Raw genomic sequence first — 48767 nt, 5'->3', positions numbered from 1 at the left:
CGGCCCGGGCCGGGAGGGGCCGGTCCGGCCGTGGGCAAGCCGGAATCCGGCGCGCCCGCGCCGGAAGAGACCGGTCCGGCCGCGGTCGAGCCGGGTGGCGGGTCCCGTACGACAGGCGGCACCGCGACCACCGGCCGGGTCCGCGCCGCGCACGCCACCGGCGCCACCCGGGCCCTCGGGCCCGCGGCCCTACGGCGCCTGCTCGCGCCCGGTCCGCTGCCCACCCTCGTCCTCCTCCTCGCCTCCTTCGCGCTCACCGGCTACGCCGGTGTCCGCCTCTTCGACAGGGACCCCTTCGGCGTCGCGCTCTGGTTGGCCGGTGCGGCGGTGCTGCACGACCTGGCGCTGGTGCCCGCGTACTCGCTCGTCGACCGCGGCGCCCAGCGTGTACTGGGCCCGCGGCTGATCAACTACGTCCGCTTCCCCGCGGTCGTCTCCGGGCTGCTGCTGCTCGTCTACTTCCCGCTCATCACCCGCCAGGTCGGCGGCTACGAGCGCAAGACCGCGCTGCCGGCCGACGTCTACCTCCAGCGCTGGCTGCTGCTCACCGCGGCGCTGTTCGCGGCGTCCGCGCTGGTGCTCGCAGTGCGGCGAACCGTCGTCCGCCCGCGGTCCAGCGGTCCTCCTCGCGCCAGCGGCCGGCGGCCGCGTACCGCAGCAGGGCGGGCAGCCCGACCCGGGCCCAGGGGAAGGGCGGGCCGTGCCGGGCGCGGTCCGGGAGCAGGGCCCCCCGGTGGCCGCGCGCCCCGTCCGTGACGTGCACCTGCAGCCGCTCGTCCACGTCGTCGGCCGCGGCGGCCTCCACGACCAGCCGGCCCAGGGGGCGCAGCAGCGCGGCGGCGCGGCCGAGGAGGGCGGCGGGGTCGCCGCCGATGCCGACGTTGCCGTCGATGAGGAGGGCGGTGCCCCAGCGGCCCTCGCCGGGCAGCGGTTCGAACACCGACCGGCGCAGCGCGGCGGCGCCGCGCGAGCGGGCGTGCTCGACGGCCTCGGTGCTGACGTCGATGCCGAGCGCGGGGCGGCCCAGCTCGGCGAGGGCGGCGACGAGCCGGCCCGGGCCGCAGCCGATGTCCAGCACGGGCCCGGTGCAGCGGCGCAGCACGGTCACGTCGGCGCCGTCCGGCACGCCGCACCAGCGCTCCACTTCGAGCGGCAGCAGCCATCCGTCGTGCCGTCGGAGGAAGAGCGGGCCGCCGCCGCTGCGCAGGGCGTGCGCGTAGGGGTCGGCGCCGTCCCAGGCGGCGGAGTCGGCCGCGGGCTCGCTCGCGGGGGCGGTGTCGGTGTCGGTGTCCGCGGTGTGGGTGGCGGGCCCGGCCGGGCCGCGGGGTGGGGGCACGATCATCGGGCGGCTCGGCCGGGTGCGGGGCGGTCGCCGGCCGCGAGGCGGCGGGCCGTCGCGGCGAAGCGGCCGCGCGGGGCGGCCTCGGCGACCAGCGGGACGTCCGCCGGGGTGTCCACGTCGCGCAGCGGCGGCAACTCCCGTACGCGCAGGCCCGCCCCCAGCAGCCGGCGGCGCTGCGCGGCACCGGTCCGGTCCGTCGACATCGGCACGCCGCGCAGCAGCTCCGGGTCCGGCCGCGAGAGGCCCAGCGCCCAGAAGCCGCCGTCGAGCGCCGGCCCGAGGTAGGCGTCGCAGGCCGACCAGGCGTCGTCGGCAAGGGCGGGCGCGAGCAGTTCGGCGGTGAGCTGCGGGGTGTCCATGCCGACGAGCAGCGTCGGCCCCGTACAGCCGCCGAACGCGGCGGCGAGCCGCTCGTCGAGCCCGCCGGCGGCCTGCGGTACGACGTCGAAGCCGGGCGGCAGCCAGTCGCCGGGGCTGCCGTCGAGGGCCAGCACGCGGCGCCGGGCGGGCAGGTCGCGGACGACGGCGAGGGTGTCGGCGAGCGCCGCCTCGGCGAGCTGCGCGGCTTCGCCGGGGGCGTACGCGGGGGAGAGCCGGGTCTTGACCCGGCCGGGGCGGGGCTCCTTGGCGATGACGAGGAGGGTGACGCCGGCACCGCCGCTCACCGCGCCGCCCCCGTACCCCGCCCCTCGGCGGCCCCCGCGCCGGCGGGCGACTCCGCGCCCGCCGGCGCCGTCCGCAGGACACCCCGCATGTCGTGGACCGCGTGCCACGTCCCCCGCCACGTCCCCGTCACCTTCGACCGCCCCGTCCGGGGCGCGTACGGCACGTCCAGCTCCGCGATCCGCCACCCCGCGTCGGCGGCGCGTACCACCGTCTCCAGCGGATACCCGCTGCGCCGGTCCGCGACCGCCAGCTCCAGCAGGCCCGCCCGCCGGGCGGCCCGCATCGGGCCCAGGTCGTGCAGCCGCACCCCCGTGCGGCGGTGCAGCATGCGGGCCAGCGCCACGTTGCCCGCCCGGGCGTGGAGCGGCCACGCGCCGCGGGCGGTGGGGCGGCGGCGGCCGAGGACGAGGTCGGCGGTGCCCGCGGTGACCGGCTCGGTGAGCCGGGGCAGCAGGCCGGGGTCGAGGGAGCCGTCGCAGTCGCAGAAGCAGACCAGCTCGGCCGTGGCCGCCCGCAGGCCCGCCGCGCAGGCGGCGCCGAAGCCGCGCTGCGACTCGGGTACGACGGTGGCGCCGAGTTCGCGGGCGAGGTCGCCGGAGCCGTCCGTGGAGCCGTTGTCGACCACGATCGCGCGCCAGCCGGCGGGGATGCGGGACAGGACCCAGGGCAGTGCGGCGGCCTCGTCCAGACAGGGGAGTACGACGTCGGTCATGGCCACCACCCTACGAGCGCAAAAGTGGCATAACGGACGCAAGGTTCTTACGAATCACGGACGTCGCCGACCGCCGTCCGTTCGGCCTCTGCCCACCGGCCCCACCCGTGCCACGCTGGCGCCATGGACTCCGTCCCCTCCGGCCGGTCCCGGCCACCCGGCAGCCCGGCCCGCGTGCTCGTCGTCGACGACGACCCCACCGTCGCCGAGGTCGTCGCCGGCTACCTCGACCGGGCCGGCTACACCGTCGACCGCGCCGCCGACGGCCCGCAGGCGCTGACCGCCGCCGCCACCGCCCGGCCGGACCTCGTCGTGCTCGACCTGATGCTGCCCGGCATGGACGGCCTGGAGGTCTGCGCGAAGCTGCGCGCCACCCGCCCCGTACCGGTGATCATGCTCACCGCCCGCGGCGACGAGGACGACCGCATCCTCGGCCTCGAACTGGGCGCCGACGACTACGTGACCAAGCCCTTCAGCCCCCGCGAGCTGGTCCTGCGCGTCGAGTCGGTGCTGCGCCGCAGCCGCGCCGCGGCGCCCGGCGGGGGCGAGCTGCGCGGCGCCGGGCTCACCCTGGACCCCGAGGCGCGCCGGGCCGCCAAGCACGGGGCCGAGCTGGCGCTGACCCTGCGGGAGTTCGACCTGCTGGCGCACTTCCTGCGGCACCCGGGGCGGGTGTTCGGGCGGGAGGAGCTGATGCGGGAGGTGTGGGGCTGGGAGTTCGGCGACCTGTCGACGGTGACCGTGCACGTACGGCGGCTGCGCGGCAAGGTCGAGGACGACCCGGCCCGGCCGCGGCTGATCACCACGGTGTGGGGCGTCGGCTACCGCTTCGACGCGTCCGGCGCCGCCGCCGCCCCCGGCGACGGCGGCGGCGAAGCCCCCGCCGCCCACGACCCCGGCGCACCCCCCGCCCGAGGTGACGCCCCGTGAACGACATCCTCCTCATGGCGGTCTTCGCCTTCCTCGGCGCCGCCGTCGCCGGCGTCCTCGGCGCCGTGGCCCTGCGCCTGCTGCGCAACCGCTCCCTCGTCGTCTCCGTCTCCGTCGTCGCCGCGACCGCCGTCACCGCGATGCTGCTCGGCACCCTCTCGGTGGCCCGCGAGATGTTCCTCTCCGGCCACGACCTCACCGTCGTCAGCATCGTCATCCTCATGGCCGCGGTCGTCTCCCTCGCCACCGCCGTCCTCCTCGGCCGCTGGGTCGTCGCCCGCAGCAACGCGCTGGCGGAGGCCGCCCGCTCGTTCGGCCACGACTTCGACAAGGGCGGCTCCTTCGCACCTCCCGCCGGCGACGCGACCGCCGAGCTGGCGGCGCTGAGCCGGGAGCTGGCGGCGACCGCCGAGCGGCTGGCGGAGTCCCGGCAGCGGGAGCGGGCGCTGGACGCCTCCCGGCGCGAGCTGGTCGCCTGGATATCGCACGACCTGCGTACGCCGCTGGCCGGGCTGCGCGCCATGGCGGAGGCGCTGGAGGACGGCATGGCCGCAGACCCCGGCCGCTACCACCGGCAGATCCGGGCCGAGACCGAGCGCCTCGACGCCATGGTCGGCGACCTCTTCGAACTCTCCCGCATCCACGCGGGCGCGCTGTCGCTGGTGCCCACCCGGATGTCGGTGTACGACCTCGTCGGCGACGCGCTGGCGGGCGCGGATCCGCTGGCGCGCGAGCACGGGGTACGGCTCGTCGGCGAGCCGCCGGAGCCGGGGCCGGCCGCGGCGGTGCCGGTGGAGGTGGACGGCAAGGAGATGACCCGGGTGCTGGGCAACCTCCTCGTCAACGCCATCCGCCGCACCCCCGCCGACGGCACGGTGGCCGTCACCGTCCGGGAGCGGGAGGGCGCGGCGGTGGTCGTCTCGGTCACCGACCAGTGCGGCGGCATCCCGGAGGAGGACCTGGCGCGGGTCTTCGACACGGGCTGGCGCGGCAACCACGCCCGTACGCCGGTGCCGCCCGCGGGGGCGGGACTGGGGCTGGCGATCGTCCGGGGGATCGTCGAGGCGCACCGGGGGCGTACGGAGGTGCGCAACGTGCCTGGCGGCTGCCGCTTCGAGGTCACCCTCCCCGCGGCCACGAGCCGGCCTGCGGCGGCGCCGGGTTGATCCGCCGCACCCACGGCCGGACCGGGACGGAGCCGTCCCGCCCCGGCGCCGTCCCGGTCCGGCCGCACCGCTCGCGGGCTACCGCGGCGCCGCCCCCAGGGGCGACTTCGCGAACTCCGTCACCCCCTCCTCGAACCCCACCGCCGGCCGCCAGCCCAGCTCCGCCCGCAGCCGCGCCGAGTCCGCGGTGATGTGCCGTACGTCGCCGAGCCGGTACTCTCCCGTGACCACCGGCGCCGGCCCGCCGTACGCCGCGGCCAGCGCGTCCGCCAGCTCTCCGACGGTGTGGACGTCGCCGCTGCCCGCGTTGTACGCCGTGAGCGCCCCCGCCGCCGCTTCGGCTCCGGCTCCGTGCACCGCCTCCAGCGCGCGGACGTTGGCCTCCGCGACGTCCCGGACGTGGACGAAGTCCCGCCGCTGCGCCCCGTCCTCGTACACCCGCGGCGCCTCGCCCCGCTCCAGCGCCGAGCGGAAGAAGGAGGCGACTCCGGCGTACGGGGTGTCGCGCGGCATCCCGGGGCCGTAGACGTTGTGGTAGCGCAGCGACACCGCGCGGGCGCCGGTGACGCGCGCCCACACCCCGGCCACGTGCTCCTGCGCCAGCTTGGTCGCCGCGTACACGCTCCGCGGGTCCGCCGGCGCGTCCTCCGCCACCAGCCCGGGCCGCAACTCCGCGCCGCAGCGCGGGCACCGCGGCTCGAAGCACCCGTCGGCGAGGTCGGCCTCCGCCCGCGGCAGCGGCCGTACGGCGCCGTGCGCGGGGCAGTCGTAGCGCCCCTCCCCGTATACGACCATCGACCCCGCCAGCACCAGCCGCCGCACGCCGGCGTCCGCCATCGCGGCGAGGAGCACGGCGGTGCCGAGGTCGTTGACGCCGACGTACGCGGGCGCGTCGGCGAAGTCCTCGGTGAGGCCGACCATCGCGGCCTGGTGGCAGACGGCGTCGGCGCCGGCGAGCGCCGCCGCGACGGCCTCGCGGTCCCGGACGTCGCCGCGCACGTACGCGGCGCACCCCGGCCCGGCGGCGGCCGGGTCCCGTACGTCCAGCACCACAGCCTCGTGCCCCCGCTCCGCGAGGGCGGAGACCACGTGCGATCCGATGAACCCGGCGCCGCCGGTGACGAGTACGCGCATGCCGGCGAGCCTAGGGCCGCCGGCCGCGGCGGAAGGCCGCTGCCGCGCCCGACGTCACACTCCGGTAAGACGCCGGCGGGCGGGCCGGCGAAGGCGGTCCTATCCAGCAATCCAGAAGATATTCTTACTCCTTCGAGCGATTGCTGCCGCTATGCCCGGAGCCTAGCTTCGGTGCCATGACGACCTCGCCTGAAGAAACGTCCGCGTCCGTCGAACCCCCCGACCGTCTCAGCCTCGACACCGCCGCCGCACGGAACCTCACGACGACCACCAAGACGCCCCCGCAGATGCAGGGGATCTCGTCCCGCTGGCTGCTCAAGGTGCTGCCGTGGACGGAGGTCAAGGGCGGTGCGTTCCGGGTGAACCGGCGCCTCACCCACACGCTCGGCGACGGCCGGGTCGAGTTCACGTCCGTCGGCGACCAGGTGCGTGTCATCCCGCAGGAGCTGCGGGAGCTGCCGCCGCTGCGCGCGTTCGAGGACGAGGAGGTGCTGACCGCGCTGGCCGGGCGGTTCGAGCAGCGGGAGGTCGCGCCGGGGGACGCGGTGGTGTCCGCGGGCGCGGCGGCGGACACGGTCGTGCTGGTCGCGCACGGGCGGCTGGAGCGGGTCGGCGCCGGGAAGTACGGGGACGAGACGGTCCTCGGCGTCCTCGCCGACGGCGACCACGTCGGCGAGGAGGTGCTGCTCGCCGACGACGGCACGTGGCCGTTCACCGTACGGGCCACGACCCGCGGGACGGTGCTGGTGCTCGCGCGCTCCGCGCTCGACGAGCTGCTGGAGCAGGCGGCGGGGCTGCGGGAGCACCTGGCGGCGCTCCGCGCGATTCCGCAGCAGCGGCAGAACAGCAAGGGTGAGGCGGAGATCGAGCTGGCCTCCGGCCACCGCGGCGAGCAGGACCTCCCCGGCACCTTCGTGGACTACGAGCTGACGCCCCGGGAGTACGAGCTGGAGGTCGCCCAGACCGTCCTGCGCGTGCACAGCCGCGTCGCCGACCTCTACAACGAGCCGATGAACCAGGTCGAGCAGCAGCTGCGGCTGACCGTCGAGGCGCTGCGCGAGCGCCAGGAGCACGAGCTGGTCAACAACCGCTCGTTCGGCCTGCTGCACAACGCCGACCTCAAGCAGCGCATCCACACCCGCTCGGGCCCGCCGACACCCGACGACCTCGACGAGCTGATCTCCCGCCGCCGCCAGACGCACGTGCTGCTGGCCCACCCGCGCGCGATCGCGGCCATCGGCCGGGAGTGGAACAAGCGCGGCATCTACCCGCCGCGCACGGAGTACCTGGGCAGCGAGGTCAACAACTGGCGCGGCATCCCGCTGCTGCCGTGCAACAAGATCCCGATCACCCCGGAGGCGACCAGCTCGGTCATCGCGATGCGGCTCGGCGAGGCGGACCAGGGCGTGGTCGGGCTGCACCAGACGGGGCTGCCGGACGAGATCCGGCCGGGCATGAACGTCCGGTTCATGGGGATCAGCGACAAGGCGATCATCTCGTACCTGGTGAGCACCTACTTCTCCGCCGCCGTGCTCGTCCCCGACGCGCTCGGCATCCTGGAGGACGTGCAGATCGGCGCCGGCTGACGGGCGGGGGCCGCGGGCCGCGGACGCGCCGGCCGGGTGCCGCCCGGCCGGCCGTCACTCCCGCGGGCCCGGCCACGTCCAGTCCGCGACCTCCGGCAGGTCGGTCCCGTGCGCGCGGACCCAGGCGTGGTGCCTGCCCCGTACGTCCGCCATCCGCTGCCGCAGCGCCGCCGCCCGCACGGCCAGCCCGGGGACGCGGTCGATGACGTCCATGACCAGCCGGTAGCGGTCGAGGTCGTTGCGTACGACCATGTCGAACGGCGTGGTCGTGGTGCCCATCTCCTTGTATCCGCGCACGTGCAGCTGGTCGTGGCCGGCGTGCCGGTAGGCGAGCCGGTGGATCAGCCACGGATAGCCGTGGTAGGCGAAGACGACCGGCTTCTCGTGGGTGAAGACGGAGTGGAACTCCCGCGCGGTCATGCCGTGCGGATGGTCCTCGTGCGGCATCAGCCGGGCGATGTCGACGACGTTGACGACCCGTACCGCCAGCTCCGGCAGGTGCTGGCGCAGCAGCGCCGCCGCGGCCAGCACCTCCTGCGTGGGCACGTCCCCGGCGCAGGCCAGCACCGCGTCGGGCGCCTCGCCCGGGCGCTCGGTGCCGGCCCACTCCCAGATGCCGACGCCGCGCAGGCAGTGCGCGCGGGCCTCCTCCGGCGTGAGCCAGTCGAACGACGGCTGCTTGCCGGCGACGACGACGTTGACGACGTCGCGGGTGCGCAGCACGTGGTCGGCCACGCACAGCAGGGTGTTGGTGTCCGGCGGCAGGTAGACCCGGACGGAGCCGGGGCTCTTGTTGAGGATGTGGTCGACGAAGCCGGGGTCCTGGTGGCTGAAGCCGTTGTGGTCTTGCCGCCAGACGTGCGAGGTCAGCAGGTAGTTGAGCCCCGCGACCGGGGCCCGCCAGGGCTCCTCGCCCGCGGTCCGGATCCACTTGACGTGCTGTGCGGCCATGCTCGCGACGATGTGCGCGAACGCCTCGTACGACGAGAACAGCCCGTGCCGGCCGGTGAGGACGTACCCCTCCAGCCAGCCCTGGCACAGGTGCTCGGAGAGCACCTCCATGACCCGGCCGTGCGGCCCGTGGTGCTCGTCGGTCTCCTCCGTCTCCGCCTGCCACGCCCGGTCCGTGACCTCGAACAGCTCCTGCAGCCGGTTCGACGCGGTCTCGTCCGGGCCGAAGACGCGGAAGTCGCGGCGCTCCGCGGTGTCGGCCATCACCTGCCGCAGCATGCCGCCGAGCACCCGGGTCGGCTCGTGGCGCCGCACGCCGGGCCGGTCGACGGCGACGGCGTACCGGTCGGGCCCCGGCAGCGGCAGGCTGCGCAGCAGCCGGCCGCCGTTGGCGTGCGGGTTGGCGCCGAGGCGGCGGTCGCCGTGCGGCACGCAGGCGAGCACCTGCGGGCGCGGCCGGCCGTCGGCGTCGAAGAGCGTCTGCGGCTCGTACGAGCGCAGCCACCGCTCCAGCTCCGCCAGGTGCCCGGGGTTCTCCCGCACCCCGGGCAGCGGCACCTGGTGGGAGCGCCACGTGCCCTCGACCGGCGTGCCGTCGACGTACTCCGGCCCGGTCCAGCCCTTGGGGGTGCGCAGCACGATCGCCGGCCAGCGGGGGCGGGCCGCCGTCCGGCCGCGCCCGCCCTTCGCGCGCGCGGCCTGCTGGATCTCGGCGATCCGGTCCAGCGCGGCGTCCGTGGCCGCGGCCATGTCCCGGTGCGCGCGGGCGGTGTCCCCGGGAGCCGAGCCCGCGCTGACGTGCAGCGGCTCGTGGCCGTAGCCGCGCAGCAGCTCGTCCAGCTCGCTCTCCGGGATGCGGGAGAGCACGGTGGGGCCGGCGATCTTGTAGCCGTTGAGGTGCAGGACGGGCAGCACGGCGCCGTCGTGCACCGGGTCGAGGAACTTGTTCGCGTGCCACGACCCGGCCAGCGGCCCGGTCTCCGCCTCGCCGTCGCCGATGACGCAGACCGCGACGAGCCCGGGGTTGTCGAAGGCCGCGCCGTAGGCGTGCGCGAGCGAGTAACCCAGCTCGCCGCCCTCGTGGAACGACCCGGGCACCACCGGCGCGACGTGGCTCGGCGTCCCGCCGGGGAAGGAGAACTGCCGGAACAGCCGCGCCATGCCGGCGGCGTCGCGCGACACGTCGGGGTGCGCCTCCCCGTACGAGCCGTCGAGCCAGGCGCCGGCGTAGACGGCGGGGCCGCCGTGGCCGGGGCCCCAGACGCAGACGGCGTCGAGGTCGCGGGCCCCGATGACGCGGTTGAGGTGGGTGTAGACGAGGTTGAGGCCGGGGCAGGTGCCCCAGTGGCCGAGCAGCCGCGGCTTGATGTCGCCGGGCGTCAGCGGCTCGGTGAGCAGCGGGTTGCGGGTGAGGTAGATCTGGCCCGCGGCCAGGTAGTTGAGGGCGCGCCAGTGGGCGTCGAGGTCGGCCTGCTCCTGCTTCTTCATCGTCGTCCCGTCGGCGAGGGGGCGGTGTGCAGCGGTACGGCCCAGTCTTACGGCCCCGAGGGCCGCCCACCACCGGGCGGCGCGCGCCGCGCCCCCGCCCGCCCCGGACGGCCCTCCTACCACCCGAATGGCGGGCACGGCCCGCACGGGACGAAGGGTACGGGTGGGACAGACTGCCTCGTATGTGGACGGCGAACCCGGGGACCGGTGATCACATGGCCGTGTCGGTGTCGGTCGTGCTGCTGCTCCTCGTGCTGGCGGTGGTGTTCCTGCGCAGCGGCTCGCTCAAGACCTCGCACGCGGTGGTCTGCGTGCTGCTCGGCTTCTACCTGTCCGGCACCACCGTCGCCCCGACGATCCAGTCCGGTCTGGAGGCCACGGCGAACGTGGTGAGCAGCATCCGGCCGTAACTATATGGCCGCGCTCGAAACTCACGGACCGCCCGGCGCGTTGAACGCCCGGGGATGACCTTGGTGGACGCCTGATCGGAATCAAGCGCGCACGCTGGGTGCACGTGCATTTGCGCGTGCACGTAGCCGCCAACACAGCTATGATCCCCGACAGTTGACATTGGCAACCACCTTGGAGAAGCGCTGTGGCCCACGCATACAACGGCATTGCGGCCAGAGATCTTCACGGCGCCGTCTGGCAGAAGAGCCGGCACAGCAACTCGCAGGGTTCCTGCGTCGAGTTCGCCAGACTCCCCGGCGGCGAGATAGCCGTTCGCAATTCCCGATTTCCCGAAGGACCCGCGCTCGTCTACACCCGTGCCGAGGTGGAGGCGATGCTGCTGGGCGTCAAGGATGGAGAGTTCGACCATCTCGTAACTGACTGACACTGACCGACCACCCCCCATTTCCCGGCTGCCCCGCACGCTTCCGCCGTCCCTTCGGAACCGGAAGGCAGCCGGCCGCCCACGGATCCCGGGCCGGGATTTCGCCGTTACCGGCGCCGCTCGCCGACGGCCCCGGATCCGCACGGAATGCGATCGCTCCCTTTCCGTCCGCGAACGGTTTCGGAGCGTGAATCGGCCCGTATCCGGGACACCGCGACGCGTCATCGTCGCTGCGCAGCGGTCCTATTCCCGTACCGCGGGCGGGCGCGCGGACAGCGGGCAGCGCCGGACGGTCCGCCGCGCAGGACGCCGTGCAGGGCGTACAGAGAGAAGAGAACGGCCGCCCGGTCACCGGACGGCCGTACTGTCATGCGGTCATGCGGCCGGACGTACGGCGGCGCCGGCGTGCGGCCGTCAGTCGGCCTGCACCGCCGGCGCCGGCAGGTGGAACACCGCCCACACCACCTTGCCGTGCATCGGGCCGTCCAGCGGGTGCCAGCCCCAGCTGTCGCTGAAGGAGTCGACCAGGTACAGGCCGCGCCCCGACTCGGCCCCCACGTCGGCCACCCCGGCCACCGGGCTCGCGGTACTCGGGTCGCGTACGGCGCACACCAGCCGCGACGTCCAGCGCATCAGGTGCAGCCGCACCGCGGCGTCCTGGCCGTTGCACCCGGCCAGGGCGTGCCGCAGCGCGTTGGTGACCAGCTCGGAGACGACCAGCGCGACGTCGTCGCTCAGGTCGGTCAGCTCCCAGTGCCGGAGCGTGGTGTGCGTGAAAGCGCGCGCGCCGCTGACGGATTCATGGCTGCCGGATATCGCACAGGACGCGGCACCGTCGACGGCTCCGGAGTCCAGCGGGGGCAGCCCTCGCCATAAGGGCGCGAGCACGGCTGCTGCTTCGGTCCCCATGCGCGGCACTCCCCAGTCGCGTGCGTGTCTGTCGTCACCGTGCGGATGCCTATCGTTCCGAATGCCTTTGGCAGATGCAAGGGCAGATGCACGTGCACGAGCGAGGATTGTGTAGCAACTTACTGTTTCGCGAGCATTGCCCGGCAAGATTTTCTCGATTGAGTAACCGTTCGGGCACGCAATGGTACGGAGTGATGGCAGTATGGGCCGGTGGCGCCGGGGGCGCGCTTGTAGTGCCATGTCCTTGTAAGTGCCATGTCGCCGAGGTGGGTGGAGGGCTCCGATGGCCGTGGACGGATCAAGCGGATCGGTCGTGCGCCGTATCCTGCTGGGCTCGCAGCTCAGACGGCTGCGGGAGGAACAGGGGATCTCGCGCGACGCCGCCGGATACGCGATCAGGGCCTCGGAATCCAAGATCAGCCGGATGGAGCTGGGCCGGGTGAGTTTCAAGAGCCGAGACGTCGAGGACCTGCTCACGCTGTACGGCGTGACCGATCAGACCGAGCGCGACGCACTGGTCGGCCTCGTCAGCGAGGCCAACACCGCGGGGTGGTGGCACAGCTACAGCGACGTGCTGCCCGGCTGGTTCCCCACCTACGTGGGGCTGGAGTCGGCCGCCTCCGGGATCGACGTGTACGAGGTGCAGTTCGTGCACGGCCTGCTGCAGACCGAGGAGTACGCGCACGCCGTCGTCACCGCGGGCCTGCCCACCTCGCCCGCCGAGGCGGACAAGCGCGTCGGCGCCCGGCTGGAGCGGCAGAAGCGGCTCTACGCCGAACATCCCGCCCAGCTCAAGGCGGTGCTCGACGAGGCCGCGGTGCGCCGCCCGTACGGCGGCCGGCAGGTGATGCGCAAGCAGCTGCAGCACCTGCTCGACGCCTCCGAGATGGCAAACGTGTCGCTGCGGGTCATCCCGCTGGCCCAGCACGGCCATACCCCCGACTCCGGCGCCTTCACCATCCTGCGCTTCCCGGAGGAGGACCTCTCCGACGTCGTCTACGTGGAGCATCTGACGAGCGCGCTCTACCTGGACAAGCCGGAGGACGTCGGTACGTACGCGAAGGCCATGGACCTGCTCCGCGTCGCCGCCCAGGACGAGGCCGAGTCACGGGAGTTGCTGCACGGGATCATCCGGGAGGTGTAGGGAGGCGCGCCTCGCGCACCAGTACGATAGCGTGCAAGCGGTTACAGCCGTGGCCGCCGTCCGCCGTGCGCAGGGGTGCTGCCTCGCTCATGTCTCTCTTCTCCGACCTGGCCCTGCAGTACATCGACGGCAAGTGGTGCCCCGGCGCCGGCTCGTGGGACCTCATCGACCTCGACCCGTACACCGGTGAGCGGCTCGCGGCCGTCACCGTCGCGACCGCCGCCGAGGTGGACGCCGCGTACCGCGCGGCGGAGCGGGCACAGCGGCTGTGGGCGGAGCACTCGCCGTACGAGCGCCGGCTGGTCTTCGAACGCGCCCTGCGGCTGGTGGAGGAGCGCGAGGAGGAGATCACCCGCGCGATCGTGGCGGAGCTGGGCGGCACCCGGCTGAAGGCCGCGTTCGAGATCGCGCTCACCAAGGACGTGCTGCGCGAGTCCGTGTCGTACGCGCTGCGCGCCGAGGGCCGGGTCCTGCCGTCCCCGACGCCCGGCAAGGAGAACCGCGTCTACCGGCTGCCCGTGGGCGTCGTCGGCGTCATCAGCTCGTACACCTTCCCGCTCTTCCTGGCGGCCAAGTCCGTCGCGCCCGCGCTCGCCCTCGGCAACGGCGCGGTCCTCAAGCCGCACCGGTACGCGCCCGTCGTCGGCGGCACGCTGCTCGCGTGGCTGCTGCAGGACGCCGGGCTGCCGCCCGGGCTGCTGAACGTCGTCGTCACCGACACCGCCGAGATCGGCGACGCCTTCATCGAGCACCCCGTGCCGCGCGTGCTGTCCTTCACCGGCTCCACCGAGGCCGGCCGGCACGTCGCGGGCGTCGCCGCCCGGCACTTCAAGCGGACCGTGCTGGAGATGAGCGGCAACTCGGCGCTCGTCGTGCTCGCCGACGCCGACGTCGACTACGCCGTGGACGCCGCCGTCTTCAGCCGCTTCGCCCACCAGGGGCAGGTGTGTATGGCCGCGGGCCGGGTGCTGGTGGACCGGGCGGTGCTGGCGGAGTTCACGGAGAAGTTCGTCGCCAAGGCCGCCGCGCTCACCGTCGGCGACCCGGCCGACCCCGCCACCCAGCTCGGCCCGCTCATCGGCGCCCGCGAGGCGGCAGACCTCGCCGGCCAGGTCGACGCCGCGCTCGCCGCCGGCGCGACCGCGCTGCTGCACGGGCGCACCGACGGCACGCTGGTCGCGCCGAGCGTGCTGACCGGGCTGCCGGCGGACAGCGACGTGCTGCGGCGGGAGTTCTACGGGCCGGTGGCGTTCGTGCTGCCGTTCACGGGCGAGGACGAGGCCGTACGGATCGTCAACGACACCCCGTTCGGGCTGAGCGGCGCCGTGCACACCCGGGACCTGGAGCGGGGCGTACGGCTGGCGCGGCGGATCGACTCGGGGATGGTGCACGTCAACGACGGCACGATCCACGACGAGCCGCTGGTGCCGTTCGGCGGCGAGAAGTGCTCGGGGGTGGGGCGGCTGAACGGCGAGGCCACGGTCGACGCCTTCACGACGCTGAAGTGGATCTCCGTCCAGCACGGGCGGACGCGCTTCCCCTTCTGAGCGGCCGTACGCGCCGCCCCCGGCCGGTTCACCCGTTCGGCGGCGGGTGTGTCGCCCGGCCCCCCGGGCACCCGGAGCATGACGGTGACGGATCCCCCTCCCGTACCCCACTTGACAGGAGACCCGTGATGACCGCTCCCACCACCGCCAGGAACGCCCGCGACCTCATGCACGAAGGCTGCGAGTGCATCGACTCGAACGAGTCGGTCGCCACCGCCGCCGCGAAGATGCGCTCCATGGACGTCGGAGTCCTGCCCGTGTGCGGCCAGGACGGCAAGCTCGCCGGCATGATCACCGATCGCGACATCGTCGTGGAGTGCGTCGCCCAGGGCCGGGACCTGACGACCTGTCTGGCCGGCGAGCTGGCGACCGGGCGCCCGGTGTACGTGGACGCCGGCGCCCCCGTCGAGGACGTCCTGCGCACGATGGAGCAGCACCAGGTGCGCCGCGTCCCGGTGATCGAGGACCACCGGCTCGTCGGCCTGATCAGCGAGGCCGACCTGACCCAGAGCCTGACGGACGAGCAGATGGCGAGCTTCTGCCGCAGCGTGTACGCGGGCGGCCACCACTGACGTCCGTACCGCGTACCGCCGTACCGGACGGCGGAGGGCCGGGCTCCCGCGCGGGGGGCCCGGCCCTCCGCCGCGACGGCGCCGGTGCCGCCGCGGGCGCGCCCCCGTCCCTCGTGCTAGTCAAGGTTGACTAGGCTGTGGGCCATATCTTCCCGCGGGAGGGAACGGGAAAGAAGGAGGTCCCTTGTCCTCGACTCGCCTCCTGGTCCTGGGCGCGGTCCGCCGGCACGGCCGGACGCACGGCTACCAGGTCCGGGCCGACCTGGAGTACTGGGGCGCCCACGAGTGGTCCAACGTCAAACCCGGCTCGATCTACCACGCGCTCAAGCAGATGGCCAAGCAGGGCCTGCTGATCGCCCACGAGGTGGCGCCCAGCACGGCCGGCGGCCCGCCGCGCACCGAGTACGAGATGACGGACGCGGGCGACGCCGAGTACTTCCGGCTGCTGCGCGGCGCGCTGCGCCGCCACGACGAGAAGATCGACCTCCTCACCGCGGGCGTCGGCTTCCTCGTCGACCTGCCCCGCGCCGAGGCCGTGGCGCTGCTGAAGGAGCGGCTGGAGGCGATGGAGGAGTGGCGCGCCGAGGTCCTGCGGCACTACTCGCCCCAGGACGGCGAGGACTTCGGGCACATCGGCGAGATCATGCGGCTCTGGCTGCACACCGCCGAGGCGGGCGCCGAGTGGACCCGGGCGCTGATCGGGCGGCTGGAGGGCGGCGCGTACGTGATGGCCGACGAGGGCGACCCGTGGGCCGGGGTGGCGACCAGCCCGGAGACTCCCGCATCCCCGGAGCCCCGGTAATCAAGTTTGACTAACGCCGGAGCCGGGGTTACCTTCGCCCGGTGGTCAAACTTGACTACCTGAGGAGCGGAGGAGGCGTATGACGGCGATCCTCGCCGAAGGACTGCGCAAGACCTACGGGAGGGGAAGCGCGGCGAAGGCGGCGCTCGCGGGCCTGGACCTCGCGGTCCCCGCGGGCACCGTGCACGCCGTGCTCGGCCCCAACGGCGCGGGCAAGACCACGGCCGTACGGATCCTGGCCACCCTGCTGCGCCCGGACGCCGGCACCGCGCGCGTCGCGGGCCACGACGTCGTACGGGAGCCGGACGAGGTGCGCTACCGCATCGGGCTGCTCGGCCAGCACGCCGCCCTCGACGAGGTGCTCGGCGGCCGGCAGAACCTGGAGCTGTTCGGCCGGCTCTACCACCTCGGCAGGGCCGGCGCCCGGCGGCGGGCGACCGCGCTGCTGGAGCAGTTCGGCCTCGACGGCACCGGCGACAAGCCCGTCGGCCGGTACAGCGGCGGCATGCGGCGCCGGCTCGACCTGGCCGCGAGCCTCCTCATGCGGCCGCGGGTGCTCTTCCTCGACGAGCCGACGACGGGCCTCGACCCCCGCGGCCGCACGGAGGTGTGGCAGGCGGTCCGCTCGCTCGTCGGCGACGGCACCACCGTGCTGCTGACCACCCAGTACCTGGAGGAGGCCGACCAGCTCGCGGACCGGGTCTCGGTCGTCGACCACGGCCGCGTCGTCGCCGAGGGCACCGCCGACCAGCTCAAGGCCCGGCTCGGCGGCGACCGCATCGACGTCGTCGTACGGGACGCGGACCGGCTGCGCGCGGCCGCGGCCGTCATCGGCATGGCCGCCCGCGCCGAGGAGGACGCCATCGAGGTCGACGCCGACGCCCGGCGGGTCAGCGCCCCGGTCGCCGACCGCATGGCGGCGCTGGCAGAGACCGTGCGAGGGCTGGCCGCGGCGGGGGTCGCGGCGGAGGACGTGTCGCTGCGCCGGCCGACGCTGGACGAGGTGTTCATCCACGTGACCGGCCGGAAGCAGGGGCCGGAAGCCGACGACGCCGCCGGTGCCGCGCGCGCCGCGGCGGAAGGGAGCGCCGTATGACCGCCACCACCTCCGCCCCCGCCGTCCCGCCGCCCGCCCGCACCGCCGGCGCCCGGCTGAAGTGGGCGGTCGCCGACGGGCTGACGATGACAGAACGCGGCTTCGCGCACTGGGCCCGGCAGCCCGGCCGGGCCGTGGTGAGCCTGGTCTTCCCGGTGATGATGCTGGTGGTGTTCACGTATCTGCTCGGCGGCGGGATGGCCGTGAGCGGCGGCGGCAGCTACCGCGAGTACCTGGTGCCCGGCATGCTCGCGCTCGCGATGTCCTTCGGGCTTGAGGCCACGATGGTCTCCCTCACCGCCGACCTCGGCAAGGGCGTCGTGGACCGCTTCCGCGCCATGCCGATGGCCCCGTCCGCGGTGCTCGTCGGCCGCGCGCTCACCGACATGGCCGAGTCGGTGTTCGGGCTGGCCGCGATGGCCGTCGCGGGGTACGCGGTCGGCTGGCGCTGGCACGGCACGTGGGCGGCGGCGCTGGCGGCGTTCGGGCTGCTGCTGCTCCTGCGGTTCGCGATGCTGTGGGCCGGGATCTTCCTGGGGCTGGTGGCGCGCAAGCCGGAGATGGTGCAGGCGGTGCAGATACTGGTGTGGCCGGTGGCGTTCCTGTCCAGCGCCTTCACCTCGCCGGAGACGATGCCGGGCTGGCTGGGCGCCGTCGCGGAGTGGAACCCGATGTCGGCGACGGCGGGCGCGATCCGCGAGCTGTTCGGCAACCCCGGCTGGGCCGGCGACTCGTGGGCGGCGCGGCACCCGGTGGCGCTGGCGGTGGCGTGGCCGCTGGTGCTGCTCGCGGTGTTCTGCCCGCTCGCGGTGCGCCGGTACCGGCGCCTGGGGCGCTAGTTGCCGTGCCCCGCGCGCCCGGGCGGACGCGTACGGGCAGGTCGGCGGTGACGCCCGCGGGCGCGGGCGGGCGGCGCCCCCGATCCGGGAGGCGCCCCCGCTGCGCGCCAGCGGCGCCCCGTTTGTACGACTTGATCCGATGTGCCGCCGTGCTGCCGTCCCCTTCCGACCCCCCGGGGGCGTTCTTCATCCGCCCGACTTATGCTCACGGGCGTAAACCTTTCGGCACGTCCGCGGGGGGTGATGGTCCAGTGGGTCAGGAGCCCGAACCGGGTAACGGCGCAGACAAGCAGTCTGACGAGGCGCACAGCGCGTTCACACCGCCGTTCGGCGTGCCCCTGCCCCCGGTGCCCGAGGACGGGCAGACGACCTCCGAGTTCGCCCGCCCCGCGGGCGTCGACGAGCGCCCCGCGGAGGAGCACGACAGCTCGGGCTTCACGCCTCCGCGCGGCGGCCCCGCGGCCGCCGCCGGGACCGCCGCTCCGCCGCCGGCTCCGGCGCCCGTCACCGGCCCGCTGTCCCGGTCCACGCCATGGCAGGACCGGATGCGTGTCATGCTCCGTACGCCCATGGCCGAACGCCCCACCCCCGAGCGGCTGCTGTCGCCCACCGAAGAGACCGCGCTGCCGGTGCCGCGCGTGCTCGACCTGACCCTGCGCATCGGCGAACTGCTGCTCGCGGGCGGCGAGGGCGCGGAGGACGTCGAGGCCGCGATGTTCGCCATCGCCCACGCCTTCGGCCTGGACCGCTGCGAGCCGACCGTCACCTTCACCCTGCTGACGGTCACCTACCAGCCGTCCCTGGTTGACGACCCCGTCACGCTCAGCCGCACCGTGCGCCGCCGCGGCACCGACTACAACCGCCTCGCCGCCGTCTACCGCCTCGTCGACGCCATCGTGGACGAGGACGCCGCCGTCAGCCTGGAAGAGGCGTACCGCGGCCTCGCCGACATCCGCCGCAACCGGCACCCGTACTCCAAGTGGGCCCTCACCGTCGCCAGCGGCGGCCTGTCCGGCGCGGCGTCCACCCTGGTGGGCGGCGGGCCGCTGGTGTTCTGCGCGGCGGCGCTCGGCGCGATGCTCGGCGACCGGCTGGCGTGGCTGGCGGCGGGGCGCGGGCTGCCGGAGTTCTACCAGTTCGTGGCCGCCGCGATGGCGCCGGCGGCGGTCGGCGTCGCGCTCAACCTCGCGCACGTCGAGGTCCAGTCCTCCGCCGTCATCACCGGCGGGCTCTTCGCGCTGATCCCCGGACGCGCCCTGGTCGCCGCCGTCCAGGACGGGCTGACCGGCTACTACATCACCGCCTCCGCCCGCCTGCTGGAAGTGCTCTATCTCGTCGTCGGCATCGTCGTCGGCGTGCTGATCGCGCTCTACATGGGCGTGCAGCTCGGCGCCGAGCTGAGCCCGGACGCCGCGCTGCACCGGCAGGAGCGGCCGGTGATCTCGCTGTTCGCCGCGATGCTGCTGACGCTGGCGTTCGCGGTGCTGCTGCAGCAGGAGCGTTCCACCGTGATCGCCGTGACCCTCAACGGCGGCGTCGCCTGGCTGATCTACGCGGTCGTCGCCGACCAGGCGGACAAGTCGCCGGTCATGGCGACCGCGCTGGCCGCCGGCCTCGTCGGGCTCTTCGGCCAGCTCTTCTCGCGCTACCGGTTCGTCTCCGCGCTGCCGTACATCACGGCCGCCATCGGCCCGCTGCTGCCGGGCAGCGCCACGTACTTCGGCCTGCTGGGCTTCGCCCAGGACGACCTGAACCAGGGCGGCCGCTCGCTGCTGACCGCCGCCGCGCTGGCGCTGGCGATCGCGATCGGGGTGAACCTCGGCAACGAGATGGCCCGCCTCTTCATGAAGCGGCCGGGCGAGACGGCCCCCGCCCGGCGGGGCGCGAAGCGCACCCGCGGGTTCTAGGGGCCGTCCGCCGCGCCGCTCCTACGCGTTCAGTGGTGGCCGCCGGCCGCCTCCAGGCGCTTCTTGGACGCCTCGATCTCGGCCTCCGCGTCCTGCCGGCCCACCCAGCTGGCGCCCTCGACGGACTTGCCGGGCTCCAGGTCCTTGTAGACCTCGAAGAAGTGCTGGATCTCCAGCCGGTCGAACTCCGACACGTGGTGGATGTCCCGCAGGTGCTCCACCCGCGGGTCGTGCGCCGGGACGCACAGCACCTTGTCGTCGCCGCCGGCCTCGTCCGTCATCCGGAACATGCCGATCGTGCGGCACGCGATGAGGCATCCGGGGAACGTCGGCTCGTCCAGAAGGACCAGCGCGTCGAGCGGGTCGCCGTCCTCCCCGAGCGTGCCTTCGATGAAGCCGTAGTCTGCGGGGTAGCTGGTCGAGGTGAAGAGCCGCCGGTCCAGGCGGATCCGGCCCGTCTCGTGATCCACTTCGTACTTGTTCCGCGAACCCTTCGGGATCTCGATGGTGACGTCGAACTCCACGGGTGGCTCTCCTTCAAGATCAGCACATGGTTCAGATGATTAAGTGTCCCCCACGCAGCTGGGTGGTGGCGAAAGGGGCTGGTCCCTGGTGAGGGTCGGGGTCGGGGAAGCAGGGCGGGCGGCCGCCCGCCGGGCACGGCACTGGACCCGGCGGTGGGAAGCGCAGCCCCTGCACACCCGTCGCACGGTGCGGCTGGTGGCCGCGTCCGGCGCGCTGGGCGGCGTCCTCGCCGCCGGCGTGATCACCGCGGCGGGCCCCTGGGACTCGGGTCAGCGTACGGCGGAGCGGCGGACCGCCGCGCGTGCGGACGCCGCCGAAGGCCGCACAGGTGACGCGGATCACGACTCCTCCGACGGCGTACCGGCGGGCGGCGCCCCCGGCGACGGCCCGCAGGGCACCGCCGTGGGCGCCCCCCGGGTGCTGACCCCGCTCGGCCCGCAGGACGGCACCCGCCCCGTCGGCACGCCGCCGACCGGCGCCGGGCTCGCCGAGAAGCTGGCGCCGCTGCTGCAGGACCCCGCGCTGGGCTCCCCGAGCACCGCCGCCGTGTGGGACGTGACCACGGGGCGCGAGCTGTACGGTGCGCGCGAGACCGCCGGTGTCGTCCCCGCCTCCACCGTCAAGCTGGCCACCGGCGCCGCCGCGCTCGCCGCCCTCGGCCGCGACCACCGCATCCCCACCGCGTCCCTCGCCGACGGCGGGAAGGTCTTCCTCGTCGGCGGCGGCGACCCCACGCTGTCCGCGCAGCGGCTGGCGCGGCTGGCGCGCGCCACGGCGCGCGAGCTGAAGGCGGACGGCGTGCGGAAGGTGGCCGTACGGTACGACGCCACCGCGTACGCCGGCGACGTGCTGCACGAGATCGGGCCGAACGAGAACATCGCGCCCGTCACCCCGCTGATGGTGAACGAGGCCCGCCTCGACCGTGCCCGGCACGGGCCGGCGCCGCGCGCCGCCGCGCCGGCCCGGGACGCGGCGGACGCCTTCGCCGGGGCGCTGCGCAAGGCGGGCGTGCGCGTCGCGGGCGAACCGCGCGCCGCGCGGGTGCCGGAGCAGGCGGACGAGCTGGCGACGACGTACTCCGCGCCGCTGGCGGCGCTGACCGAGCGGATGCTGACGTACAGCGACAACGACCTCGGCGAGGCGCTGGCCCGGCAGACGGCCATAGCGACGGGCCGGGACCCGAGCTTCGCGGGGGCGGGCAAGGCGGTCGCGGGGCAGCTGAGGAAGCTGGGGCTGCCGGTGCGCGGGGCGGAGTTCACCGACGGCAGCGGCATCAGCCGCGGCAACCGGGTCTCGGCGGACCTGCTCGCCCGGCTGCTGGTGACGGCCGCGGACCCGGGCCACCCGGAGCTGCGGCCGCTGCTGACGGGGCTGCCGGTGGCGGGGTTCAGCGGCACGCTGCGGGACCGCTACGGGGACGAGGCCGGCGGCGCCGGGGCGGCGCGGGGTGTGGTGCGGGCGAAGACGGGGACGCTGACCGGGGTCAACTCGCTGGCGGGGACGGTCGTGGACGCGGACGGGCGGCTGCTGGCCTTCGCGTTCTTCACGATGGGCGCGACGGACCGCGCGGGCGCGGGCCAGGCGCTGGACCGGATGGCGGCGGCGGTGGCGGGCTGCGGCTGCCGCTGAGGGCGGGGTGCGCTACGGCCGGGTGCCGGGGTGTGTCGCGCCGGGCTCGATCCACCCCGGAATATCTGTCTGCGCAGACATGTTACTTCGGAAGTCCGCCGCGCCGGCGGCGGCCCGACGAAGGGACACGCACATGGCACGCGCACCGCTCTCCGCCGACAACAGCGCGATAGTCCTGGTCGACCACGCGGTCGGCTTCTCCAACCTCACCAGGTCCCACCCGATCGAGGAGACCCTCAACGGCGCCATCGCGCTGGCCGAGATCGCGAAGGTCTTCGACGTGCCGCTGGTCGTCACGAACGGGCCCGACGACGGCCCTGCCGGCCCGCTGTACCCGGAACTCCTCGCCGCCCTCGGCGACCACCCCGTCATCAGGCGCGATCCGGTGTTCGACGCGTTCGACGACGAGGACTTCACGGCGGCCGTCGAGGCGACCGGGCGCCGGCGGCTCGTCGTCGCGGGCATCCAGACCGACGTCTGTGTCGCCCTGACCGCCCTGACCGCCCTCGACCGCGGCTACGAGGTCTCCGTGGTCGTCGACGCCTCGGCCGCCACCACCAAGGAGACCCACGACGCCGCGGTGATGCGACTGGTGCAGGCCGGGGCCGTCCCGGTGAACTGGCTGGCCGTCGGCTCCGAACTGCTCGGCGGCTGGACCAACGACCGGACCGCGCCGGCCTTCGGCGAGGTGGTCTTCGAGCACCTCACGTCGTGGAGGCACCAGAACGCCCTCACCGCCGGCGTCCGCGAGAGCGCCGCCGGCTAGGCGACGCCCGCAAAGACGCCCGCGACGAAGCACGCGGCGGCCGGCGAATCGCGCCGGCCGCCGCGCCGCGGCAGTCACGTCGGCGGGACCCCGTGCCCGGTGGACGGTCCGGGGCCGGAGCCCCGGAGCCCCGGAGACCTGGAGGGCTACTGTGCGGTGGCCCCCGTCGCGTAGTACGGCTTGCACACCGGGCCTTCGTAGTCCGTGGCGATTTCGAGCAGCCGGCCGCCGTCTGCGGACGGCAGCAGCGCCGAGCTGTAGTTGGGGCAGTAGTCGACCGTCTGCGACTCGACCGCCACCGGAGCGGCGATCTCCTGCCAGGCGCCGTTGCCGTTGTCCGAGTTCGTCCATACGGTGCGGCCGCTGCCCGCCGCACGGGAGTCGTCGGCGTTGTGCAGGACCTGGCCGACGAGGTACAGCCGCCCGTCCGGATTCCCCGGCTCCGGACCCCAGGCCAGGTTGGGCGCGTGCTTGAAGTACTTGCCGTCGGCCGTCTCCGGCCGGAAGCCCAGGTGCGCGGGGTCGCCCCAGTTCCAGCCGTCGGCGGACGTGCGGTAGTGGACGACGCAGACGTACTGGCCGGCCGCGGCGCAGATCTCGTACGACATGAAGAAGGTGCCGTTCGGGAGCTTCCGCACCACCGCCATGCCGGGGCGGTCGGAGGCGAGGGTGGAGGCGACGGTGTCGTGGTGGCCGGTCCAGTCGACCCCGTCCGTCGTGCGGGCCGCCACCAGCTTCTGGCTGTGGGCCGGGTCGGTTTCGTCCGAGTAGTGGGCGACCAGGGCGCCCGAGGCGTCGATCGAGAACTCCGGCTCCCACAGGCCCTTGTCGTTCGGAGCCGTCGCGATCGTCGAGAGGTACGACCACGAGCGGCCGGTGTCCGTGCTCGTGAAGACCCGCAGCGCCATGCGGCGGTCGGCCTCGTCCTGGCCGACCGAGGCCGCCCACAGCAGCGTGCCGGCCCGCAGGCCGCCCACCTGCCGCGGCAGCTCGTAGAGCGTGGCGCAGCACAGGCCCTGGCCGCCCGCCGCGTCCGGGTCGGCGACCGTGCCGACCTGGGTGAAGCTGCCGCCGTCGTCGGTGGATTCGTAGATCGCGCCGAGGCCGTTGTTGCCCTCGAAGGTGACGACCGAGGCGAGGACGCGGCCGTTGGCGGCGCCGCTGTGCTCCAGGCGGAGGGCGCGCGGGTAGAGGCCGGTGCCGTCGCGGAGCTTGGTGCCGTCGGCGGCGCCGGCCTGACCGGGGGCCGCGTACTGCGCGATGAGCAGCGTGGCGGCGAGACCGAGGATCAGGGCGATCGTGTGGGGGATTCGACGAGGCATGGCGGACACCGTAGACGGTGGTTACAACGTTGAAAACCCCTCCGTCGCCACTCTCCCGCGGCACGGTGCCTTCCGGTGCGAAGCCGCGGAGACGCACCCGAACCGCCGTATGTCGCGAGCGTGTTGCAACTCCTCGCCCGGTTATCCACAGCCCTGTGGAGGAGGGCTGCGGGGGCGGCGGCGGCTGTGGCAGCATCCGGGACGTGTGAGCACCCGGGGCTGGCCAGAGCCCCGGGAAGCCGGGGGCACGCGAGGGGGAACGGGGAAGACCCATGCGCGAAAACGGGGGAGCGCGCCGGCGTCGGGCGTGGGCCGCGGCCGTGGCCGGGCTGCTGGCGCTGCTCGTGCCGCTGACCGGGCCGTCCGCCGGGGCGGAGCCGATGCCGACGGTCGAGGAGGTGCACGCCCGCGTGCAGCGGCTGTACCGCGAGGCGGAGGCGGCCACGGACGCGTACAACGACGCGGAGGCGAAGGCGGGGAAGCAGCGCGAGAAGGCCGAGCGGCTCGACCGGGCGGCGGGCGCCGCGAGCCGGCGGCTGGCCGGGCTGAAGGACGAGGCGGGCGCGCTGGCCCGCGCGCAGTACCGGGGCGGCGGGGTGCCGGTGGAGGCGCAGCTGCTGCTCAGCGACGACCCGGAGGAGTTCGTCGGGGACCTGCGGCTGGCCCGCAAGGGGCAGCACGCGCAGCGGCGCCTGATCACCGAGGTGACCGGCACGCAGCGGCGGCTGGCCCGGTATGCGCGGGCCGCCGCCGGGACGTACGAGCGGCTGGAGCGCACCCGCGCGGCCAGGGCCGAGGCGAAGAAGGAGATAACGGAGCGGCTCGCCGCGGCGAAGGAGCTGGAGAGGAAGCTCAGGGCCGAGGAGCGGGCGCGGCTGCGCCGGCTGGAGCGCGAGCGGGCCCGCGAGGCGCAGGCGCGCTGGCTGGACTCCGGGATCCTGGACGGGACCGGTGCGGCGGCGACGCCCGCCGGCGAGAAGGCCGTCGCGTACGCCGCGGACCAGCTCGGCAAGGACTACGTGTGGGGCGCCGAGGGGCCCGACACGTTCGACTGCTCGGGGCTGACGATGCGGGCGTGGGAGGCGGCGGGGGTGCGGATTCCGCGGACCTCGCAGGCCCAGCTGGCGGGGCTGCCGCGGGTCGGCGTGCGCGGGATGCGCCCGGGCGACCTGATCATTTATCACTCCGACGCCAGCCACGTCGGCATATACGTCGGCGACGGCACGATCGTGCACGCGCCGCGGCCCGGCCGGCAGGTGACCGTGGCCGGCGCGGGGAGCATGCCGATCAAGGCCGTGGTGCGTCCCGACGCGTGATATGCGTCATGCGCAGGCCCCGCCGGACACGGCGGCGGCCGGCCCGGCGCGACCGCTCCCAGCAGGGCAAAGGGCAGGGAGCACGGTCGCGTTCCGGGCCGCGTCGCCCGTTCCGTACCGGCCGGTGATCACGCTAGGGTCCCTCCTTGGCGGTTCTGCCGGAGACGGCGGGAGCCGCCGCACACGGCCGCGGGCGCGTCTGCGCCCGGCCGTCACCCTCGGGGGGAGGGAAGGAAGAGCGATGCCCGCAACCGGGCGTTCCCCGGCCTTCGGACCGTCCGGCGGACCTGACCAGTCCGCCGCCGGTGCCGGGGTGACCGACGCGCAGACCGCGCCGCGTCGGCGGCACCCGCTGCCGCCGGCCGGGCACGCGCCGTCGCCGCAGCCGCACGCGCCGTTGCCGGCGCAGCGGTCGGGGCACCCGCCGGCGGCCTCCGGTCAGCCGCAGCCGCAGCCGCACCCGGGCCCGGGGGCGGTGCCGGAGCCGCCGACGCTGCTGCTGATAGAGGCCGAGCCCGGCAGCGGGCCCGGCATCGCGCGGATGCTGGCGCAGGCCGGCGCCGGCCGGCACGGCGAGCGGATCCGGGTGCGTACGGCGCGGAACCTCACCGAGGCGGAGCGGCTGCTCGGCCCCGACGTGCACTGCATCCTGCTGGACCTGAGCGTGCCCGGCGACGCGGCCGGCGCGGCCCTCGCGGAGGGGGCCGCCCCAGGCGAAGCGGGCGACGAGCTGGCGGCGCTGCACGCGGTGCTGGCCATGGCACCGGCGCACGCCGTGCTCACGCTCACCGACGAGGACGACGTGGAGCTGTCCGCCGAGGCCGTGCGCGTCGGCGCGCAGGACTACCTCTTCCGCGACGAGCTGGACGGCCGGGTGCTCGGCCGCGCCATCCGGTACGCGGTCGAGCGCAAGCGGGCCGACCTGGCGCAGAGCCGGCTGACGGCCTCCCGGCTGCGGGCGCAGGAGAACGCCCGGCTGGAGCGCGGGCTGCTGCCCACGCCGCTGCTCGCCGGCTCCGGCCTGGGCTTCGCCGCCTGCTACCGCCCCGGCCTGCCGCTGCCCTCCGCGGGCGGCACCGCCACCCGGGCGCTGCTCGGCGGCGACTTCTACGACGTCGTCCGCACCCCCGACGGCGCGGTGCACGCGATGATCGGCGACGTCTGCGGCCACGGCCCGGACGAGGCCGCGCTCGGCGTGGAGCTGCGCATCGCCTGGCGGGCGCTGACGCTCGCGGGGCTGGTCGGCGACGAACTGCTGGCCACGCTGCAGCAGGTGCTGGAGAACGAGCGGGTCGACGACGAGATATTCGCCACGATGTGCACCGTGGACATCTCCCCCGACGCCCGCCGCGCCGGGCTCTACCTGGCCGGCCACCCCGCGCCGCTGGTCGCCGTCCCGGGCGGCCGGCCGCGGCTGCTGCCGCAGGAGCTGGGCGGCCCGGCGCTCGGCCTGCTGCCGCGCGCCCGCTGGCCGCGCCAGCAGGTGGAGCTGGGCGGCGCGTGGAGCCTCATGCTCTACACGGACGGCCTCATCGAGGGCCGGACGGGCCCGGGGCGCGAGCGGCTCGGCCAGGAGGGCATGCTCTCGCTGGTCGGCGGTCTGCTGGACCGGGGCCTCGGCGGCGAGGACCTGCTGCACGGCGCGGTCACCGAGGCCCGCGCGCTCAACGGCGGCGACCTGACCGACGACGTGGCGGCGCTGCTGCTGGATCGGCCCCCGGGCCCGTGCGGACCCGGGGACCGGAGGTCGTGACGCGGGCGCCGGTCAGCGCCCGTTGTACGGCCCGTAGGGCCCGTCGGAGCTGCTGCCGCCGCCGCTGCGCCGGCCGCCGCCGACCTGCTTGAGCGCAGGCCGGACGTCCACCATGAAGACGATGACCGCGATCAGCGCGATGATCGGCAGGAACGAGAGCAGCGGGAAGATGAGCATCACGGCGAAGCCGACGCCGAGAATGATCAGCCAGAACTGCTTGGTTTTCTTGTCGGCGGCGCGGTAAGCGTCTTCGCGGGCCGTGGCCGCGAAGAACAGGGCAGCGCCGGCGAACACCGTCAGGGCCAGGCTGAGCAGGGCCAGCAACGAGTTGAAGCCAGAGATGAGCACGCGGTCCACCGCCTATTAGTCCGACTCAGTGGTACAGGGGTCCGGCGCAGACACCGTACCCGTATAACGCCCCGGGCACGCGAAGTGTGCCCGGGGCCGGGTGCTCAGGAGTCCGTCTTGGGGGTCTTTTTCGCGGCGGACTTCTTCGCGGTGCCGTTGGCGCCGGTCCGGCCGGTGCCGCCGCGGGCGGCGGTGCGGCGCGGGGCGGCCTTCTTGGCGGCGGCCTTGGCCGCGGACGCCGCGGCGTCGCCGCCGGCGGCCTTGCCCCCGGTGGCGGCGGCCGCGGCGCCGGCGTCCTTCTTCTCCGCCTGCTCCGCCTTCTCCGCGCCGGGCCGGATGATCTCGGTGGTCACCTGCACCGCGTCGGCGGTGTCGCCGCGCCACTCCGCGACCGCACCGCGCCCGCGCTCGGCCAGTTCGTCGTAGGTCTCCCGGGCCTTCACCGCGTACTCGGCGGCCCGGCCCACGCTCTGCAGCGCGAGGTCCTGCGCGGTCTCGCGCAGCTTCCTGATGTCGGTGTCGAGGTCGCCGAGCCGCTCGGCGACCTTCGCCTGCGCCTCCTTGGCCTGCTTCGACACCCGCTCCTGCACGTCCCGCGGATCGGTCTCCCGCACCGCGGACAGCCGCTCCGGCGCCTCGGCCCGCAACCGCTCCACCAGCGCGGGCACCTCACGCAGCTTCTCCAGCGCCAGGTCGGCGGTGCCGGCGGCGGCGTAGAGGGGCGTGGGGTCGCTGAGCGTCTTGCGTACGTCGTCCGTGATGGTCATGGCGTTCTCCTCCGGTCGCTGGCGGGCTTCCCTTCGCCCTCACCCCGCCCGGCATCCGGCCGCGGGGCTACCCCGTTCGTCTGGTCCTCTGCCGTGCGCCCGCCCGCGTCGTCGCGCGCGTTCTCCTTGCGGAAGGAGTCGTAGATCTGCAGCAGCACCTGCTTCTGCCGCTCGCTGATCGCCGGATCGGTGAGTATCGCGGTGTGCACCGCCATCCCGTCCGCCCCGTCGACCCGCCGCTCGTCGAGGATCCCCGCCTGCACGTACAACGTCTCGGCGGAGATCCGCAGCGCCTTCGCGAGCTGCTGCAGAATCTCAGCGCTGGGCTTGCGCAGCCCGCGCTCGATCTGGCTGAGGTACGGATTCGACACCCCGGCGGCATCGGCCAGCTGCCGCAGGCTGAGCCGCGCACTGCGCCGCTGCTCCCGCAGGAACTCACCGAGGTTGCCGACGTGTATCGAGGCCATACTCCGATGCTGCCGCAGCGCCGCTAACTATTGCAAGCACCCGCTTGCAAGTGTGTCACACACCACATATCGCGATACTATCGCGTTGCCCTGTCCCCCGCCCGGATGACCCGTCTCGCTGAAGGTGGGCCAGTCTCGGTCTATCTGGGTCATCTGGTCTTGCGTCTCGGTCGACCTGGGCCATCTACCGATCCGTCTCGCTCTTTCTGAGCCACCGCTGTGCCCGGCTCCCTACGGTCGTCGTACGTGGTCAGCGCCGTGTGGGGGTGGCTGGTGGAGGCTGGGGACTTCTCACTGGAGTACATCGACGCGTGCGGCGAGCTACACGAGGGGCCGCTTGAGGCGATGTGGTCGACGCGTTTCGAGGCTGCTGGGCAGGTGCGGGCGTTCCCGTCGTACCGGGGGCAGCGCAACTTTCCCGGCTGGTACTGGGCTGCTACCAGTGGCGAGTTGGTGGGCTTCGAGTCGTGGGTGGAGCTCGGTCATCTGATGCGGCTGGACTCCGAGCCGGACGTGGTGGCCTTCGCGGCACAGCCGTTCCGGCTCTCATGGCGGCCTGGTGACCGGGCCCGGCGGGTCAGTCACACGCCGGACTACTTCGTGCGCCGTCGGGACGGCACCGCCGTGGTGCTGGATGTGCGCCCTGATGACCGGATCGAGCCCGAGGATGCCGTGAAGTTCGCGGCCACGGCGGCGGCTTGTGCTCTGGTGGGCTGGGACTTCGAGCGGGTCGGTGTGCTCGATCCGGTGTTGGCGGCGAATCTGCGCTGGTTGTCGGGCTACCGGCATCCGCGGGTGCGGCGCGAGCCGACGGCGACGGGGTTGCGGGCGGCCTTCACCCGTCCCCGGGGGCTGCTGGCCGGGGCTCGTGCGGTGGGCGATCCGATTGCCGTGCTGCCAGTGCTTTTCCACCTGGTGTGGTGCCGGGAGCTGGCGGTGGATTTGGAGGCCGGCCTGTTGTCGGCGGCCACGACTGTTCGCCCGGCATCCGCATTCGCGGGGGAGGCGAGCGGAGATGCCGACGCGTCCGAAGCTGCGGTCGCTGGGTGACCGGGTTCGCTACGACGGGCGGGAGCACACGGTTGCAGCCCTGCACGGCACCTCGGTGCGGCTGGTCGATGACTCCCAGGGGGCCACTGTCGTGTTGCTCGGGCATCTCCTGGCGTCCGAGGGGTTCGCCGTGCTCGGCACCGCGTTGAGCCGCCCGCCGATGCCGGAGCCGGGGCGCTGGAGGGCCTGCCGGAAGAAGCGGTGCAGCGGGCCGAGTGGTGGCGCAGGCACCTGACCGAGGTGCTCACCGGCCACCCGGACGGCGATGCTGCCGCCTTGAGGCGGGCCGAGTACGACCCGGTGGTGCACTCGCTGCGGCAGCGGGAGCTGGCCAAGGTGGCCGAGCTGCGGGCCGCCGGTGAGGACGTGGGGCTGAGCACGCTGCGCCGGATGCGGTCGCGTTTCGAACGCGAGGGGGTGGCGGGCTTGGTGGACGGCAGGATGCGCAGGCCCGCCACGGGCACGGGCCGGGCCGATCCCCGGGTGGTCGACGCGATCGCGAGGGTCGCGGGCAGCCGGACCGACGAGCCGACCGTCTCCGCGCAGGTGCTACGGCGCGGGGTCGAACGGCTTCTGGTCGCCGAGCACGGAGCCGGAACGGTCCGGATGCCGTCCAGAGCGGCGTTCTACCGTCTGCTGGAGGCGGTCACGGCCGGGCAGCACCTGTTCGGGTCGGCCCGCACCCGTCGCTCGCTGGGCAAGCAGCCCAAGCGGATGTTCGGACAGATGACGGCGGCCCGGCCGGGCGAGGTGATGGAGATCGATTCCTCACCGCTGGACGTCATGGTCATCCATGACGACGGGACGGTGGACCGCTGCGAGGTGACCGGACTGGTGGACCTGGCGACCAGGACGCTGTCCGCGGTGGTGCTGCGGCCGTCGACGAAGGCGGTGGATGCCGCGCTGCTGCTGGCCCGCGCCATGACCCCGGAACCGGTACGTCCGGGCTGGTCCGATGCTCTGCGCATGTCACGATCGGTACTGCCCTACGCCTCCCTGCTGCCGCTGGACGAGCGGCTGGACAAGGCCGCCGCGGTCCCGGTGATCGTTCCGGAGACGGTGGTCTGCGACCACGGCAAGGCGTTCATCTCGGACAACTTCCGCAACGCCTGCCGTCATTTGGGGATCTCGTTCCAGCCCGCGCATCCGGACACGCCGACCGACAGGCCGCACATCGAGCGGACTCTGGGGTCGGTGTCGACGATGTTCGCCCAGCATGTGGTCGGTTACGCGGGACGCAGCGTCGAGATGAGGGGCAAGGACCCGTCCGCGCAGGCGGCCTGGTCCATCCACGAGCTCCAGGAGCTTCTCCAGGAGTGGGTCATCGTCTGGCAGTCCAGGCCGCACGACGGGCTGCGCGACCCGTTGATGCCGGATCGTCCGCTGAGTCCGAACGAGAAGTACGCCGCGCTGGTGTCGGCGGCCGGATACGTCCCGGTCTCGCTCAGTCCGGAGGAGTACATCCAGCTCATGCCCCGTGAATGGCGGGTCATCGGCCGCAGCGGGGTTCGGATCAACAACCGCACCTACGACGCACCGGCGCTCACCCCGTTCCGCCGGCAGCCCTCGGGCGCGGGCCCGGACGGCAAGCGCTGGGAGGTCCACTACGACCCCTATGACATCTCCTGCGTCTGGATTCGCAACCACCACGGCACGGGCTGGATCACCGCGACCTGGCGCCACTTGCGCACCACTCCCGTCCCGATGGGCGAGCTGGTCTTTGACCGGGCCCACCAGATCCTGCGAGAACGAGGACAGCGCAAGCCGGACGAGGAAGCCGTCGCCCAAGTCGCGGAGGCCCTGCTGGACCGGGCTGGTGACGGGCCCAACCTCGTTTCTGGCCGCAGGCCGGACCGGAAGGCCCGGTCGGCGTAGCGGCGCGACCGCAAGGTCGTCGCCCGCACACGGGCTACCAGCGAGCCCGCCTGGCCCCGGCCGGCACCCGAACCGCAGCCGGAGCCGGAATGCGTGTCCGCGGACGAGGAGGACGGTGGCGAGCTCGCCGCCGTCGTCCCGCTGGAGATCTTCGACGCGCGCAAGGAGGCCGAGAAATGGTGGTGAGCCCCGCAGAGCCGGTGGGAGAGAGCGACGGCTTGCCGGACGACTGGACCGATCCCTCCACCCGGCTGGAGGGCTGGCGGCGCTTCGTCGAGACCGACCCTGCCGCCTTCGAGTTGCTGCCCGGTCAGCAGTGGCAGGCACTCTCCCCGGCATCCCGGGACCCTTACGACGAGGCCCGGATCGCCTACCACTCCGAGCTTCAGGTCGTGCGCACGTCCGCGGTCAGGGAGATCGCACATCAGGGGCGGCTGCTGACCCTGCTCAACCAGCGGGAACACGGCGCCCGTCGCGGGATGATCGTCTCCGGCCAGTGGACGACTGGGAAGACAACGGCGCTGAAACAGCTCGGCCGCACCCACGAACTGCGTGTCCAGCAGCGGTATCCGGGCAGCGACCGCATTCCTGTTGTCTACATCACCGCCCCGCCCAAGGGCTCCCCGCGCAAACTCGCCCTGGAGTTCGCCCGGTTCCTGGGCCTGCCCGTGATCAACCCCCGGCACAACACCATCGATGTCACCAGCGCCGTCTGTCAGGTGATGATCGAGGCCCGCACCGAACTGGTCCTGGTCGACGAGATCCACCTGCTCAACCACGCGACAACCGCGGGCGAGGACCTCTCCGATCATCTGAAGTACTTTACCGAGCACCTGCCGGCGACCTTCGTCTATGCGGGCATCAACGTTGAGAAGTCCGGGCTGTTCACCGGGATCCGCGGCAAACAGCTCGGGGGCCGCTGCATCCTGGTCCGCACCGGTGCCTTCCCCCGCAGCACCGAGTGGCGGGCACTGATCGCCTCGCTGGAGAGCACTCTTCGTCTGCACCGTCACAAGCCCGACACCCTGGCCGATCTCTCGAAGTACCTGCACCAGCGAACCGGCGGCATGATCGGGAGCCTCTCCCACCTGATCCGGGCCGCGGCGATCTCCGCCATCCTCGACGGCAGTGAGCGCATCACCAAAACCTCCCTGCGAAACATCCGGATCGATCACAACAGCGAGTCTGACTCCCCGCCCGACGCAGGCAGGAAAGCCGGGTGAACAGGCCATTCGAGGCCGTCGTCTTCCGTCCGCTGCCCCGTCCGCTCAAGCCCTTCCCCCAGGAGACCGAAGCGTCGTTCCTGGACCGCCTCGCCACGGCCAACGCGATGCCCGTCAAACGCCTTCAGCGGCCTTCCCACTGGCTGGACTCCCGTCTGGATCCGATCAGCCGGCTCAGTGTCCTCAGCGGACAGCCCCGGGCCTCGATCGAGTACGCGATCCCCCGCTGGGAGCGGCAGGCGTGGAACATCCCGCAAGGTCCCTTTGCCGCAACTCCCCGATGGGCGTGCCGGCGCTGTGTCGCCCGCAGGACCGGCACCCCCGGCCAAGGCGTCATGGCCTGGATGTCGAAACACCATGACCAGGTCTGCATCCCCCATCGTCTCTGGATCGGCCGGGCCGTCGAGGCCCCGGCCAACCAGCTCGACCTCGCCGATCTACCGGAGATCGTCGCCGCCCAAAGACGCCACTACCGGCTCCTTCGCCGCTACGGCCCCGAGGTGGTCAACGTCTGCTACGAACAGACCTCCCGCTTCTGGACCACCCTCCTCCAGCACGGCTACCGGATCAGCGACCTCACACAGCGACTCGCCCGGCTCCAGCCCCGCCCTGCCCGCACCGTCCGGCCATGGGATCCCAAGCGCTACGCGGCGATCTATCCAGAGGTCGTCAAGGCCATGGTGTTCTACGCAGCCCCGCACTGGCGCAGCCTGGCACTCTCGGGCACTCAAGAGGACTTCCGGGCCTTCCGCGCAGAATTCATTCGGCGGCTCCCCAGCGAAACTTCCCTCCGCACCACCGCCAAGCCGTGGTTCATCCACCAACTCCGCATGATCGCGCACACCATCGAGACAGCGGCAGCCCACGGGAACCGTGGTGACGGCGGTCCTGGCCTTGACCTAACTTGACCCGCATGACCTACCCGGGCGGCGCCGAAGACAGCGGCATGACTCTCCGCTGCCTGAACAACCGCGCTGTCGGAATCCGGCTGGAAGGGAATCCGCCGTGACGATCGGCCTGCGCCTTGCCTGGCGCCTCGACGGACACGGATGGGCTGACTGCACGGTCACAGACCGCCAGGCGGTCATCGTGCTCACCGCCTCCTACGTCACGGGCGCGCCGGAAGAATTCCTGACCGCGCTGGCCCGGCTGATCGCCGGCGAGACGGAAACCCGAGCGCAGTTCGAGGCCGAGCCGACCGCCTATCGATGGATCTTCTCTCGGGAAAACGAGTACGTCTGGACCCGGGTCCTGGAGCTCCGGGACGGACGCGACCACGACAACAAGGGCACCGAAGTCTGGTTGAGCCGATACCCCATCGACGAGCTGGCCCGCGCCGCAATCCGCTGCTTCGACGACGTCGCGCGCACCTACGGCGAGAGCAGCTACCGGGGCAAATGGGGCCGGCACCACTTCCCCCGCACCGACCTCGAAGCCCTCAGACGACTCTGGAACGACCGTCGGCATCCGCAGGGTGCACTTCCGGACCCGCACCAGACCTGCGAAGGAGACCGATGAGACCGATCAGGGAAATGAGCGAGCGCGAGTACTTTGCCTGCGTCGGCCAGCGCCCCGGCATGTTCGTCGGCACAGCCTCGTCGTTCCACCAGCTGACCGCTTTCCTCACCGGCTACGACCAGCACGCGATACGCCATGGCGGACAGGGGCTCACGGGCTGGCACGAGTGGCTCGTCGCCCGCCGCGGCCGCAGCTGCAACCATGCCTGGCCCGGACAGGTCCTGCATATCGCGCTCCCAGAGGGCTGGAACAACATCACTGACCTGCCCTCCAAGGACGAAAGGCATGCGATCAAGGTCCTGTTCCAGCTCCTCGACGAGTTCGCCGCCGGACGCGAGGCAAGCCCTGATCCTCAGAACTCAGATTGAGCGAGACGCCGACCGCACCTCCGTCTCGCTCAGTGTGAACCACCGCTGGTCACAGCCCCGACGTGGTTCACCTTCAGCGAGACGGGTCACCGTGGCAGCCAGCTTGCGGGCCGCAGCGTCCTGGTCCGCACCGGCCCGTTCCCGCTCACCGCCGCGTAGCCACCATGCCGTCTCCACCGAGGGAAGCCGAGACCAGCGGCCTCCGCTGATCACGCAGCACCTGGATGGGGAGAGACCATCGGGCGGAGCCGGGCAAAGCCTTGGTTGACCTTCACCTTGGGGGAGGCCACAGCATCGGTTGAGCCGGGCGACGTGCTCGGCACGGGACACCGGTTGCCAACACGTCCCACCCAGGATGTAACCACCGGGTGGGGGGTGAGTTCAGGGCCGTTCGTCTGCGGCCTGGAAGACCGACGGGCTTGCACCGCGCCGGGTCGTAGGGTCTCGTGCATGCAAGCAGATCGTTCTCTGGAACCCCGTTCTCTCCTGATCAACGGCACTGTCGGCGTCGGCAAGACGTCGGTGGCTGAGAGCGTGGGCGGCCTTCTCGCCGATGCGGGGATACCCAATGCCGTCATTGACCTCGACTGGCTGCGCCGGTCTTGGCCGGCGCCTCCGGGAGACCGCTTCAACTTCGGCGTGATGTTGCGGAACCTGCGCAGCATGGCCGACAACTTCCGCGCTGCCGGGGCGGCTCGGCTGGTCCTCGCCGGTGTGATCGAGAACGTGGATGAGCGAAGGCTGTGCGGCGATGCGGTCGGCACTGAGCTTTCGGTGTGCCGACTCCAGGTCGATATGTCTGTCAACCACCGGCGACTCGTGCGGCGCCACGAGAACGAGCCCGAAGCGTTGCGATGGCACCTGGCCAGGGCCGGCGAGCTGGGTGGGATCCTCGACCAAGCAGCAGTCGATGACTTCAGCGTTGACGCCACCACGCGCTCGGTTGGCGAGGTCGCAGCCGATGTGATCAGGAAGGTCGGCTGGCTGTGACGCAACTGCCATGCCTGCGTCACCTCGTCCAAGCGCACCTGGACTGGAGCATGCGAGCCGTTCGTCCGGCTCCTGCGCCTGCCGCCGGCACTCCTCGACGAGGTCCCAGAAGGAATCGACGTCCACAACGGCACTGTGCCAGGCATCTCTGACAGACAACGGTCACGGCCCCGCCGTGATGCAGCTTCACTGAGACCGGACACGGTGGCTGTCGTCGAGGAGCGTGGTCACCTGCTCGGCGAGTCGGGTGTGGCGGGTGGCGAGGTGTGGTTGGACGGCGGCCAGGGGTGTCAGGAGGGCGCTGGCGTCGTTCTGGCCGAGGGCTTCGGTGAGGCGGGTGCGGTCGGCGGCGGGGAGGTCCGTGAGTGCGGTGATCTGGCCGGCGAGTTGTCGTAGGTCGGCAGCGTTGCTGCGGGCCCAGGCGGCCTGCAGGCGGTCGGCGGCGCGCCGGTCGCGGGTGGCCTGGACGCGCTGTTCGCCGGTGGTGCCGAGGGCGCCGGGGCGCACCCGCAGGTAGCGGCGCTCGGCCGCCTGCCTGCTCGCCACGCCGAGTGGACCGGCCAGCTCGGCCCAGCTGGCGCCCGCGTTGCGGGCCGTCTCGATCAGGCCCGGTTCCCAGCTGGCCAGCTGGTCACGCAGCTGGCGCAGCAGCAGCAGAGCGGCCAGGGCGTGCCCCGGATCGGCGTCGGGCCGCGCGTCCGGCCCGGCCTCGTGCGCGGTGTGGAGGCTCTGCTGGATGGACCTGAGCGCCTCGCTGGCGGCCAGGAAGGAGGCGGGCAGTGCGGGTGGGGCGTGGTCGTCGGTCGTCATGGGGGACTCCCCGGCTTACGTCGTCTCTTGGCTGACGCCAGAGTTTGTCATCACTCCGATGACATGGTAAACCAGAAGCAGGTAGCAGCGCATGGCATGAACTGCCTGACCGACCTGGAGGTGTATTCCCAATGCTGATGCGCACCGATCCCTTCCGTGAGCTGGACCGGCTCACCCAGCAGTTCTTCGGCGACTCTGTCGGCACGTGGTCGAGGCCCTCGGCGATGCCGATGGACGCCTACCGCGACGGCGACGCGTACGTCATCGCCGTCGACTTGCCCGGCGTCGACCGCGACGCGATCGACATCGACGTCGAGCGGAACATGCTGACCATCAAGGCCGAGCGACGCCCCCTCGCCAAGAGCGACGAGGTCCAGGTCGAGCTGTCCGAGCGACCGCTGGGCGTCTTCTCCCGCCAGGTGATGCTCGCCGACACCCTCGACACCGAGCGCATCGACGCGTCCTATGACGCCGGTGTCCTCACCGTGCGGATCCCGATCGCGGAACGGGCCAAGCCCCGCAAGATCAGCATCGGCGGCGGCTCCGACCGCAGGCAGATCAGCAACTGAGGGCACGGCCGCGGGCGGCGGAAGTAGACCGGTCTCCCTCCGGGTACCCGCTTCCGCCGCCCCGTGGGCGGCACAAGGCGCCGGACGTGCGGATGAGGTGGCAGCGATGGTCATGCGACGGGAAGTCTTTCTGGAGCTGGTGCAGGACCGCGGCAGGTACGACAGCAGCAGCGAGGCGGACCGGGCGGCGCGCACGGTCCTGGCGCTGCTGAGGGCGCACCTGGTCGGCGAGGTGCGGGCCGACCTCGCCGCCCGCCTCCCGGAGGAGTTCGGCCTGATCCTGCTCAACCCCCTGCAGGCCGCGGAGCCCCTGAGTCCGGAGCGGTTCGTACGGGCCACCGCGGCCTGGATCGAGGGCGCCACAGAACGCACCGCGGCCTGGGACGTCAGCGCCGTCCTCAGCGTCGCCGCCGACACGGCGGGCGCGGAGCTGACCCGCGACATCCTGCTGCAGCTGCCGCCCGGGTACGACCTGCTGTTCGGACACCCCCAGGACAGCGCCGACGAGGACGGCCCGCATGACCGGTGACGGCCGCCGTGACCGCCGTACACCCGTCCGACCACCCCTACCGAGAAGGGCATACGACACCGATGCATCCGGCAGCAGTCCCCACCCCGCACACCACCTGGTCGGCCAGGACGTACGAAGACCTGCTGGAGCGCGTGCGCTACGACGGCATCTACCCGGACCGCGAACAGGCCGGCGAGGTCACCTCGACCGTCCTGGCCGCTCTGGGCCGGCAGCTCACCGGCGACGAGCGGGTCGACCTCGCCGCCCGGCTGCCCCGCGAAGCAGCGCAGATCCTGGCCGGCCAGATCCCCGACCGCGAGCCGCTCACCGGCCCGGCGTTCGTCAAGCGCCTGGCCGCGCAGACCGGCGGCACCCTCGCCACCACGCGCTGGAACGTCGGCACGGTCCTCGGCGCCCTCGCCGCCCTCGCCGGACCGGACCTGCTGGACCGCATCCTGGCCGCCCTCCCGCCCGGCTACGCGATCCTCTTCGGCCGCGCCGAACTCACCCAGGCCAGGGCGAGGATTCCGGCCCCCGCCGGGAAGACGCCGGCGGCGACCACCTGACCGCGGCGGCTACGCGAACCGGTACGTCGTCCAGTCGGCGTGCACGGCGTAGCCGAGGCGCTCGTAGAGTGCGTTGCTGGTGGGGTTGGCCGCGTCGGTGAAGAGGGCCGCCTCCGTGGCGCCCGCGGCCAGCGCCGCGCGGGTGACCGCCGCCGTGGCCGCGGCCGCGTAGCCGTGGCCGCGGTGGGCGGGCGGGGTGTAGACCGGGTCGACCTGGGCGAGGCCGGCGACCGGCGGGTTGACGCCGGCCACGGAGACCGGCGTGCCGTCCGGGGCCTCCCAGAACGTGTAGTGCTTGTCGGCGAAGCGGGTCGTGGGCCAGGTGGCGGCGTCGACGGTGACGTCCTCGCCGACGTCCTCCGCGAAGCCGCGGATGAAGGCGATCAGCCGCGCGCGGTCCTCCTCGTCCGCCACCGGCCGCGCGCGGCCCGCGGGCGCGGGCTCCGGCGGCGTGAGCGTACCGAGGCGGCGCAGGCGGAGCCGTACGGCGGGGGTCGGCGTCGCGCCCGTACGGCGCTGCCAGGCCGCCGCGAAGGCGGCGGTGGTGTCGCGGTCGCCGCCGACGGCGGGGAGGGGGTGCCCGAGGGCGGCCAGGCGGGCGGCGAGGGAGTCGGCCTGCTCGGCGGTGAGCGGGGTGAGGCCGAGGCTGCGGCCCGGCAGCTGGTGGCAGACGCCGAGGACCGACCCCGCCCGCGTCAGCCGGCCCAGCAGCGGAGCCCCGCCGCCGTACGGGCCCGTGCCGCGGGCTTGCAGGCGGGCCGTCCAGGTCAGGGCCATGAGGTGCGGTACGGGCCGCGCGCGCAGGAACTCCCCCGCCCCGGCCAGGAACTCGTCGACGTCTTCGGTGAGGTGCCAGCCGTCCGCGCGCATGCTCCATGATCCCCCGCCGCCCCGCCGTGCGGAAGCCCGGGGGTGGAAGCCCGGGGGCGGAAGCCCTTGATCAGCCCCGGTGCTCAGCCCGGGTGCTCAGCCCGCGCGGCGGGAGTCGATCAGCGCCTCGATGCCGTCGAGCACCCGCTCCAGGCCGAACGCGAACTCGTCGTAGTCCGACGGGTTCTGCGGCGGCTGCACGTCCGGTTCGTCGAAGGCGCCGCCCTCCACGGCCGTGCGCAGGTGCGGCAGCCGGCCGGCGTCGGAGACCCGGAGCAGGAAGTGGCTGTACTCGTTCATCAGCTGCTCCATGTCCGGGTTGCCGCCCATCGTCAGGGCGATCGTCACCTCCGCCCGCACCTGGTTGCTGACGAGCAGCGCCGTGGCCACCTTCTCGAACTCCGTCAGCGGGGTGTCGCGGAGGATGTAGAGGGCCTGGTCGAGGGCCGCGAGCTGGTTGGGGGTGACCGGCGGGCCGCCGCTCGGGACGTGGGCTACGGCCCACGGGTGCGCGAACATCGCGGTGCCGATGGCCTGGTACCAGTGCCGCAGCCCGGCCCGCCAGTCGTCCGCGGCGTCCTCCGGCAGCGGCGGCGGCGGGCCGAAGGCCCCGTCGACCATCAGCGTGACCAGCTCGTCCTTCGTGGCCACGTACCGGTACAGCGCCATCGTCGAGACGCCCAGCTCCTTGGCCACGCGCCCCATCGACGCGGCCTCCAGGCCCTCGGCGTCCGCGACCGCGACGGCCGCCGCCACGATCCCGTCCAGCGTCAGCCCGCGCCGCGGCCCCTTCTGCGGCCGCGGCCGCAGGCCCCAGGCGGCCTCGACGCTGGCGGGCACTGCTCCGGCAGTGCCCTTGTCCTCGCTGGCGTCCGTGGCGTCCATGCGCTCAGTTTACGGCATACGCAGTTCCGTGTATGTTCTACGCAGTAGCGTGTACGGCATACGCAGAAATCTCCAGCAGAAACACCCGGCAGAACACCCGGCAGAACATCCGGCAGAAACCTCCAGGAGAAAGGGGGCGCCGTGCCCCAGCCCGCCCGCCCCGCCGTCGAGGCCGCCGGCCTGACCAAGGCGTACGGCCGCACGACCGTGCTCGACGGCGTCGGCCTGAGCGTCGCGCCCGGCACCGTCTTCGCCCTCCTCGGCCCCAACGGCGCCGGCAAGACCACCACCGTCCGGATCCTCGCCACGCTGCTGCGGGCCGACGCGGGCAGCGCCCGCGTCGCCGGGTTCGACGTGGCCGCGGAGCGCTCGCGGGTCCGCCGGGCCATCAGCCTCACCGGTCAGTACGCCGCGCTCGACGAGCAGCAGACCGGCGCGGAGAACCTCCGCATGGTCGCCCGCCTCTCCGGCCTGTCGCGCCCCGCCGCCCGCCGCCGCGCGGCCGAGCTGCTGGAGCGGTTCGCCCTTGCCGGCGACGCCGCGGACCGCCGCGTCGGCACGTACTCCGGGGGCATGCGCCGCCGGCTCGACCTCGCCGCCGGCCTGGTCGGCGACCCCTCCGTGATCTTCCTCGACGAGCCCACCACCGGCCTCGACCCGCGCAGCCGGCAGGCCGTCTGGGACGAGGTGCGCCGCCTCGCCGACGCCGGCGTGACGGTCTTCCTCACCACGCAGTATTTGGAGGAGGCCGACCGCCTCGCCGACCGCATCGCGCTCCTCGACGGCGGAAAGCTCGTCGCCGAGGGCACGGCGGCGGAGCTGAAGCAGCAGGTCTCCGCCGAACGGCTCGACCTCACCCTGGTCTCGCCGGAGGCGTACGAGGAGGCGGCCCATGCCCTGGACCACCTCACCGTGCGCCGCGACCCCGCCACCCGCACCCTCGGCGTCACCACCGACGGCCGCGCCGCGCACATACGCGACCTGCTCGACGCCGTCGACCCCGACCGCACCCTGATCGAGCGCTTCGCCCTGCACTCCGCGACGCTCGACGACGTCTTCCTGAAGGTGACCCGCGATGGCTGACGCCCTGACCCACTCGGCGACGATGGTCGGCCGCTCCGTGCGGCTCAGCTCCCGCAACCCCGACGCGGTGATCACGGCGCTCGCGCTGCCCGTGCTGCTGATGCTCGTCTTCGTCTACCTCTTCGGCGGCGCGATCGACACCGGCGGAGGCTACGGGCGCTACGTCGACTACGTCGCCCCCGGCGTCCTCGTGCTGTGCGCCGGCTTCGGCGCCGGCTTCGGCGCCGGCACGACGGCGATGAGCGTCGCGGACGACATGAAGGGCGCCGTCATCGACCGCTTCCGCTCCCTCGACGTCGGCGGCACCGCCGTCCTCGCCGGCCACGTCGCCGCCAGCGTCGTGCGGAACCTGGCCGCCACGGTGCTGGTCTTCGGGGTCGCCTTCGCCGTCGGCTTCCGCCCGGAGGCGGGGGTGGGCGGCTGGCTCGCGTCGGCGGGGCTGCTGCTCGCGGTGATCACGGCCATATCGTGGGTCGCGGCGGCCGTCGGCCTGCTGGCCGACTCCCCGGAGGCGGCGGGCGGCTTCACCTTCTTCCTGGCCTTCCTGCCGTATCCGTCCAGCGCCTTCGTCCCCGTCGACTCGATGCCGGGCTGGCTGCACGGCTTCGCCGAGCACCAGCCGCTGACCCCGGTGATCGAGTCGCTGCGCGGGCTGCTGCTGGGGCACCCGGTGGGCGGCAGCCCGTGGGAGGCGCTGGCGTGGTGCGCGGGGCTGACGGCGGTGTCGGTGGCGGCAGCGGCGGCGCTGTTCAGGAGGCGGACGTCGTGAGGGGGCGGGCGGGGGCCTGAGGGAGTACAAGATGGGGCGTGAGGGCGGGCGGTACGAACGGCACCGGGCCCCGCGGTCCGGCGTCCCGCCGCCCCCGCGCCCCCGCCGTCCCTCACACCCTGCCGAACAGCTCCAGCAGCTCCGTCCGGCCGGCCGCCCGGGCCGCCGCGACCGCCGACGGCGACCCGGCCTGCGGGTCCGCCCCGTGCCGCAGCAGCACCCGTACGACCTCGTCCGCGCCCGACCGCACCGCCGCCGCCAGCGGCGTCGCGCCCAGCGCCCCGACCTCGTCCGCGTCGGCGCCCCGCCGCAGCAGCGCGCCGACGGTGTCCGCGTGCCCGTGCACCGCGGCGAGCATGACGAGGGTGTCCCCGTCGTCGTCGCGCAACCCGGCCGGCACCCCGGCGTCCACGTACGCGGACAGCGTGTCGGTCTGCCCCTGTCGTGCCAGCTCGAATGCCTTGGTGGCCAGCTCGAACACGGCCGGGTCGTGTGCGGGCTCGTCGGCTGCACTCATGCCGTCACCCTACGACGCGGAAGACGATCCCCCGGTATTGGCCGCGCGCGGCTCCCGCGGAGCGGCGAGCCACGTCTGCAACTCCTGCTCGATCTCCCCGGTGCCGACCGCCGTGGGCGACGGCAGCGCATGCGCCGCCCGGTCGAGCACGGCGCTGACCGCCTTCGCGGCCTCGGCCGTCGACGTCTCGCCCCGCTCCGTCGAGTACGCCTGGCGGATCACGTCCGTGTAGACCGACTGGATCTGCTTGAACGCGAGGTACCGCGGCAGATCCGCCTCGACACCGGCGGCCGCGCCCGGCCGGTGCTGCTCCGCCGCCTCGGCCCAGCGGGCGACGACCTCGCTCTCCTGCCCGGCCGGATAGCGCATCAGATGCAGGTGGGTGGCCAGGTCGTAGAGCGGGTCACCGATCAGAGCGAGCTCCCAGTCGATGGTCCACAGCGCGCCCTCCCTGTCGACGATGAGGTTCGCGCGGTGGACGTCGCCGTGCAGCAGCGCGAAGGGGCGCGGGGTCATCCCCGCCAGCCGGGCTTCGAGCGAGCGGGCGGCGGAGCGGGCGGACCGCGGGTGGATGCCCAGGCGGTGGAAGAGCGTGTCGAAGTGCGGCAGTGAGCGCTCGACCACGTCGGTGAAGGTGAACCGGACGAGGTCGCGGGCGAAGGCCGCGCTGTCGCCGTCTGCCGGTACGGGGGAGTGGAGCGCGCGCAGCGCGGGATCGCGGGGGTCGACGGCCAGCAGCTCCCGGAAGAGCCGGACGATCTGGTCGGCGAACGCGGCGGGCACCTCCTCTCCCGGCGCGGCGACCTCCGCCAGCGTGCACCCCTCGATGAAGCCCTGGACGGTGAGGGAGTCGATGCGCCCGACCGCCGGGACCCGGGTGACGCGGCCGGCCAGCTCGGTGAGCAGCGCGTCCTCGGAGGCGAAGCACCTGCGGTCGAACCACAGCAGGCCGGGGCGGGGGTCGCGCAGCTTGACCCAGCCGGCCGGCTGTCCGAACAGCCCGGGCGCGGGCAGCCGTACCGCGTACGTCTCGTGGTGGTATCCGGGCAGCGGCCCCACGACCTGCTCCGCCGCGGCGAAGAGGGCCTGAAGAGGGGATGCTTGGGAGGCCGGCATCGGTCGGGTGTCCTCGGCTGTGGCGTGGCGGGCGGATGGGTGGCACGTGATCAGGGCAGGTTACTCGGCTACGGCCCGCGCGTCCCCTCGACGCCGCCGGGACACCAGTTAATTGTCCGGTGTCCGGGCGGGAGGACCGGCTGTGCCGCCGCGTACCGCGTCGAGCATCTCGTGCATCGAGCCGACGATCAGCCGCGCCCCCGCTCCCGCCAGCGCCGCCGCCTTGTCCGGCGTACGGGCGTAGCCGACGAAGGCGACGCCGAGTTCGTCGGCGGCCGCGCAGTCCGAGGGGGCGTCCCCGATCATCAGGCACTCGCCGGGCATGGTCCCGGTCGACTCCAGCGCCCGCCACAGGCAGTCCGGGTCCGGTTTGAGCCGGATAGGGTGCGCCTGGCGGCCGTGGATGTGGGCGGCGGAGAAGTGGTCGGTGAGCCCGTGCCGGCGCAGGTAGACGCGGATGGCGGCGGCCGAGTTGTTCGACGTGACGGCGAGGGTGCGGCCCTGCCTGCGCAGCTCCTCGATCAGCGCGTCGGCGCCCGGCGTCGGGGTGGCCGACCGCGCCGCCGTCTGCTCCTCCCGGCTGAGCCGGTCCTCCGCGGTACGTATCAACTCGTGGGCCGGCGCGGCCCGGAGGGCGGCCGACAGGACGTCGAGCGGGTCGTGGGGCCGGTACGCCGCGTCTGCCAGGAGGCGGGGCGCCCGGCCGTTCAGCAGCTCCAGGAGCCGCGCGGCGACCCGGTCGGCGGGGTGGCCGGCGAACAGCCGGCAGATCGGTCCGTCGAAGTCGAAGAACACGCACTTCGCGGAGTCGAGCGCCGCCGCGAGGGGAGTCATCTCCATCCGATCCACCGTACGGGGGCGGCTTCCGGGCGGGTCCCCGGCCGGCCGCGGTTCCCGTCGGCGGGGTTCGCGTGGCGTGCGCCGCCGCCGTGCACCAGCCGGTGGACATGCCGCAAGGGGGTCTCCGTCCCGTACGTGTCGTGGATGGTGCCGTGACGTTTCGCCGAGTCCGCGCCGCCTCGCCGAACGCCGGTGGATCAGTGTCCGGTGTGCACCGTACAACGGCCGTCCGGTTTCGGGCAGTCGGCGGTGCGGCCCGTGCCACGTCCCGGCCACGCCCGCGCACAACCGAGGGGTGCGGGTTCAGTACCCGAGGGGGTACGGCACGGCGATGCTGGACCAGAGCGACTCGAACCACATCAGGGAGTGCTCGACGTAGGCCGCGTCGTGGTGGTCACGGCTGTCGGGGCCCGCGGAGTAGTGGAAGAGCGGGGCGTTGAGGCCGAGGACGTCGTGGATCGCCATCAGCTCGTTCCTGTACTCCACCTCCCGCCGCAGCACCCGGTAGTAGCCCATCAGCGCCTCGGTGCCGTTGAGGACGTAGAGCTTGCTGGTCGGGGTGAGGGGCATGCCCCGGATCTCGACGGAGACCTCGGGCACGAGCCCGCGTTCGCGCAGGTTCCGCAGGGTGTGGTCCAGGCTGCGGGCGTGCAGGTCGACCAGGTCGCGCAGGCGCTGCAGCGGGCGGGGGTCCGACGTGTCGCTGATCAGCTGGGGGATGGCGAGGTGGGCGTCCGGGCTGGGCACCAGGATGCGGGCGGTGATCGACTCCGGCGCGCGTCGTTCGCCGGTCGCGATCCCCATGACCGTGTGCGCCAGCGCGTGGGTGAGCGTCTCCGTCGTCAGGTTGAGGGCGTCGAGGGTCACGTGGGTGGCCTGAAATGCCAGCTCGATCCGGTCGGCCAGCTCCACTCCGGCCGCCCGCGGCGCGTCCGCGTCCGCGGCGCGCGGGCCGGCGACCGTCGGCGGCGAGCCCCGGCCGACGTCGGCGAGGAGGCGCTCGCGTTTGAGCAGCTCAAGCGCTTTCCGTACGACGCCGCGCTCGACGCCGAACTCCGCCATCAGCGCCTTCTGCGTCGGCAGGCTGTCCCCCGGCTGCAGTTCGCCGGAGTCGATGCGGGCGCGCAGCGCGTCGGCGACGTGGTCGCGCGCGATCCGGCCGCCGGCTGCCGCATGCTGGTCCTCGCTCACCCGGCCAACATTACAACTTCCGGCCAACCGGCGTGGGTTGTCTGAGGAATGTTTTGAGTTGGTTACCAACAGGGCACAAGTTAAGCAGAGTTGGCAACCAACTCTGCGATCCTGGCGACAACTGGAGGAAGTTGGTGGTAATGGTCGTCGCCGAGGGCTCGCGCTCTCCCGCTGTCCAACGGCGCATGGGGGGAGGGGGACCGCCGTGTTCGCAGAAGGGAGGGACCCACCATGCCGGTCGGAATCACCCTGGCCATGTCCGCGCTGCTCGTCGGTTTCGAGCGTTTCGTCGAATGGCGCTTCGGCACGGTGGGAGCGATCGGGCTCACCACCTTGCTCGTGGGGCTCAAGGCGCAGAACGTCACGTGCATGACCGTCGGCGGGCTCGCACTCGCCGTACTGCTGCTCCAGTCCGCCGAGCCCGGCCGCCCCGCGGCCGGGCAGTGAGGGAGAACCCGGGGGAGACCTAGAAGATGTCGGGACACCACGGCCGGCGCGAGGTGCGCAGCAGGGCGTCCGCCCGCGCGGCGGCGCCCGGGCGCTCCTCGTCGACCAGGCCCAGGGCGGCGAGCCGCACCGCGGACTCGTCGCCCAGGCAGAGCCGGCCCAGCTCCGCCGTGCTCAGGGCGAGGTCGGCGGGCCGGTCCGTGGCAGAGCAGCCGGTGCCGCCCGGGCCACCGGCGTCCAGCAGGAAGCGGCCGCCGGCGAGGCCGGCCGGGTCGTGCACGTCGAGCACCAGGGAGCCGGAGGCCGCGTAGTCGCGGGCCTCCAGAAGACGCGGGACGTCCAGTGGCCGCAGCCACAGGAAGTCCGCGTGCGCGGTCACCCGGGCCGCCCGAGGATCACCCAGGCAGAGGGGGAGGAGATCGTCGGGCGCCCGGTGGCCCGTATGGAGGGTCGTGGCCCAGTCGATGGAGACCAGGTAGCGCCAGAGCGCCCGCTCCGCCGCCGGCGTGACGGCTATCAGGTCGGTCACCGTCAGCCGGTCGTCGGGGAGCTTGCCGGGCCACTCGCCCCACTTCGCGCGGTACGTGACGACGCCCTCCGGCTCGCCCGCCGCCGAGCGGTACACCGCGTAGAACGGCTCCACCCACGGCTCGTCGACGCTGAAGCGCGCCGCGCCCGTGTGCACCTGCCACCGGTGCGCGCCGCGGTCCACCGCGCCCGGCACCAGCCGGCGGAACCGGTCGTGCAGCGGCGGGCCGATCGCCAGCAGCCCGGCGGTGTCGAGGAGTTCGACGGAGCCGCCGTCGTCCGGGCCCGCGTAGCGCGGGTCGAGCTGGGCGCGCCGGGTGCTCACCTCGTAGTCGGTGATCCAGGTGGCGGGGCCGAAGCCGTAGCGGCCGTAGATCGGGTACTCCGCGGCGATCAGGCTGGCGACCACGTCGCCGCGCTCCTTCGCCGCCGCCAGGTCCGCCGTCAGCATCCGGGTCAGCAGGCCCCGTCTGCGGTGCGTCGGCGAGACCGTGACGGAGGACACCGCGCACGCGGGCACCGCGGCGCCGCCGGGGACCGTCAGCTCCTGGTCGAAGCTGCGGTACGTGCCCACCCAGCGCCCGCCGTCGTACGCGCCCCGCACCCGCGCGAGGTCCCGCGACCCGGTGAACGTCGCGACGTCCTCCGCCGTCACCGCGGGCGGCCGCAGGAAGCCGGTCTGCAGGGCGGCCAGCCAGCCGGCCACGTCGTCTTCGGCGAGCGTACGGATCTCGATGCCGTCGCCGGCACCACCGGGGTCACGGATCATCCGCCCACGCTAAGGGCCGTACGTCAGAACGTCGCGCGAATTTCCCCGACCTGCTCCCCGCCGCCCAGCAGCGGCGCCGCCCCGATCCGGGCCGTCGCCGGCGACCGTACGCCCAGCAGCGCCAGCCCCCGCGCGAGCACCGGGCCGACGGCCCGCAGCGCCCCGTCGTCGACCTTGAACGCCAGCGCCCGCCCGTCCGCCAGCGCCACCGCCTGCACGCCCTCCGCGCCGACCTTCGCCAGCGCCCCCGGCACGCCCCGCATCAGCCAGGTGTCCCACCGCCGGGTGCCCGCGACGTACTCCGGGTGCGCCCGCATCGCGTCCGCCACCCGCCGCTCCGGCGTGCCCTCCGCGGCCCGCACCAGCCGCCGGAAGCCGCGGGCGAGCGCCGTCAGCGACAGCGACAGCAGCGGGGCGCCGCAGCCGTCGACGCCGACGTGCCGGACCTCCTCGCCCGCCGTCTCCGCCACCGTCCGCCGCACCAGCCGCTGCAGCGGGTGGTCGGCGGCCAGGTACGACTCCCGGGGCCAGCCGTTCGCGACGCAGGCCGCGAGCATCGCGGCGTGCTTGCCGGAGCAGTTCATGGCCACCCGGTCCCGGGTCAGCCCTGCGGCCAGGTACGCCTCCCGCTCCTCGGCGTCCAGCGGCAGGTCGGGCGGGTTCCGCAGCGCGTCCTCGGACAGCCCGGACTCGGCGAGCAGCTTGCGTACGAGGTCGCGGTGGAACGCCTCGCCCGAATGGCTGGCCGCGGCGAGCGCCAGCCGCTCGCCCGCCAGCGGCTCCCCGGCGGCCCGCGCCCCCGCCCGCAGCACCGCCGCCGCCTGGAACGGCTTGTTCGCCGACCGCGGGAAGACCTGCGCGTCCACGTCCCCCCACGCCCGCTCCACCGCGCCGTCCGCCCCCAGCAGCACCAGCGACCCGCGGTGGTGCCCCTCGACGAAGCCGGAGCGCACCACCTCCGCCAGCACGGGCGGCGGCGGTGGTGCGTACGTGCCCTTCGCGGCCGGCGCGGTACCGGGGGACGGCGGCGGGGATATCCGGGTGTCGTCGTGCATCGGGGCGGGGCCTTCCGTGCCGGGGCGCGGCCTGAAGGGTCTCTCCGGTCCGCCGCTCGGTCAGAACTCACGGCAGCAGGTCGTCTACCTGCGCCTCCCCTTCACGATAACGGCGCGCGATCTCCGCGCTGCACTCGTCCGCCGTCCGCTGCAGCCGCTGCCGGCGGCCGGAGATCCGCGCCTCGTGGCCGGCCAGCCGGGCGAGCCCCTGGTGCAGCTCCTCGTCCGTACGGGCCGACAGGTCCGACAGCGCGACCTCCGCGAGCATCTGCTCCGCCAGCTCCCGGTACTCCTCGCGCAGCGGCGGGCCCAGCGTGACGTGCCGGGCCGAGGCGGGCCGCGGCGAGGGGCCGTCGGTGAGGATCTCGGGCAGCCGGTCCAGCACCGGCGAGTGCGGGCTGGCGCGGCGGCCCAGCTCGGCGCGGAGGATGTCGATCCGGCCGTGCAGCAGCCGGCGCACGTAGCTGAGGTCGGCCTCCTCCTGCTGCGCGGCGCGGCGCAGCCGGCGCAGCTCGGGCAGGTCCAGCACGTCGAGCCGCGGGGGCGGCGCCACCGGCCCGGGGGCCGCCACGAGCGAGGCCAGGGAGGGCGGGGCCGGCAGAGCGGCCAGGGAGGCCAGGGGGGCCACGGTGGCCGTGCCCGCCGGCGCGGACCCGGCGGAGTGGGCCCCCGCCTTCGCGCCCTGCGCCGGCGGGGCC

At 73.8% G+C, this 48767-nt stretch carries 50 protein-coding genes; 29 read left to right on the top strand and 21 right to left on the bottom strand.

Annotation, left to right across the window (positions count from 1 at the left end; genetic code table 11):
- Positions 1–544: 544 nt before the first annotated feature.
- The 3 genes from ABD317_RS06110 to ABD317_RS06100 are packed head-to-tail and all read right to left on the bottom strand — an operon-like array spanning position 545 to position 2720.
- Positions 545–1342, bottom strand: a complete 798-nt coding sequence (locus tag ABD317_RS06110; RefSeq protein ID WP_344288597.1) for a class I SAM-dependent methyltransferase — start codon at positions 1340–1342, stop codon at positions 545–547.
- Positions 1339–2007 carry a DUF2064 domain-containing protein gene (locus ABD317_RS06105; protein WP_037781201.1) on the bottom strand — a complete coding sequence of 223 codons (669 nt, stop codon included), beginning with the start codon at positions 2005–2007 and terminating at the stop codon, positions 1339–1341. The genes ABD317_RS06110 and ABD317_RS06105 overlap by 4 nt, the downstream gene beginning before the upstream one ends.
- Complete coding sequence (locus tag ABD317_RS06100; protein ID WP_344288594.1) at positions 2004–2720, bottom strand: glycosyltransferase family 2 protein; 717 nt, start codon at positions 2718–2720, stop codon at positions 2004–2006. The genes ABD317_RS06105 and ABD317_RS06100 overlap by 4 nt, the downstream gene beginning before the upstream one ends.
- Positions 2721–2843: 123 nt before the next feature.
- On the opposite strand from ABD317_RS06100, the gene ABD317_RS06095 reads away from it, so the two are divergent.
- Positions 2844–3650: a response regulator transcription factor gene (locus tag ABD317_RS06095; protein ID WP_344288592.1), complete on the top strand. Its 807-nt coding sequence runs from the start codon at positions 2844–2846 to the stop codon at positions 3648–3650.
- On the top strand, positions 3647–4816 hold the full coding sequence (locus tag ABD317_RS06090; RefSeq protein WP_027753139.1) for an ATP-binding protein: 1170 nt from the start codon (positions 3647–3649) through the stop codon (positions 4814–4816). The genes ABD317_RS06095 and ABD317_RS06090 overlap by 4 nt, the downstream gene beginning before the upstream one ends.
- A 78-nt stretch (positions 4817–4894) precedes the next feature.
- Here the strand turns inward: ABD317_RS06090 and ABD317_RS06085 are convergent, their stop codons facing one another.
- A complete protein-coding gene (locus ABD317_RS06085; RefSeq protein ID WP_344288590.1) occupies positions 4895–5950 on the bottom strand; it encodes an NAD-dependent epimerase/dehydratase family protein in 1056 nt (351 codons plus the stop codon).
- A 176-nt stretch (positions 5951–6126) separates the two neighbouring features.
- Here ABD317_RS06085 and ABD317_RS06080 point away from each other — a divergent pair, with 176 nt between their 5' ends.
- Positions 6127–7536, top strand: a complete 1410-nt coding sequence (locus ABD317_RS06080; protein ID WP_344288588.1) for a family 2B encapsulin nanocompartment shell protein — start codon at positions 6127–6129, stop codon at positions 7534–7536.
- Positions 7537–7590: 54 nt separating this feature from the next.
- Here the strand turns inward: ABD317_RS06080 and ABD317_RS06075 are convergent, their stop codons facing one another.
- Positions 7591–9975, bottom strand: coding sequence for a phosphoketolase family protein (locus ABD317_RS06075; RefSeq protein WP_344288586.1), 2385 nt, complete (start codon positions 9973–9975; stop codon positions 7591–7593).
- A gap of 215 nt (positions 9976–10190) precedes the next feature.
- On the opposite strand from ABD317_RS06075, the gene ABD317_RS06070 reads away from it, so the two are divergent.
- Entirely contained in the window at positions 10191–10385 is a 195-nt protein-coding gene (locus tag ABD317_RS06070; protein WP_027753143.1) for a hypothetical protein, read from the top strand.
- Between the two features lie 185 nt (positions 10386–10570).
- Positions 10571–10810, top strand: a complete 240-nt coding sequence (locus ABD317_RS06065; protein WP_027753144.1) for a DUF397 domain-containing protein — start codon at positions 10571–10573, stop codon at positions 10808–10810.
- 414 nt (positions 10811–11224) lie between these two features.
- Here ABD317_RS06065 and ABD317_RS06060 read toward each other — a convergent pair whose 3' ends face one another.
- Entirely contained in the window at positions 11225–11719 is a 495-nt protein-coding gene (locus ABD317_RS06060; protein WP_078627530.1) for an ATP-binding protein, read from the bottom strand.
- Between the two features lie 283 nt (positions 11720–12002).
- On the opposite strand from ABD317_RS06060, the gene ABD317_RS06055 reads away from it, so the two are divergent.
- The 7 genes from ABD317_RS06055 (at position 12003) to ABD317_RS06025 (ending at position 19626) form a co-directional block, all read left to right on the top strand.
- Positions 12003–12863: a Scr1 family TA system antitoxin-like transcriptional regulator gene (locus tag ABD317_RS06055; protein ID WP_027753146.1), complete on the top strand. Its 861-nt coding sequence runs from the start codon at positions 12003–12005 to the stop codon at positions 12861–12863.
- An 89-nt stretch (positions 12864–12952) separates the two neighbouring features.
- Positions 12953–14410: an aldehyde dehydrogenase family protein gene (locus tag ABD317_RS06050; protein WP_344288583.1), complete on the top strand. Its 1458-nt coding sequence runs from the start codon at positions 12953–12955 to the stop codon at positions 14408–14410.
- A 128-nt stretch (positions 14411–14538) separates the two neighbouring features.
- Entirely contained in the window at positions 14539–14982 is a 444-nt protein-coding gene (locus ABD317_RS06045; protein ID WP_344288582.1) for a CBS domain-containing protein, read from the top strand.
- A gap of 184 nt (positions 14983–15166) precedes the next feature.
- The gene (locus ABD317_RS06040) at positions 15167–15784 is read left to right on the top strand and encodes a PadR family transcriptional regulator (protein WP_344288580.1); all 618 of its coding nucleotides are present in this window, start codon (positions 15167–15169) and stop codon (positions 15782–15784) included.
- A 79-nt stretch (positions 15785–15863) separates the two neighbouring features.
- Positions 15864–16880 (top strand): ATP-binding cassette domain-containing protein, encoded by a 1017-nt coding sequence (locus ABD317_RS06035; protein ID WP_344288578.1) that lies wholly within the window; start codon positions 15864–15866, stop codon positions 16878–16880.
- A complete protein-coding gene (locus ABD317_RS06030) occupies positions 16877–17719 on the top strand; it encodes an ABC transporter permease (protein ID WP_344288576.1) in 843 nt (280 codons plus the stop codon). The genes ABD317_RS06035 and ABD317_RS06030 overlap by 4 nt, the downstream gene beginning before the upstream one ends.
- Before the next feature lie 251 nt (positions 17720–17970).
- Positions 17971–19626: a threonine/serine exporter family protein gene (locus ABD317_RS06025; RefSeq protein WP_027753151.1), complete on the top strand. Its 1656-nt coding sequence runs from the start codon at positions 17971–17973 to the stop codon at positions 19624–19626.
- A gap of 29 nt (positions 19627–19655) precedes the next feature.
- Here the strand turns inward: ABD317_RS06025 and ABD317_RS06020 are convergent, their stop codons facing one another.
- Positions 19656–20150 (bottom strand): inorganic diphosphatase, encoded by a 495-nt coding sequence (locus ABD317_RS06020; RefSeq protein ID WP_018835994.1) that lies wholly within the window; start codon positions 20148–20150, stop codon positions 19656–19658.
- An 88-nt stretch (positions 20151–20238) separates the two neighbouring features.
- On the opposite strand from ABD317_RS06020, the gene dacB reads away from it, so the two are divergent.
- Together dacB and ABD317_RS06010 are read left to right on the top strand one after the other, a co-directional pair.
- Positions 20239–21780, top strand: coding sequence for a D-alanyl-D-alanine carboxypeptidase/D-alanyl-D-alanine endopeptidase (gene dacB / locus ABD317_RS06015; protein WP_425582282.1), 1542 nt, complete (start codon positions 20239–20241; stop codon positions 21778–21780).
- Between the two features lie 133 nt (positions 21781–21913).
- A complete protein-coding gene (locus ABD317_RS06010) occupies positions 21914–22546 on the top strand; it encodes an isochorismatase family protein (RefSeq protein ID WP_344288570.1) in 633 nt (210 codons plus the stop codon).
- 146 nt (positions 22547–22692) lie between these two features.
- Here the strand turns inward: ABD317_RS06010 and ABD317_RS06005 are convergent, their stop codons facing one another.
- Entirely contained in the window at positions 22693–23868 is a 1176-nt protein-coding gene (locus ABD317_RS06005; protein ID WP_344288567.1) for a sialidase family protein, read from the bottom strand.
- Between the two features lie 272 nt (positions 23869–24140).
- Here ABD317_RS06005 and ABD317_RS06000 point away from each other — a divergent pair, with 272 nt between their 5' ends.
- Positions 24141–25184, top strand: coding sequence for a C40 family peptidase (locus tag ABD317_RS06000; protein ID WP_344288565.1), 1044 nt, complete (start codon positions 24141–24143; stop codon positions 25182–25184).
- Between the two features lie 241 nt (positions 25185–25425).
- A complete protein-coding gene (locus ABD317_RS05995; RefSeq protein WP_344288563.1) occupies positions 25426–26937 on the top strand; it encodes a PP2C family protein-serine/threonine phosphatase in 1512 nt (503 codons plus the stop codon).
- 12 nt (positions 26938–26949) lie between these two features.
- Here ABD317_RS05995 and ABD317_RS05990 read toward each other — a convergent pair whose 3' ends face one another.
- From ABD317_RS05990 to ABD317_RS05980, 3 genes are all read right to left on the bottom strand, one after another.
- Positions 26950–27285: a DUF2516 family protein gene (locus ABD317_RS05990; RefSeq protein ID WP_344288601.1), complete on the bottom strand. Its 336-nt coding sequence runs from the start codon at positions 27283–27285 to the stop codon at positions 26950–26952.
- 104 nt (positions 27286–27389) lie between these two features.
- Positions 27390–28052, bottom strand: coding sequence for a hypothetical protein (locus ABD317_RS05985; protein ID WP_344288562.1), 663 nt, complete (start codon positions 28050–28052; stop codon positions 27390–27392).
- Positions 28049–28519 carry a helix-turn-helix domain-containing protein gene (locus ABD317_RS05980; protein ID WP_027753159.1) on the bottom strand — a complete coding sequence of 157 codons (471 nt, stop codon included), beginning with the start codon at positions 28517–28519 and terminating at the stop codon, positions 28049–28051. The genes ABD317_RS05985 and ABD317_RS05980 overlap by 4 nt, the downstream gene beginning before the upstream one ends.
- A gap of 273 nt (positions 28520–28792) precedes the next feature.
- Here ABD317_RS05980 and ABD317_RS05975 point away from each other — a divergent pair, with 273 nt between their 5' ends.
- The 7 genes from ABD317_RS05975 (at position 28793) to ABD317_RS05945 (ending at position 35543) form a co-directional block, all read left to right on the top strand.
- Entirely contained in the window at positions 28793–29569 is a 777-nt protein-coding gene (locus tag ABD317_RS05975; RefSeq protein WP_425582283.1) for a TnsA-like heteromeric transposase endonuclease subunit, read from the top strand.
- Positions 29570–29770: 201 nt separating this feature from the next.
- The gene (locus ABD317_RS05970) at positions 29771–31444 is read left to right on the top strand and encodes a Mu transposase C-terminal domain-containing protein (RefSeq protein ID WP_344288558.1); all 1674 of its coding nucleotides are present in this window, start codon (positions 29771–29773) and stop codon (positions 31442–31444) included.
- A gap of 176 nt (positions 31445–31620) precedes the next feature.
- Positions 31621–32667, top strand: a complete 1047-nt coding sequence (locus ABD317_RS05965) for a TniB family NTP-binding protein (RefSeq protein WP_344288556.1) — start codon at positions 31621–31623, stop codon at positions 32665–32667.
- Positions 32664–33575, top strand: a complete 912-nt coding sequence (locus tag ABD317_RS05960) for a hypothetical protein (RefSeq protein ID WP_344288555.1) — start codon at positions 32664–32666, stop codon at positions 33573–33575. Before ABD317_RS05965 ends, ABD317_RS05960 begins: the two co-directional genes overlap by 4 nt.
- A gap of 97 nt (positions 33576–33672) precedes the next feature.
- Complete coding sequence (locus ABD317_RS05955) at positions 33673–34185, top strand: hypothetical protein (protein ID WP_344288554.1); 513 nt, start codon at positions 33673–33675, stop codon at positions 34183–34185.
- Positions 34182–34553 (top strand): hypothetical protein, encoded by a 372-nt coding sequence (locus tag ABD317_RS05950; protein WP_344288552.1) that lies wholly within the window; start codon positions 34182–34184, stop codon positions 34551–34553. Before ABD317_RS05955 ends, ABD317_RS05950 begins: the two co-directional genes overlap by 4 nt.
- Before the next feature lie 450 nt (positions 34554–35003).
- Positions 35004–35543 carry a P-loop NTPase family protein gene (locus ABD317_RS05945; RefSeq protein WP_344288550.1) on the top strand — a complete coding sequence of 180 codons (540 nt, stop codon included), beginning with the start codon at positions 35004–35006 and terminating at the stop codon, positions 35541–35543.
- A gap of 186 nt (positions 35544–35729) precedes the next feature.
- Here ABD317_RS05945 and ABD317_RS05940 read toward each other — a convergent pair whose 3' ends face one another.
- Positions 35730–36353 (bottom strand): hypothetical protein, encoded by a 624-nt coding sequence (locus ABD317_RS05940; protein WP_027753163.1) that lies wholly within the window; start codon positions 36351–36353, stop codon positions 35730–35732.
- A gap of 131 nt (positions 36354–36484) precedes the next feature.
- Between ABD317_RS05940 and ABD317_RS05935 the strand changes: the two genes are divergently transcribed.
- The 3 genes from ABD317_RS05935 (at position 36485) to ABD317_RS05925 (ending at position 37999) form a co-directional block, all read left to right on the top strand.
- Complete coding sequence (locus tag ABD317_RS05935) at positions 36485–36922, top strand: Hsp20/alpha crystallin family protein (protein WP_344288548.1); 438 nt, start codon at positions 36485–36487, stop codon at positions 36920–36922.
- Between the two features lie 106 nt (positions 36923–37028).
- A complete protein-coding gene (locus ABD317_RS05930) occupies positions 37029–37451 on the top strand; it encodes a DUF2267 domain-containing protein (protein ID WP_344288546.1) in 423 nt (140 codons plus the stop codon).
- A gap of 62 nt (positions 37452–37513) precedes the next feature.
- A complete protein-coding gene (locus ABD317_RS05925) occupies positions 37514–37999 on the top strand; it encodes a DUF2267 domain-containing protein (RefSeq protein WP_344288544.1) in 486 nt (161 codons plus the stop codon).
- A 9-nt stretch (positions 38000–38008) separates the two neighbouring features.
- On the opposite strand, the gene ABD317_RS05920 is transcribed toward ABD317_RS05925, so the two are convergent.
- Complete coding sequence (locus ABD317_RS05920) at positions 38009–38869, bottom strand: GNAT family N-acetyltransferase (RefSeq protein WP_344288542.1); 861 nt, start codon at positions 38867–38869, stop codon at positions 38009–38011.
- A 96-nt stretch (positions 38870–38965) separates the two neighbouring features.
- Positions 38966–39754 (bottom strand): TetR/AcrR family transcriptional regulator, encoded by a 789-nt coding sequence (locus ABD317_RS05915; protein WP_344288540.1) that lies wholly within the window; start codon positions 39752–39754, stop codon positions 38966–38968.
- Between the two features lie 141 nt (positions 39755–39895).
- Here ABD317_RS05915 and ABD317_RS05910 point away from each other — a divergent pair, with 141 nt between their 5' ends.
- Entirely contained in the window at positions 39896–40837 is a 942-nt protein-coding gene (locus tag ABD317_RS05910) for an ATP-binding cassette domain-containing protein (protein WP_344288538.1), read from the top strand.
- Complete coding sequence (locus ABD317_RS05905; protein ID WP_344288536.1) at positions 40830–41606, top strand: ABC transporter permease; 777 nt, start codon at positions 40830–40832, stop codon at positions 41604–41606. The genes ABD317_RS05910 and ABD317_RS05905 overlap by 8 nt, the downstream gene beginning before the upstream one ends.
- A gap of 112 nt (positions 41607–41718) precedes the next feature.
- Here ABD317_RS05905 and ABD317_RS05900 read toward each other — a convergent pair whose 3' ends face one another.
- The 4 genes from ABD317_RS05900 to ABD317_RS05885 form a co-directional block, all read right to left on the bottom strand.
- The gene (locus tag ABD317_RS05900; protein WP_027753170.1) at positions 41719–42123 is read right to left on the bottom strand and encodes an ankyrin repeat domain-containing protein; all 405 of its coding nucleotides are present in this window, start codon (positions 42121–42123) and stop codon (positions 41719–41721) included.
- Positions 42124–42132: 9 nt separating this feature from the next.
- Positions 42133–43239, bottom strand: coding sequence for a phosphotransferase (locus ABD317_RS05895; protein WP_344288533.1), 1107 nt, complete (start codon positions 43237–43239; stop codon positions 42133–42135).
- A 108-nt stretch (positions 43240–43347) separates the two neighbouring features.
- Positions 43348–44079, bottom strand: coding sequence for an HAD family hydrolase (locus ABD317_RS05890; protein WP_344288531.1), 732 nt, complete (start codon positions 44077–44079; stop codon positions 43348–43350).
- 303 nt (positions 44080–44382) lie between these two features.
- Positions 44383–45270, bottom strand: a complete 888-nt coding sequence (locus ABD317_RS05885; protein WP_344288529.1) for a GntR family transcriptional regulator — start codon at positions 45268–45270, stop codon at positions 44383–44385.
- A gap of 231 nt (positions 45271–45501) precedes the next feature.
- Here ABD317_RS05885 and ABD317_RS05880 point away from each other — a divergent pair, with 231 nt between their 5' ends.
- On the top strand, positions 45502–45717 hold the full coding sequence (locus ABD317_RS05880; protein WP_027753173.1) for a hypothetical protein: 216 nt from the start codon (positions 45502–45504) through the stop codon (positions 45715–45717).
- A gap of 19 nt (positions 45718–45736) precedes the next feature.
- Here ABD317_RS05880 and ABD317_RS05875 read toward each other — a convergent pair whose 3' ends face one another.
- The 3 genes from ABD317_RS05875 to ABD317_RS05865 form a co-directional block, all read right to left on the bottom strand.
- Positions 45737–47014 carry a GNAT family N-acetyltransferase gene (locus ABD317_RS05875; protein WP_344288526.1) on the bottom strand — a complete coding sequence of 426 codons (1278 nt, stop codon included), beginning with the start codon at positions 47012–47014 and terminating at the stop codon, positions 45737–45739.
- Between the two features lie 23 nt (positions 47015–47037).
- A complete protein-coding gene (locus ABD317_RS05870) occupies positions 47038–48069 on the bottom strand; it encodes an asparaginase (RefSeq protein WP_344288524.1) in 1032 nt (343 codons plus the stop codon).
- Positions 48070–48136: 67 nt separating this feature from the next.
- Positions 48137–48652 carry an RsiG family protein gene (locus tag ABD317_RS05865; RefSeq protein ID WP_344288599.1) on the bottom strand — a complete coding sequence of 172 codons (516 nt, stop codon included), beginning with the start codon at positions 48650–48652 and terminating at the stop codon, positions 48137–48139.
- Between the last annotated feature and the right edge of the window lie 115 nt (positions 48653–48767).

Origin of the sequence: Streptomyces synnematoformans, assembly GCF_039531005.1 — a bacterium.
In the GTDB taxonomy this organism is placed as follows: domain Bacteria; phylum Actinomycetota; class Actinomycetes; order Streptomycetales; family Streptomycetaceae; genus Streptomyces; species Streptomyces synnematoformans.
Note: the sequence above shows the minus strand (reverse complement) of the source record. Positions and strands in the feature narration are given on the sequence as shown.

Excerpts from the sequence above, each read along its gene's own strand:
- ABD317_RS06110 (WP_344288597.1), bottom strand. The coding sequence starts at position 1,342 with ATGATCGTGCCCCCACCCCGCGGCCCGGCCGGGCCCGCCACCCACACC.
- ABD317_RS06100 (WP_344288594.1), bottom strand. The coding sequence starts at position 2,720 with ATGACCGACGTCGTACTCCCCTGTCTGGACGAGGCCGCCGCACTGCCC.
- ABD317_RS06095 (WP_344288592.1), top strand. The coding sequence starts at position 2,844 with ATGGACTCCGTCCCCTCCGGCCGGTCCCGGCCACCCGGCAGCCCGGCC.
- ABD317_RS06085 (WP_344288590.1), bottom strand. The coding sequence starts at position 5,950 with ATGCGCGTACTCGTCACCGGCGGCGCCGGGTTCATCGGATCGCACGTG.
- ABD317_RS06080 (WP_344288588.1), top strand. The coding sequence starts at position 6,127 with ATGACGACCTCGCCTGAAGAAACGTCCGCGTCCGTCGAACCCCCCGAC.
- ABD317_RS06075 (WP_344288586.1), bottom strand. The coding sequence starts at position 9,975 with ATGAAGAAGCAGGAGCAGGCCGACCTCGACGCCCACTGGCGCGCCCTC.
- ABD317_RS06070 (WP_027753143.1), top strand. The coding sequence starts at position 10,191 with ATGGCCGTGTCGGTGTCGGTCGTGCTGCTGCTCCTCGTGCTGGCGGTG.
- ABD317_RS06060 (WP_078627530.1), bottom strand. The coding sequence starts at position 11,719 with ATGGGGACCGAAGCAGCAGCCGTGCTCGCGCCCTTATGGCGAGGGCTG.
- ABD317_RS06055 (WP_027753146.1), top strand. The coding sequence starts at position 12,003 with ATGGCCGTGGACGGATCAAGCGGATCGGTCGTGCGCCGTATCCTGCTG.
- ABD317_RS06050 (WP_344288583.1), top strand. The coding sequence starts at position 12,953 with ATGTCTCTCTTCTCCGACCTGGCCCTGCAGTACATCGACGGCAAGTGG.
- ABD317_RS06045 (WP_344288582.1), top strand. The coding sequence starts at position 14,539 with ATGACCGCTCCCACCACCGCCAGGAACGCCCGCGACCTCATGCACGAA.
- ABD317_RS06035 (WP_344288578.1), top strand. The coding sequence starts at position 15,864 with ATGACGGCGATCCTCGCCGAAGGACTGCGCAAGACCTACGGGAGGGGA.
- ABD317_RS06030 (WP_344288576.1), top strand. The coding sequence starts at position 16,877 with ATGACCGCCACCACCTCCGCCCCCGCCGTCCCGCCGCCCGCCCGCACC.
- ABD317_RS06010 (WP_344288570.1), top strand. The coding sequence starts at position 21,914 with ATGGCACGCGCACCGCTCTCCGCCGACAACAGCGCGATAGTCCTGGTC.
- ABD317_RS06005 (WP_344288567.1), bottom strand. The coding sequence starts at position 23,868 with ATGCCTCGTCGAATCCCCCACACGATCGCCCTGATCCTCGGTCTCGCC.
- ABD317_RS06000 (WP_344288565.1), top strand. The coding sequence starts at position 24,141 with ATGCGCGAAAACGGGGGAGCGCGCCGGCGTCGGGCGTGGGCCGCGGCC.
- ABD317_RS05995 (WP_344288563.1), top strand. The coding sequence starts at position 25,426 with ATGCCCGCAACCGGGCGTTCCCCGGCCTTCGGACCGTCCGGCGGACCT.
- ABD317_RS05985 (WP_344288562.1), bottom strand. The coding sequence starts at position 28,052 with ATGACCATCACGGACGACGTACGCAAGACGCTCAGCGACCCCACGCCC.
- ABD317_RS05980 (WP_027753159.1), bottom strand. The coding sequence starts at position 28,519 with ATGGCCTCGATACACGTCGGCAACCTCGGTGAGTTCCTGCGGGAGCAG.
- ABD317_RS05965 (WP_344288556.1), top strand. The coding sequence starts at position 31,621 with ATGGTGGTGAGCCCCGCAGAGCCGGTGGGAGAGAGCGACGGCTTGCCG.
- ABD317_RS05950 (WP_344288552.1), top strand. The coding sequence starts at position 34,182 with ATGAGACCGATCAGGGAAATGAGCGAGCGCGAGTACTTTGCCTGCGTC.
- ABD317_RS05945 (WP_344288550.1), top strand. The coding sequence starts at position 35,004 with ATGCAAGCAGATCGTTCTCTGGAACCCCGTTCTCTCCTGATCAACGGC.
- ABD317_RS05940 (WP_027753163.1), bottom strand. The coding sequence starts at position 36,353 with ATGACGACCGACGACCACGCCCCACCCGCACTGCCCGCCTCCTTCCTG.
- ABD317_RS05935 (WP_344288548.1), top strand. The coding sequence starts at position 36,485 with ATGCTGATGCGCACCGATCCCTTCCGTGAGCTGGACCGGCTCACCCAG.
- ABD317_RS05930 (WP_344288546.1), top strand. The coding sequence starts at position 37,029 with ATGGTCATGCGACGGGAAGTCTTTCTGGAGCTGGTGCAGGACCGCGGC.
- ABD317_RS05925 (WP_344288544.1), top strand. The coding sequence starts at position 37,514 with ATGCATCCGGCAGCAGTCCCCACCCCGCACACCACCTGGTCGGCCAGG.
- ABD317_RS05920 (WP_344288542.1), bottom strand. The coding sequence starts at position 38,869 with ATGCGCGCGGACGGCTGGCACCTCACCGAAGACGTCGACGAGTTCCTG.
- ABD317_RS05915 (WP_344288540.1), bottom strand. The coding sequence starts at position 39,754 with ATGGACGCCACGGACGCCAGCGAGGACAAGGGCACTGCCGGAGCAGTG.
- ABD317_RS05905 (WP_344288536.1), top strand. The coding sequence starts at position 40,830 with ATGGCTGACGCCCTGACCCACTCGGCGACGATGGTCGGCCGCTCCGTG.
- ABD317_RS05900 (WP_027753170.1), bottom strand. The coding sequence starts at position 42,123 with ATGAGTGCAGCCGACGAGCCCGCACACGACCCGGCCGTGTTCGAGCTG.
- ABD317_RS05895 (WP_344288533.1), bottom strand. The coding sequence starts at position 43,239 with ATGCCGGCCTCCCAAGCATCCCCTCTTCAGGCCCTCTTCGCCGCGGCG.
- ABD317_RS05890 (WP_344288531.1), bottom strand. The coding sequence starts at position 44,079 with ATGGAGATGACTCCCCTCGCGGCGGCGCTCGACTCCGCGAAGTGCGTG.
- ABD317_RS05880 (WP_027753173.1), top strand. The coding sequence starts at position 45,502 with ATGCCGGTCGGAATCACCCTGGCCATGTCCGCGCTGCTCGTCGGTTTC.
- ABD317_RS05875 (WP_344288526.1), bottom strand. The coding sequence starts at position 47,014 with ATGATCCGTGACCCCGGTGGTGCCGGCGACGGCATCGAGATCCGTACG.
- ABD317_RS05870 (WP_344288524.1), bottom strand. The coding sequence starts at position 48,069 with ATGCACGACGACACCCGGATATCCCCGCCGCCGTCCCCCGGTACCGCG.